Origin of the sequence: Streptomyces sp. NBC_00637 (assembly GCF_045161545.1) — a bacterium.
Classification (GTDB): Bacteria; Actinomycetota; Actinomycetes; order Streptomycetales; family Streptomycetaceae; genus Streptomyces.
The window spans coordinates 5675602-5731654 of sequence record NZ_CP109046.1 but is presented as its reverse complement, the minus strand read 5'-3'; the positions used below and the strand labels follow the sequence as shown (position 1 = coordinate 5731654).

55 protein-coding genes (2 of these 55 running past the window's edge) are annotated in these 56053 nt (G+C 71.8%); 17 read left to right on the top strand and 38 right to left on the bottom strand.

The genetic code is table 11. The annotated features are described in order from the left end of the window. On the bottom strand, positions 1–563 hold the 5' portion of the coding sequence (locus OG440_RS25170) for a glycine--tRNA ligase (protein ID WP_406009045.1). It extends 820 nt beyond the left edge of the window; the window shows 563 of its 1383 coding nt (coding positions 1–563); the start codon lies at positions 561–563; its stop codon lies off the left edge, out of view. Positions 564–736: 173 nt separating this feature from the next. On the opposite strand from OG440_RS25170, the gene OG440_RS25165 reads away from it, so the two are divergent. Genes OG440_RS25165 through OG440_RS25150 form a run of 4 tightly spaced genes read left to right on the top strand, consistent with a single transcriptional unit; the run spans position 737 to position 3903 of the window. Then, positions 737–1696, top strand: a complete 960-nt coding sequence (locus OG440_RS25165) for a metal ABC transporter substrate-binding protein (protein WP_406009044.1) — start codon at positions 737–739, stop codon at positions 1694–1696. 28 nt (positions 1697–1724) lie between these two features. Continuing rightward, a complete protein-coding gene (locus tag OG440_RS25160) occupies positions 1725–2531 on the top strand; it encodes a metal ABC transporter ATP-binding protein (protein ID WP_406009043.1) in 807 nt (268 codons plus the stop codon). After that, positions 2531–3433, top strand: a complete 903-nt coding sequence (locus tag OG440_RS25155; RefSeq protein ID WP_406009042.1) for a metal ABC transporter permease — start codon at positions 2531–2533, stop codon at positions 3431–3433. The genes OG440_RS25160 and OG440_RS25155 overlap by 1 nt, the downstream gene beginning before the upstream one ends. A 59-nt stretch (positions 3434–3492) precedes the next feature. After that, complete coding sequence (locus OG440_RS25150; RefSeq protein ID WP_327314940.1) at positions 3493–3903, top strand: transcriptional repressor; 411 nt, start codon at positions 3493–3495, stop codon at positions 3901–3903. Positions 3904–4101: 198 nt separating this feature from the next. Here OG440_RS25150 and OG440_RS25145 read toward each other — a convergent pair whose 3' ends face one another. Together OG440_RS25145 and recO are read right to left on the bottom strand one after the other, a co-directional pair. Next, positions 4102–4953 (bottom strand): isoprenyl transferase, encoded by an 852-nt coding sequence (locus OG440_RS25145; protein WP_406009041.1) that lies wholly within the window; start codon positions 4951–4953, stop codon positions 4102–4104. 47 nt (positions 4954–5000) lie between these two features. After that, on the bottom strand, positions 5001–5750 hold the full coding sequence (gene recO, locus OG440_RS25140; protein ID WP_406009040.1) for a DNA repair protein RecO: 750 nt from the start codon (positions 5748–5750) through the stop codon (positions 5001–5003). A gap of 255 nt (positions 5751–6005) precedes the next feature. Here recO and bla point away from each other — a divergent pair, with 255 nt between their 5' ends. Further along, positions 6006–6908, top strand: coding sequence for a class A beta-lactamase (bla, locus tag OG440_RS25135; RefSeq protein ID WP_406011451.1), 903 nt, complete (start codon positions 6006–6008; stop codon positions 6906–6908). Positions 6909–6935: 27 nt separating this feature from the next. On the opposite strand, the gene OG440_RS25130 is transcribed toward bla, so the two are convergent. Genes OG440_RS25130 through OG440_RS25105 form a run of 6 tightly spaced genes read right to left on the bottom strand, consistent with a single transcriptional unit; the run spans position 6936 to position 13530 of the window. After that, complete coding sequence (locus tag OG440_RS25130; protein ID WP_406009039.1) at positions 6936–7898, bottom strand: hypothetical protein; 963 nt, start codon at positions 7896–7898, stop codon at positions 6936–6938. Between the two features lie 51 nt (positions 7899–7949). Beyond that, positions 7950–8915: an SCO2521 family protein gene (locus OG440_RS25125; protein ID WP_406009038.1), complete on the bottom strand. Its 966-nt coding sequence runs from the start codon at positions 8913–8915 to the stop codon at positions 7950–7952. Between the two features lies 1 nt (position 8916). Then, a complete protein-coding gene (locus tag OG440_RS25120) occupies positions 8917–9915 on the bottom strand; it encodes an SCO2522 family protein (protein WP_406009037.1) in 999 nt (332 codons plus the stop codon). Next, positions 9912–10832 (bottom strand): SCO2523 family variant P-loop protein, encoded by a 921-nt coding sequence (locus OG440_RS25115; protein WP_406009036.1) that lies wholly within the window; start codon positions 10830–10832, stop codon positions 9912–9914. The genes OG440_RS25120 and OG440_RS25115 overlap by 4 nt, the downstream gene beginning before the upstream one ends. Before the next feature lie 2 nt (positions 10833–10834). Beyond that, the gene (locus tag OG440_RS25110; RefSeq protein ID WP_406009035.1) at positions 10835–12694 is read right to left on the bottom strand and encodes an SCO2524 family protein; all 1860 of its coding nucleotides are present in this window, start codon (positions 12692–12694) and stop codon (positions 10835–10837) included. A 50-nt stretch (positions 12695–12744) separates the two neighbouring features. Beyond that, complete coding sequence (locus OG440_RS25105; RefSeq protein WP_406009034.1) at positions 12745–13530, bottom strand: SCO2525 family SAM-dependent methyltransferase; 786 nt, start codon at positions 13528–13530, stop codon at positions 12745–12747. 177 nt (positions 13531–13707) lie between these two features. Between OG440_RS25105 and OG440_RS25100 the strand changes: the two genes are divergently transcribed. Further along, a complete protein-coding gene (locus OG440_RS25100; RefSeq protein WP_406009033.1) occupies positions 13708–14169 on the top strand; it encodes a GNAT family N-acetyltransferase in 462 nt (153 codons plus the stop codon). Here OG440_RS25100 and OG440_RS25095 read toward each other — a convergent pair. After that, the gene (locus OG440_RS25095; RefSeq protein ID WP_406009032.1) at positions 14159–14611 is read right to left on the bottom strand and encodes a protein phosphatase; all 453 of its coding nucleotides are present in this window, start codon (positions 14609–14611) and stop codon (positions 14159–14161) included. The two genes, OG440_RS25100 and OG440_RS25095, sit on opposite strands and share 11 nt — an antisense overlap. Before the next feature lie 80 nt (positions 14612–14691). On the opposite strand from OG440_RS25095, the gene OG440_RS25090 reads away from it, so the two are divergent. Further along, complete coding sequence (locus OG440_RS25090; RefSeq protein WP_406009031.1) at positions 14692–15300, top strand: SigE family RNA polymerase sigma factor; 609 nt, start codon at positions 14692–14694, stop codon at positions 15298–15300. Further along, complete coding sequence (locus OG440_RS25085; protein ID WP_406009030.1) at positions 15297–16289, top strand: hypothetical protein; 993 nt, start codon at positions 15297–15299, stop codon at positions 16287–16289. The genes OG440_RS25090 and OG440_RS25085 overlap by 4 nt, the downstream gene beginning before the upstream one ends. Here the strand turns inward: OG440_RS25085 and OG440_RS25080 are convergent. The 5 genes from OG440_RS25080 to leuA form a co-directional block, all read right to left on the bottom strand. Next, the gene (locus tag OG440_RS25080) at positions 16286–16963 is read right to left on the bottom strand and encodes a response regulator (RefSeq protein WP_406009029.1); all 678 of its coding nucleotides are present in this window, start codon (positions 16961–16963) and stop codon (positions 16286–16288) included. The two genes, OG440_RS25085 and OG440_RS25080, sit on opposite strands and share 4 nt — an antisense overlap. Next, positions 16960–18249: a sensor histidine kinase gene (locus tag OG440_RS25075; protein WP_406009028.1), complete on the bottom strand. Its 1290-nt coding sequence runs from the start codon at positions 18247–18249 to the stop codon at positions 16960–16962. Before OG440_RS25075 ends, OG440_RS25080 begins: the two co-directional genes overlap by 4 nt. A 92-nt stretch (positions 18250–18341) precedes the next feature. After that, positions 18342–20435 carry an MMPL family transporter gene (locus OG440_RS25070; RefSeq protein WP_406011450.1) on the bottom strand — a complete coding sequence of 698 codons (2094 nt, stop codon included), beginning with the start codon at positions 20433–20435 and terminating at the stop codon, positions 18342–18344. A gap of 160 nt (positions 20436–20595) precedes the next feature. Next, a complete protein-coding gene (locus tag OG440_RS25065) occupies positions 20596–21291 on the bottom strand; it encodes a TerB family tellurite resistance protein (protein ID WP_406009027.1) in 696 nt (231 codons plus the stop codon). A gap of 186 nt (positions 21292–21477) precedes the next feature. Beyond that, on the bottom strand, positions 21478–23199 hold the full coding sequence (leuA, locus tag OG440_RS25060; RefSeq protein WP_406009026.1) for a 2-isopropylmalate synthase: 1722 nt from the start codon (positions 23197–23199) through the stop codon (positions 21478–21480). A 365-nt stretch (positions 23200–23564) separates the two neighbouring features. On the opposite strand from leuA, the gene OG440_RS25055 reads away from it, so the two are divergent. The 4 genes from OG440_RS25055 (at position 23565) to OG440_RS25040 (ending at position 27609) form a co-directional block, all read left to right on the top strand. Further along, positions 23565–24635, top strand: coding sequence for a M4 family metallopeptidase (locus tag OG440_RS25055; protein WP_406009025.1), 1071 nt, complete (start codon positions 23565–23567; stop codon positions 24633–24635). A gap of 21 nt (positions 24636–24656) precedes the next feature. Continuing rightward, on the top strand, positions 24657–24923 hold the full coding sequence (locus tag OG440_RS25050) for a protealysin inhibitor emfourin (protein WP_406009024.1): 267 nt from the start codon (positions 24657–24659) through the stop codon (positions 24921–24923). A gap of 92 nt (positions 24924–25015) precedes the next feature. Next, positions 25016–26338 (top strand): GH1 family beta-glucosidase, encoded by a 1323-nt coding sequence (locus OG440_RS25045; RefSeq protein WP_406009023.1) that lies wholly within the window; start codon positions 25016–25018, stop codon positions 26336–26338. Continuing rightward, complete coding sequence (locus OG440_RS25040; RefSeq protein WP_406009022.1) at positions 26335–27609, top strand: MFS transporter; 1275 nt, start codon at positions 26335–26337, stop codon at positions 27607–27609. The genes OG440_RS25045 and OG440_RS25040 overlap by 4 nt, the downstream gene beginning before the upstream one ends. Before the next feature lie 12 nt (positions 27610–27621). On the opposite strand, the gene OG440_RS25035 is transcribed toward OG440_RS25040, so the two are convergent. Continuing rightward, a complete protein-coding gene (locus OG440_RS25035; protein ID WP_406009021.1) occupies positions 27622–28479 on the bottom strand; it encodes an NAD-dependent epimerase/dehydratase family protein in 858 nt (285 codons plus the stop codon). 122 nt (positions 28480–28601) lie between these two features. Between OG440_RS25035 and OG440_RS25030 the strand changes: the two genes are divergently transcribed. Continuing rightward, positions 28602–29468, top strand: coding sequence for a helix-turn-helix transcriptional regulator (locus tag OG440_RS25030; RefSeq protein WP_406009020.1), 867 nt, complete (start codon positions 28602–28604; stop codon positions 29466–29468). A gap of 72 nt (positions 29469–29540) precedes the next feature. On the opposite strand, the gene era is transcribed toward OG440_RS25030, so the two are convergent. Beyond that, positions 29541–30494 (bottom strand): GTPase Era, encoded by a 954-nt coding sequence (gene era / locus OG440_RS25025; protein WP_406009019.1) that lies wholly within the window; start codon positions 30492–30494, stop codon positions 29541–29543. A gap of 174 nt (positions 30495–30668) precedes the next feature. On the opposite strand from era, the gene OG440_RS25020 reads away from it, so the two are divergent. Next, complete coding sequence (locus OG440_RS25020) at positions 30669–31979, top strand: ammonium transporter (protein ID WP_406009018.1); 1311 nt, start codon at positions 30669–30671, stop codon at positions 31977–31979. After that, positions 31976–32314 (top strand): P-II family nitrogen regulator, encoded by a 339-nt coding sequence (locus OG440_RS25015; protein WP_385564613.1) that lies wholly within the window; start codon positions 31976–31978, stop codon positions 32312–32314. Before OG440_RS25020 ends, OG440_RS25015 begins: the two co-directional genes overlap by 4 nt. Here OG440_RS25015 and OG440_RS25010 read toward each other — a convergent pair. From OG440_RS25010 to OG440_RS24960, 11 genes are all read right to left on the bottom strand, one after another. Continuing rightward, entirely contained in the window at positions 32311–33333 is a 1023-nt protein-coding gene (locus OG440_RS25010) for a WxL protein peptidoglycan domain-containing protein (RefSeq protein WP_406009017.1), read from the bottom strand. The genes OG440_RS25015 and OG440_RS25010 overlap by 4 nt on opposite strands. Positions 33334–33508: 175 nt before the next feature. Continuing rightward, positions 33509–34849 carry a beta-xylosidase gene (locus OG440_RS25005; RefSeq protein WP_406009016.1) on the bottom strand — a complete coding sequence of 447 codons (1341 nt, stop codon included), beginning with the start codon at positions 34847–34849 and terminating at the stop codon, positions 33509–33511. A gap of 171 nt (positions 34850–35020) precedes the next feature. Continuing rightward, positions 35021–35497 (bottom strand): hypothetical protein, encoded by a 477-nt coding sequence (locus OG440_RS25000; protein WP_406009015.1) that lies wholly within the window; start codon positions 35495–35497, stop codon positions 35021–35023. A 274-nt stretch (positions 35498–35771) separates the two neighbouring features. Next, positions 35772–36125, bottom strand: a complete 354-nt coding sequence (locus OG440_RS24995) for a cytidine deaminase (RefSeq protein ID WP_406009014.1) — start codon at positions 36123–36125, stop codon at positions 35772–35774. A gap of 56 nt (positions 36126–36181) precedes the next feature. Continuing rightward, positions 36182–36541: an MmcQ/YjbR family DNA-binding protein gene (locus OG440_RS24990; protein WP_406009013.1), complete on the bottom strand. Its 360-nt coding sequence runs from the start codon at positions 36539–36541 to the stop codon at positions 36182–36184. A gap of 19 nt (positions 36542–36560) precedes the next feature. After that, positions 36561–37868, bottom strand: coding sequence for a hemolysin family protein (locus OG440_RS24985; protein ID WP_406009012.1), 1308 nt, complete (start codon positions 37866–37868; stop codon positions 36561–36563). After that, positions 37865–38362: an rRNA maturation RNase YbeY gene (ybeY, locus tag OG440_RS24980; RefSeq protein WP_406009011.1), complete on the bottom strand. Its 498-nt coding sequence runs from the start codon at positions 38360–38362 to the stop codon at positions 37865–37867. The genes OG440_RS24985 and ybeY overlap by 4 nt, the downstream gene beginning before the upstream one ends. Before the next feature lie 13 nt (positions 38363–38375). Beyond that, positions 38376–39434, bottom strand: a complete 1059-nt coding sequence (locus OG440_RS24975; RefSeq protein ID WP_406009010.1) for a PhoH family protein — start codon at positions 39432–39434, stop codon at positions 38376–38378. Between the two features lie 160 nt (positions 39435–39594). Continuing rightward, positions 39595–40737, bottom strand: coding sequence for a carbohydrate kinase family protein (locus OG440_RS24970; RefSeq protein ID WP_406011449.1), 1143 nt, complete (start codon positions 40735–40737; stop codon positions 39595–39597). A 233-nt stretch (positions 40738–40970) separates the two neighbouring features. After that, positions 40971–42260 carry a glucarate dehydratase family protein gene (locus tag OG440_RS24965; protein WP_406009009.1) on the bottom strand — a complete coding sequence of 430 codons (1290 nt, stop codon included), beginning with the start codon at positions 42258–42260 and terminating at the stop codon, positions 40971–40973. Beyond that, positions 42257–43153, bottom strand: coding sequence for a 5-dehydro-4-deoxyglucarate dehydratase (locus tag OG440_RS24960; RefSeq protein ID WP_406011448.1), 897 nt, complete (start codon positions 43151–43153; stop codon positions 42257–42259). Before OG440_RS24960 ends, OG440_RS24965 begins: the two co-directional genes overlap by 4 nt. 219 nt (positions 43154–43372) lie before the next feature. Between OG440_RS24960 and OG440_RS24955 the strand changes: the two genes are divergently transcribed. Continuing rightward, positions 43373–44155, top strand: a complete 783-nt coding sequence (locus OG440_RS24955) for an IclR family transcriptional regulator (protein WP_406009008.1) — start codon at positions 43373–43375, stop codon at positions 44153–44155. Positions 44156–44337: 182 nt separating this feature from the next. Here OG440_RS24955 and OG440_RS24950 read toward each other — a convergent pair whose 3' ends face one another. The 10 genes from OG440_RS24950 to hrcA all read right to left on the bottom strand — a co-directional run bounded on the left by OG440_RS24950 (position 44338) and on the right by hrcA (position 55303). Next, complete coding sequence (locus tag OG440_RS24950) at positions 44338–45327, bottom strand: adenosine deaminase (RefSeq protein WP_406009007.1); 990 nt, start codon at positions 45325–45327, stop codon at positions 44338–44340. Between the two features lie 20 nt (positions 45328–45347). Next, positions 45348–46253 (bottom strand): ribonuclease Z, encoded by a 906-nt coding sequence (locus OG440_RS24945; RefSeq protein WP_406009006.1) that lies wholly within the window; start codon positions 46251–46253, stop codon positions 45348–45350. Between the two features lie 7 nt (positions 46254–46260). Then, entirely contained in the window at positions 46261–46614 is a 354-nt protein-coding gene (locus OG440_RS24940; protein WP_406009005.1) for an HIT domain-containing protein, read from the bottom strand. Between the two features lie 176 nt (positions 46615–46790). Next, positions 46791–49997 carry a S41 family peptidase gene (locus OG440_RS24935; RefSeq protein ID WP_406009004.1) on the bottom strand — a complete coding sequence of 1069 codons (3207 nt, stop codon included), beginning with the start codon at positions 49995–49997 and terminating at the stop codon, positions 46791–46793. A 45-nt stretch (positions 49998–50042) separates the two neighbouring features. Then, the gene (locus OG440_RS24930; RefSeq protein ID WP_406009003.1) at positions 50043–50546 is read right to left on the bottom strand and encodes a hypothetical protein; all 504 of its coding nucleotides are present in this window, start codon (positions 50544–50546) and stop codon (positions 50043–50045) included. 106 nt (positions 50547–50652) lie between these two features. Beyond that, positions 50653–51045, bottom strand: a complete 393-nt coding sequence (locus OG440_RS24925) for a VOC family protein (RefSeq protein ID WP_406009002.1) — start codon at positions 51043–51045, stop codon at positions 50653–50655. 26 nt (positions 51046–51071) lie between these two features. Beyond that, positions 51072–51818, bottom strand: coding sequence for a 16S rRNA (uracil(1498)-N(3))-methyltransferase (locus OG440_RS24920; RefSeq protein WP_406009001.1), 747 nt, complete (start codon positions 51816–51818; stop codon positions 51072–51074). Then, entirely contained in the window at positions 51815–52948 is a 1134-nt protein-coding gene (locus tag OG440_RS24915; protein WP_406009000.1) for a nitronate monooxygenase, read from the bottom strand. The genes OG440_RS24920 and OG440_RS24915 overlap by 4 nt, the downstream gene beginning before the upstream one ends. 201 nt (positions 52949–53149) lie before the next feature. Then, positions 53150–54286 carry a molecular chaperone DnaJ gene (gene dnaJ / locus OG440_RS24910; RefSeq protein ID WP_406008999.1) on the bottom strand — a complete coding sequence of 379 codons (1137 nt, stop codon included), beginning with the start codon at positions 54284–54286 and terminating at the stop codon, positions 53150–53152. Continuing rightward, positions 54287–55303, bottom strand: a complete 1017-nt coding sequence (gene hrcA / locus OG440_RS24905; protein WP_406008998.1) for a heat-inducible transcriptional repressor HrcA — start codon at positions 55301–55303, stop codon at positions 54287–54289. A 158-nt stretch (positions 55304–55461) separates the two neighbouring features. On the opposite strand from hrcA, the gene OG440_RS24900 reads away from it, so the two are divergent. Next, positions 55462–56053 carry the 5' portion of an MBL fold metallo-hydrolase gene (locus tag OG440_RS24900; RefSeq protein ID WP_406008997.1) on the top strand. It continues 125 nt past the right edge of the window, so only the first 592 of its 717 coding nucleotides appear in the window; the start codon lies at positions 55462–55464; its stop codon lies off the right edge, out of view.

Sequence of the window (56053 nt, the reverse complement as noted above, 5' to 3'; positions counted from 1 at the left end):
TGCGCGATGCCGAACGGGGGCTTCTTGCGCGAAGTGGTCTGCACCTGGGCGAAGTTGGTGAAGATGCCCTGGGCGGTCTCGGGGCGCAGGTAGGCGATGGAGCCGGTGTCCTGCGTGGGGCCGAGGTGGGTGGAGAGGAGACCCGAGAACTGCTTGGGCTCGGTGAACTGGCCCTTGTTGCCACAGTTGGGGCAGTTCACGTCCGCCAGGCCGTTCTCCGGCAGGCGGTTGTGCTTGGCCTCGTACGCCTCTTCCAGGTGGTCCGCGCGGAACCGCTTGTGGCAGGAGGTGCACTCGGTCAGCGGGTCGGAGAAGGTGGCGACGTGGCCGGAGGCCACCCAGACCTCGGGGGCCAGGATGACGGACGAGTCGATGCCGACCACGTCCTCGCGCGACGTCACCATGTAGCGCCACCACTGGCGCTTCAGGTTCTCCTTGAGCTCGACACCCAGCGGTCCGTAGTCCCAGGCGGCCTTCTGGCCGCCGTAGATCTCACTGCACGGGAATACGAAGCCACGGCGCTTGCTCAGGCTGACGATGGTGTCGATCTTGTCGGCGGCCACGGTGCTCTCTTCATAACGACGACGGGCGACGAAGCGAGATGCGCTTCCAGAGAAGACTTCAGGGTACCGGCGGGGACTCCCCCTCGACCAAATCGGATCCCTACCCAGACCCTTACCCAGCCGTTACCAGGCCTTGTTGACAACGGTTTCCATATTTGTTGAAAATGACTGTCATGAACGTACGACGACGACTCATATCCGGCACCGCGGTCGCGGCGGCCACCGCCCTCGGCCTGGCCACCCTCTCCGCCTGCTCCTCCGACAGCGCGGCCGCGGCCAACACGGACAAGTTCGACGTCGTCGCGTCGTTCTACCCGATGGCCTTCCTCGCCGAGCAGATAGGTGGGGACCATGTGAACGTCACGAGTCTCACCGAGCCCGGCCAGGAGCCGCACGACCTGGAGATCAGCGCCCGGCAGACCGCCGCACTCCAGGAGTCCGACGCGGTGCTCTACCTCAAGGACCTCCAGCCCTCCGTCGACGACGCGGTGGCCCAGTCCGAGATCAAGACCAAGATCGACGCCGCCTCGCTCACCACGCTGGAGAAGCACGGCAACGAGGTCGGCGGGCACGCGGCCGAGCACGACGACCACGAGAACGAGGAGCTCTCCGGCCTCGACCCGCACGTCTGGCTCGACCCGGTGCGCTACGCCCAGGTCGCCGAGGGCGTCGGCAAGGCCTTCGAGAAGGCCGACCCGGACCACGCGGCCGACTACAAGACCAACACGGCCGCCCTCGTGAAGAAGCTCGACGCCCTGAACACATCGTTCGAGGACGGGCTGGCGAACACGAAGACCAAGGTCTTCGTCACCACCCACGCCGCCTTCGGCTACCTCGCCGAGCGCTACGGCCTGACCGAGGAGGCCATCAACGGCCTCGACCCCGAGTCGGAGCCCAGCGCCGCCCGCGTGAAGGAGCTTGAGAAGATGGCCAGGGCCGACGGCGTCACGACCGTGTTCTACGAGACGCTCGTCAGCGACAAGACCGCGAAGACCATCGCCTCCGACGCCAACCTCAGGACCGACGTCCTCGACCCGATCGAGGGCATCACGAAGAAGTCCCGCGGCACGGACTACTTCTCGGTCCAGGAGGCGAACCTCGAGGCGCTGAAGACAGCCCTGGGAACGAAGTGAATCTCCAGTGATCTCTACGGAGGGCGTCATGGACGCGAGCGTCACCGGCGCGAAGGCCGAGTCCGTCCCGTCGGAATCCGTCATCTCCCTGCGCGGGGTCCGCGCCGAGCTGGGCTCGCGCCCGGTGCTGCGGGGCGTCGACCTCACCGTGCGGCGCGGTGAGGTCGTCGCCCTGCTCGGCGCGAACGGCTCCGGCAAGTCCACCGCCGTACGCACCGTGATCGGTCAGGTCCCGGTGAGCGCGGGCGAGGTCGGGCTTTTCGGCACCCCCCAGCGCCGGTTCCGGGACTGGGCACGGATCGGATACGTGCCGCAGCGCACGACGGCCGCCGGCGGGGTCCCGGCCACGGTGACGGAGATCGTCTCCTCGGGCCGCCTGTCCCGCACCCGTTTCGGCGTCTTCCGCAAGGCCGACCGGGAAGCCGTACGGAACGCCCTGGACCTCGTGGGCATGGCCGACCGGGCCAGGGACAACGTCGACGCCCTCTCCGGCGGCCAGCACCAGCGCGTGCTCATCGCCCGCGCGCTGGCCGCCGAACCCGAACTGCTGATCATGGACGAGCCCATGGCGGGCGTCGACCTGGCCAGCCAGGAGGTCCTCGCGCACACCCTGAAGGACCAGGTCGCGGCCGGTACGACGGTCCTGCTCGTGCTGCACGAACTGGGCCCCCTGGAGCCCCTGATCGACCGGGCGGTCGTCCTGCGCGACGGCTGCGTCCTGCACGACGGCCCGCCCCCGCGCGCCGTCGGCCAGCACGCCCTGCCCGGCCACGACCACGTACACCCGCACGCACCCGCGGGCGCCGAACCGATCCGCACGGGACTGCTGAGCTGATGGACTTCCTGAACTACGCCTTCATGCAGCGGGCGCTGCTGGCCGCCGTCCTGGTCGGCATCACCGCTCCCGCCGTCGGCATCTACCTCGTCCAGCGCCGCCAGGCCCTCATGGGCGACGGCATCGGCCATGTCGCGATGACCGGTGTCGGGCTGGGCTTCCTGCTGTCCTGGTCCCCGGTGTGGATGGCCACCGCCGTCTCGGTCCTGGGCGCGGTGACCATGGAACTGATCCGCTGGTACGGCAAGACCCGCGGCGACATCGCCCTCGCCATGCTCTTCTACGGCGGCATGGCCGGCGGCGTGATGTTCATCAACCTCGCGCCCGGCGGCTCGAACGCCAACCTGACCTCGTACCTGTTCGGGTCGCTGTCGACCGTCTCCGAGTCGGACGTCACGGCGATCTGTCTGCTCGCGGCCTTCGTGGTCGTCGTCACCGTCGGCCTGCGCCGCCAGCTCTTCGCGGTCAGCCAGGACGAGGAGTTCGCCCGGGTGACGGGCCTGCCGGTCCGCGCGCTGAACCTGCTGACGGCGATCACGGCGGCGGTCACCGTGACGGTGGCGATGCGGGTGGTGGGCCTGCTGCTGGTGTCGGCCCTGATGGTGGTCCCGGTGGCGGCGGCCCAGCAGCTCAGCCGCAGCTTCGCCGCCACGTTCGCCATCGCGGTCGCGATCGGCGTGACGGTGACCATCGGCGGCACGGTCACCTCGTACTACCAGGATGTCCCGCCCGGGGCGACGATCGTCCTGCTGACCATCGCCGCGTTCATCGCGCTGAGCGTGCTGGCCGCTCCGCTGGCCCGCCGCCGCGCCCGCGCGCTGGCGGCGGCGCAGCCCGCCGGCGACCCCGCGGAGTGTGCCATTCCGGCCACCCGGGCGGCGGGGGACGAGGTCGGCGTCTGACCGCGCACAGCCGGGACTGGCACAATGGCCCGGCAAGCCGCAGACGTGAGGAGGCAACGGTGACAACCGCTGGACCGCCCGTGAAGGGCCGTTCCACCCGGCAGCGTGCCGCCGTCGCGGCGGCGCTCGACGAGGTCGACGAGTTCCGCAGCGCCCAGGATCTTCACGACATGCTGAAGCACAAGGGCGACTCGGTGGGCCTGACCACCGTCTACCGCACGCTCCAGTCCCTCGCCGACGCGGGCGAGGTCGACGTCCTGCGCACCTCGGACGGCGAGTCGGTGTACCGCCGGTGCTCCACCGGCGAGCACCACCACCACCTCGTCTGCCGCGTCTGCGGCAAGGCCGTGGAGGTGGAGGGTCCGGCGGTGGAGAAGTGGGCCGAGGCCATCGCCGCGGAACACGGCTACGTCAACGTGGCCCACACGGTCGAGATCTTCGGCACCTGCGCGGACTGCTCCGCGGGTTGACCGGTTGCACGGTACGGACCGGGTGGGGTGACCGGCCCTGGGGGCTACGCCCCCAGACCCCCGCTTCGGCCTGAACGGCCTCGTCCTCGATCGCCGGACGGGCCGGATTCACTCGGCCACGCCCGAAGCAGCTCTCCAGTTCGGTCCAGGACGGACCGGCCTCCGGCAGCGTCGACGGGCCGGGGGAACGCACCGAGGTTACGAGGTGACCTCCTGGTCCGGAGTCTTCCCCTCCATGGCCAGGAGTTCCTCGTTCGTGACCGCGCCGCCGAAACGGCGGTCCCTGGACGCGAACTCGACGCACGCCCGCCACAGGTCGCGGCGGTCGAAGTCGGGCCACAGGACGTCCTGGAAGACCAGCTCCGCGTACGCGCTCTGCCAGAGCAGGTAGTTGGAGGTGCGCTGCTCGCCGCTCGGCCGCAGGAACAGGTCGACGTCCGGCATGTCCGGGTAGTACAGGTACTTCGCGAGGGTCTTCTCGGTCACCTTCGACGGGTCGAGCCGGCCCGCCTTCACATCCTCGGCGAGCGCCTGCGCCGCGTCCGCGATCTCCGCCCGGCCGCCGTAGTTCATGCAGAAGTACAGGGTGAGACGGTCGTTGTCCTTGGTCTGCTCCTGGGCGACCTGGAGCTCCTTGGCGACCGACTTCCACAGCTTGGGCATCCGGCCCGCCCAGCGCACCCGGATGCCGAGCGCGTCGAGCTGGTCGCGGGACTTGCGGATGAAGTCGCGGTTGAAGTTCATCAGGAAGCGGACCTCGTCGGGCGAGCGCTTCCAGTTCTCGGTGGAGAAGGCGTAGAGCGAGATGTTGCGCACGCCCATCTCGACCGCGCCCTGGAGCACGTCGAGGACCTGCTCGGCGCCGACCTTGTGCCCCTCGGTGCGGGGCAGCCCGCGCTCCTTGGCCCAGCGGCCGTTGCCGTCCATGACGATCGCCACATGCTCGGGGACCAGCTCGCCCGGAAGCTTCGGCGGGCGCGCGCCGGACGGGTGCGGCTCCGGCGTCCTGTACTCGCGACGCTGCCGCCCCAGGAACCCGCGTACGACCATGTGCCTCTCGTCTCCTCTGACTTTCGCCTGCTTGTTTCTCGGCGTGCTTATTTCTCTACGTACCTGAGCGAGCGCAGCCCGCGCTCCAGGTGCCAGTGCAGGTAGGCGGACACCAGCCCGCTGCCCTCCCGGACGTACCGCGCCTCGCTCGCGTCCGCCGTCTCCCAGTCTCCCGTGAGCAGCGCGCCCAGCAGGACCAGGGTCTGCGGCGAGGGTACGACGCTGCCGGCCACCCGGCAGTCGACGCAGACGGAGCCGCCGGCCGCGACGGAGAAGAACCGGTTGGGTCCCGGCATGCCGCACTTGGCGCAGTCGCCGAAACTGGGCGCGTATCCGTTGACGGCCAGCGACCGCAGCAGGAACGCGTCGAGGACGAGGTGCGGGGCGTGCTCGCCGCGGGCCAGGGTGCGCAGCGCCCCGACGAGCAGCAGGTACTGCTGGACGGCCGGTTCGCCCTCGTGGTCGGTGAACCGCTCGGCGGTCTCCAGCATGGCCGTCCCGGCGGTGTAGCGGGCGTAGTCGGTCACGATGGCGCCGCCGTAGGGAGCGATGATCTCGCTCTGCGTGCACAGCGGCAGCCCGCGTCCGATCAGTTCGCTGCTGCCCCGCGCGAAGAACTGCACGTCGACGTGGGAGAAGGGTTCGAGGCGGGCGCCGAACTTGGACTTCGTCCGCCGTACCCCCCGGGCCACGGCCCGCACCCGGCCGTGCCCGCGCGTCAGCAGCGTGATGATGCGGTCGGCCTCGCCGAGTTTCTGGGTCCGCAGGACGATGCCGTCGTCCCGGAAGAGACTCATCGGGCACCGCCGGGGGCGGCCTGCCGGGGGTGCGGCAGACCGCGGTCCGCCGCACCCGGCTGCCGGGTGGGGGCCACGTCGCCGTCGTCGCGGAACAGGCTCATGCGCCCATTCTCGCCTACGCGGCGGGGGCGGTGTGCCCGCCCGCCGCGATCCCCCGGACCGGTGCCTCGCGACCAGGGGCGACGCAACCGACGAGGGCGTGGAGACGTCCGTCACGGAGGAGAACATGATCCTCGACGGACGGAGAGAACGATCTCAAGCTCGCACCTTTCCCCCAGTCCCTCCCGCCGCACCCTGCTGACGGCCGGCGCGGCCGGCGCCGCCGTCCTGCTCACCGCGGGCCCCGCCGGCGCGACCACCGGCCCCGCCGACGACCCCGTGACCGCCCGCCTGCGCGACCTGGAGGCGGGACACGGCGCCCGCCTCGGCGTGTTCGCGCACAACGTCCGCACCGGGCGGACCGTCCGCCACCGCGCCGACGAGCGCTTCCCGGTCTGCTCCCTGTTCAAGCCCCTGGCGGTGGCGGCCGTCCTGCGGGACCTGCCCGAGGCGACGCTGGAGCGCCGCGTGTACTGGACGGCGGCGGACGTGGTGGAGAACTCCCCCGTCACCCAGGAGCACGTGGCCGACGGCCTGACCATCGCCGAGTTGTCCGCCGCGGCCATCCAGCGCAGCGACAACACCGCCGGCAACCTGCTCCTGCGCGAGATCGGCGGCCCCGCCGCGCTCACCCGCTTCGCGCGCTCCGTCGGCGACCGCGTCACCCGCCTCGACCGCTGGGAGCCGGACCTCAACTCGGCGGAACCGGACCGGATCACCGACACCACCAGCCCGGCGGCGATCGGCCGCACCTACGCCCGCCTCGTCCTCGGCAAGGCGCTGGCCCCGGCCGACCGCCGGCGCCTGACCGACTGGATGCTCGGCACCGTCACCAGCGCCAACCGCTTCCGCGCCGGGCTCCCGCCGACCTGGACGGTCGCCGACAAGACCGGCGGCGGCTGGTACGGCGCGAACAACGACGCCGGAGTCGCCTGGACCCCGGACGGCGCCCCGGTCGTCCTGGTGGTCCAGCTCACCAAGCCGGCCCGGGACGCGGCCTACGACCACGAACTGATCGTGGACACGGCGAAGGTGCTGGCGGAGACGCTGGGCTAGCGCCCTCGGTCCTCCCCCGGTCCGCCCTCAGTCCGCCCTCAGCCGGACGCTGTCGGGGACGCCGTTCGGGGAGGTGCCCGGGGCGGCGGCCTCCCACAGCTGGTCGAACCGGCGGATCAGGGGCTGGACCTCGTCGGCCCGGGCGTTCACCGTCGTCGAGGTGTTCACGCTCAGCTGGTCCGCGTGGATCTCGTACGACAGCACCCCGTCGAAGACGATGCAGTCGATCATCTTGCCGCGGCGCAGATAGAGCGGGAGCTCCTCCAGCGCCACGACCCGGACCTGGATGCCCATCTCCCGCTGCTCCGCGCAGATGGGTTCCAGGGCGGCCAGTTCCTCGGGCCGCTTCACGATGAACAGGCGCCGGACCGAGATGTGCCGTTCGAGGATCGCCTCGCGCTGGGCGGTCAGATAGCGTCCCGCCGGCTCGGTGTTCCAGAACCCGTCGTCGACGACGGTGGTGCTGATGGCGTCGATGCTCGCCCTCGCGCACTTGGTGAGGGTCAGGAGCCAGTCGTGGTTCTCGCCCGCGCACTCGGCGGTGAGGTTGGTGAAGTCCTCCATCTGCGCGGCGAGCCGGTCGATCTCCGTATGCGCGAACTCGTGCAGGATGTCGGGCCCCATGGACACGACCTTGGTGGCGTGCTCGGCGAGCCTCGGCACCCCGTCGCCGCGCAGTTTCTCCACCTCGGTGAAGAGCTTCGTCGCCTCGCCTATGTCGGCGAACCGCTTGTCCACCGACTCCCTGAGATCGCCCAGCTGGCTCACGAAGGACGCCAGGAACTGCACGATCAGCACGATGCCGCCGCACAGCACGGACAGGACGAGCTGCCACGGGCCGTCCTCCTCGGACGGTCCGACGACGTTGGTGAGCAGGTAGACGCCGCCACCCGCCACCACGGTGATCAGGATCTTCTGCGTCACATGCCGGGCGCCGTCACCGTGTGGGACCCGGTCGCCCCGGAAGTTCGGATTCGTCGGTGCATGCATCTCTCTTTCTCCCCCCGTCGGGATGCTGCGCGAGCAGATGTCGTGTTGCTGTCAGGACAGGGCCGGCACCTCACCCCGGACGGGGTTCCGCAGTGCCAGCTGGTCCCGGATGCGCTGTGCCATGGTGTTCCACTGTCTGCTGAATCCAGGGTGGCGTTCCAGCTCCTCCCAGGGTGTGCTCAGGGCACGGTCCAGGCGTGCCTGCGGCATCCACAGGTGCAGCAGGTGCTCGACCAGCGGACGCAGGACCTTCATCGTGGCCGCCTGGTTCTCGGAGCCGGGCGGCAGGCCGTCGAGCTTGTCCCCGACGGTCGTCAGCAGCCAGTCGTGCAGTGCGAGGTCCTCGCACAGCGCGGCCGCCGCCACGGGTGTGGTCCCGCGCGGCAGCCGCAGCTCGACGATCCGCAGGCCCGCGCCGAGCTCGGTGAAGAGCGCCGAAGCCGGTTCGCCGTCGTCGGCCGGTGACGCCGTCCAGCGCAGGCTGGTGTCGGTCGTGGTGAGCGGGGCGTCGTGGTCCAGGAGGTCGTGCCGGCGGGAGATCCTCGCCAGCAGACTCTCGGCGATGGAGCCGACGTCCAGCTGGTCCTGCTGATGTCCGGTCAGGAAGCCCTCGGTGACGGACTTCACGGGCAGCCTGCCGACCGGGACCAGGTAACCGGGCCGGACCAGGTAGTACCCCCAGGGCCGGCGCCGGTCGGGGCCGCCGGCCGGGGCGGAGAAGTACGCCGTCGACTGCAGGACGCGGCCCTCGACGAGTCCCGCGTGCGCCGCGACGGTGCCGACCGCGCGGACCTTGGCGCCGGTGGCGGTGGGCAGCCGGCAGTCGACGCCGGTGAGGACGTCCGGGGAGAGGGCGTGCCGGTTGGGACGGCGGGAGGTCCGGACCGGTTCGTCGGCGCGCAGCCGCAGCAGCCGCACGGCGGTCCGCTCGTCCACCGCCCTGCGGGTGGGCAGCAGACAGGTCCGCACCTCACCGCAGGTGAGGACGGGACCGGAGGCCGTGCCCAGGCCGCTCATGTCACAGCCCCGGCGGGAACACGTAGGACGTGCGGTCCACGACGCCCGCGGGCACCGGGAAGCCCTCGCCCGCGGACCGCTCGGCGACCTGTGCGAGCGCCTCGGCCTCGACGTGGACCTGGTCGAGGATGACGCGTACGGCGTGCTCGACGGGCAGGAAGCGGCTCGGCAGGACGCTGCACGTGACGTAGGCGGCGAAGGGCGTCGCGGAGGGGTTGAGCTGGAGGACGGGCGGCAGCGCGTCCCACTCGGCCGGGAAGTCCTCGCCCTGCCACCGGGTGGGGGTCAGCACGGCCGCGCCGTTGTCCCGCAGCAGCCCGAGCCGGACCAGTTGCCAGACGGAGGCCAGGAAGGCGCAGGACCAGGTGCGCGCGTCCTCGGGCCCGTTCCACAGTTCGACGTCCAGGAACACGGAGTGGCCGCGCGCCTCGGTCTCGCTCGGCGGCTGCCAGACGCCGGTGGAGTCCAGGGCGGCCGAGGTCCGCTGGGAGGGGGCCCGGCGGCCGTTGGTGAGCCAGCCGGTCCGGCCGACGGGCGGACGGAAGCCGTTGCTGCCGGGCGGCGGTGACTCCACCAGCCGGTGCAGGACGGCCTCGGCGAGTTCGGCCCGGTCGCGGTGGCCGGAGCCGCCGGGGGCGAGGGCGTGGCCGGCGCAGCCCGACTCGCGGGCCAGGTAGTCGATGGTCAGCCCGGCCTCGGCCGCCGCCTCCAGCAGGGGCGGGATCAGCTCGGCGGGGGTGGACAGCCGGGAGAAGTAGTCGTCGATCAGGAAACAGGTGCTGATCCGGGGCCGGCGGCCCGGCGGCAGCGGGCCGAGACCGGCGCGCGCGGCATCCACCCAAGGCCGTACTCCGGCGAAGTGCCGACGCAGCCGGTCGGCCCCCTCGGAGAAGTCCTCCATGTACAAGTGGCCTAATTCCAGGGAGAGATGGGAGAAGGGCACGGATTCGGTGCGCGGGTCGGCGCTGCTCTCGCGGAAAACGGTGCCCGGCCCCGTCACAACTGCCCCCAGAACTTGTCGTCGGTCAGCCGCTGCGCGAGATCCCCGATGGCCTGCCAGGTCTCGTTGTTGGCGATCCTGCGGTCGTGCACGTCCTCGTCGGTGATGAGGCGTTCCTGCCACTGAAGGACGGGTTCCAGCGGAATGGACGCCAGCACCCTGGTTCTGCCGATGCCCCGGCCGGCCGCGAGTTCCTCGAGTTCCTTGTCGCACTGCCTCATCCACGCGTACTGCGCGGGCGAGACCTGGGACCACAACGGCGACTCCAGATCGGGTACGGCGGCGCGGACGAACCTGATGGCGCCGCCCAGCACCTCCGGGTCGTGACCGATGGCCGTACCGGCTTGCACAATGCCCTGTTTCCCGAATACGAGTTCGGCCGCCGCCATGACGTGCTGACGGGTCCACCGGTGATAGACGAGCCAGCGGTTCTTGAGCCGGCCGAGCCCGCCCCGGGGCGAGGTGGCGGCGAGGGCCAGATCCATCGCATAACTGCGTCCGGCGCTCAGGTCGATGATGATGACGTCGAATTCGCGTTTCAGCCGCAGGACGAGATCCACACAGCGGTGCAGGTTCTCCTCGTCGGTGACGAATTCACCGGCCGTGCGGTCGCCGGGCAGCAGCACCAGCCGCCCGGACCCGCCGGGCCTGCCGCGCAGGACGGGGTGTTCGGTGCGCGACCAGACGTCGACCCGCAGCGGTTCGCCCGTCTTGCCCTTCAGATAGGAGTGCAGGCCGCGCCCCTCGGCCTCGGAGAGGACGTCGGGCAGGTCGAACACGGCGGCGGCGGTGGGCGAGCCGAAGTCGAAGTCCAGGTAGCAGACGTCGTCCCCGTCCAGCGCGCGGTGGTACGCGAGGTTGGCGCTGGTCACGGAACGGCCGGTGCCTCCCTTGTCGGAGGCGGCGAAGACGAGCACCCTCACACCCCCCGGGCGTCGGCGCCCCGCGCGCGGGCCAGGGCGTAGAGCCGGGCCAGGACGCCGAGGGCGAGCGAGTGGGCGGTGCCGGGCTGTTTGTCGACGAGCTGACGGGCGCGGCGCAGGTCGGCCTCGATGCCCTTGATCTCTTCTCCCTGGGGGCTCTTGGGAGCGGGGGCGGGCTGCTCCAGCTGCTCCTTGCCGAACAGGTGGGCGGCCTCGCTGAGCGCCGCCTGGGCGAGGAGGGTCATCTCGGAGCTGCGGATCGGGTCCTGCGCGTAGAGGGCGTGCGCGGCGACCATGCACTCGGTGACGCGCTCGGTGATGCTCCACGACAACGGTCCCGTGCGCACCGGTGACTCGGGGTAGACGGCGTGCACGTTGTCCCACAGGCCGACCCCCTCGCCGTCGCTGATGCGACGTGCCCAGAGGTGGTCGAGGATGTTCTCGGCGAGGGTGAGCAAACGGTCCTGCGAGCTGATGTTGCGTGACAGCGAGCAGAGTTGGACGGTCCGCTTGAGCAGCTGCGCGGAGAAGTCGCCCATCGTCCACTTCATGGCCGGACCGATCTCCTCACTGCCCAGCAGCGGGAGGGTGACTCCGGGGTTGTGCAGACCGATCGCCGGGTCCTCCCGGGCCGTGCGGCTGGTGATGCGGCCGCGTTCGGCGAGGCGTTCCATGACGGCGACGGTCCGGGTGAGGTCGTCGTCGGTGGCACGGCGACGCACCAGGTCGTGGACGAGGATCGAGGCCACGGACAGGGAGAAGTACTCCGACTCCAGCTGCTGGAGCGTGGTGCGCCAGGGGATCTCCTCCAGCGGCCAGGTGGCGGCGTCGAAGCGGGCGATGCCCGACCAGTACTGCTGGGTGATCTCCCAGCGCAACCGCAGGGCGTCGGCCAGTTTCTGCTGCTCGGCGGTGAGCAGACCGAGGACGAGGGTGCGCTCGGAGGACAGGTCGGGGATGCCGTCGAGGGCGACGACGGTGAAGTACAGGTAGGGCACGGCGTGGGCGACGCCCTGGGGCTGCTTGCCGATGTCCTGGGCGGTCTGCGCCTCCACCTCGACCTCGGGGGCGCCCTTCACCAGGCTCCAGGCCCAGCCGCACTCGAAGAGCCGGTTCTCGTTGCGCAGTTGGTCGGCGACATCGGTGTCCAGGCCGAGGGTGACGCTCTCGCTGATGAGGGCGCGCAGCGACTTGAACCGGTCCTGGAAGCGTTGCAGGACCTGGCGGTCGGAGAGCCGGCCGCGGCCGAGCAGCCGGGCGAGCGCCTGCCCCTGCTCGGAGGCGATGTCGACGACGTTGACGGTGAAGGAGCGCAGCAGGCTGACCATGGCCGCGGTCAGGCGGGCGCTGGTGGCGTCTCTGAGCTTGTCGATGCGGGCCAGGGTGCTGGCCCGCTGGGTCTTGCCCCGGTACACCTTGAGGAAGCCGAGGGTGGCCAGGCAGAGGGTGATCGACATGGAGTAGGAGTCGACGACTCCCACTTCCGCCTGCTCCTTGGAGAGTTCCTGCTCGGGGTCCTCCGGGGCGAAGTAGTAACCGCCGGCGAAGGTGGGGCTCTCCTCGCCCCGGTGGTTCTCCATGAAGTCGCCGAGGATCTCCACCAGGTTCATGGGGATCTCGCTGGAGTCACCCGCGTTCCGAAGGGCCCTCTCCACGTCCAGTTGTGTGGTGTCGGGGTCGTCCAGGCGGAACGGCTCGATTTCGGTGGCGGGGTACAGAAGGCAGAGCAGACGCTCCGCGTCGGCGACGCTGCTGCGGCCGCCGTATTCGCCCCACTGCCATTCTCCGTTGTCGAAAGAATGGCGGGCGATGGCCTGCCACACCTCGAGCAGGTTCTGTCTCGGCTTGATCTGCATGCCCATTCCCCTCGCACAGGCCCGTCACCTTGTGAAAGAACTCCGACAGCTCATTCGTCGCGCCGCTCTTTCCGTTGCCCGCAGGCCAGGATCATACCGGTATAGCCGTCCCGTACAAGTTGCTTGGGATTGGCTGTTCGGTGAATCTCCACATGGTCCGCGTAACCACCGAGAACCGCCCGCACTTCCGCTTCGTCGATATCGCGTGCGGGGAATTCGTGGGCCCCGACACGGTATCCTTCGGAATGTTCCATGAAGGCGGCGGCGAACGGCGCACCGGAATTCAGAGAGTTCATGAAGCAGCCCACCCCCCGCCGGAATTCGGCGAGCGAGGTGGTGATGGATTCGGCGACGAAGAACATCGTCCCGAGGTCCCAGCGGCGCGTGTCGGCGCAGAGGTCGAAGAGACTGCCCGGCTCGGGCTGCTGGACGGCCTCCTTGAACCGGACCCGGGGCGTCATGTCGAGCGTGGCATATGCCTCGTCCTTGCACAGGACGTTCCAGAACTGATCCCAATGGGGGGCATAGTCGGGGCACTGCTTCCGGAGGTAGTCCAGATTCCGCGCGGACCGCTCGAGGAGCGTGATCCGGTCGCACCAGGGAAGCATGGCCAGGGCCGGATAGAGATTGGGACCCGCGCCGACGTCGATACCGGAAGCCACCCGCCCGCGACCTCGGAAGTGATCACTGAAGTGATCGCGCACATGGGAGAGGATCTCCTCGTCCACGGCCTGCATCTCGAGGTAATTGTGGCTGATGTACAGGCCGGGATCGAAGTCGTCCCAGAGCACATCGCCATTCAGTTTTTGCTCAGCGGCGGGCGGTACCGAGGTCATGATTCAGCGTAGCAGGACGCATGGGTCTTGAAGGAGTGGGTGCACGGAGCAATGATGGAGATCAGGTACGCAAATCGCACTGGCTGCAATTCGATTTGTCGACATTCACAAGGGGACTGCATGACTCCTCTTCCCGGAGATCGTTTTCCGTCGGGCACCGGTTCGATAATGAGCCAGATGTCCGGAGAAAGACCCTTACGGATCAGAGCGGTCACCGAGGCGGATCTACCCCATATCGTGCGCCTCGATGCCGACGCCTTCCCGCACGGCCCCTACCCCTACTTCGTGCTGCGCCAACTCCTCGCCGCCTGCACCGACCTCGTCTACGTCGTGGACGACGGCACGGACCTCTACGGATACGTGCTCGGCACCTCGCCGAACGAAGCGCAGAGCTGGGTTCTCAGCCTCGCCATCACCCCGGGACTGCGCGGAAAGGGACTGGGCCGGCAGCTGATGACGAAACTGCTCGGCCTGCTGCGGACGAAGGGCGCCCATTCCGTCCGGCTCTCCGTGGAGCCGCGCAACGACTCGGCCATCGCGCTGTACCGCTCCCTGGGCTTCGTCCCCGACCCCGGCGGCCCCCGCGTGGACTACTTCGGCCCCGGCGAGGACCGTCTCCTCATGACGCTCACCCTGTGAGTCCCCCGAACCCCCGCACATACCTGCGCTGCCAGGGCGTCTCCACCGCACGCCGGTCGTAGTGGCGGCGGACGTACTCCACCGCCGCGCCCGGCGGTACGCCGTCCAGGACCGCCAGGCACGCCAGGGCCGTGCCGGTGCGTCCCCGGCCGCCGGCGCAGGCGATCTCCACCCGGTGCTCGGCCGCGCGGCGCCACGCCTCGGTGAGCACCGCGTGGGCCTCCGCGCGGTCGCCGGGGAGGCGGAAGTCGGGCCAGCGGAGCCAGCGGGACTCCCAGGGCGGCCGTGGGGGCCGCCCGCCGAGGAGGTAGACGCCGTACGCGGGTGTGGGGGCCGTGGGGTCGAGGGGGCGGCGCAGGCCGCGGCCGCGGACCAGGCGGCCGGACGGCAGCAGGAGCACCCCGGGCTCACCCTCACGCCAGGCCCACGCGTCACTTCTCATCACCCCATTCGAACGCTGTCACGGGGGACGGGCAACCGATTCGGCGCAATCGGTGGTCTGGAGGGCGAGGAGGGTGCTTGATGCAGGCCGAACAAGAGGACCGGTTCCAGGAGTTCGTCAGAGCCCGGTGGTCCCGGCTCGTACGGACCGCCTATCTGCTCACGGGGGACGTCCACCACGCGGAGGACCTGACGCAGACCGCGCTGGCCAAGGCGTACCGGTCGTGGCGGCGGATCTCGCGCAGCGACAACCCGGAGGCGTATGTGCGGCGGATGCTGGTCACTTGCAACAGTGACCGGTTCCGCAAGCGGCGGGTCGCCGAGGCGCTGACCGCGGCGCCGCCCGAGCGGGCGGGGCGCGACGAGGGCGCGGGGCGGGTCGAGGAGCGTGGCTCTCTGCTCGCCGGGCTGGCTCAACTGCCGCCGAAACAAAGGGCGGTGGTGGTCCTGAGGTACTGGGAGGACCTGTCCGAGGCGGAGGTGGCCGACGTGCTCGGCTGCTCGCCCGGCACGGTCAAGAGCCAGGCGTCGAAGGGGCTCGCCAAGTTGCGTACGTATCCGGGGCTGGCCGCCGACCGCACGGTGTCCGGCGGCCGAGGTCAGGAGCAGGGGCATGGGCAGGGCCGAGAGCAGGGGCCGGCGCACGGCCGGATGCGGATCCAGGATCAGGTTCAGGGAGGCAGCAGGTGAACGGGGCGGGAAAGCAGGTGGACCAGGGGGACTTCGGGTTCGAGGAGCGGATGCGTGAACTGCTCGCGGAGGACGCGTACACCATCCACCCCTCGTCGGCGCCGTATCCGGCGATCCGGCGGCGTGGACTGGCCGAGCGGCGGCGGCGCGTCGCGCTGACCGGCGCCGCGCTGATCACGCTGGCCGCGGTGCCGGTGGGGGCGTATGCCGTGGCCGGGGGGAACGGGGGGCGGAGCGCCGACACGGCGGCACCGAAGCCGTCGGTCGGCGCCCCGCACAGCCCGGCCGGGAACACGGCCGGGAGCACCGGTGGAAGCACCGGCGAGAGCCCGGCCGGGACCTCGGCGGGCACGGGGGCCGGGACCTCCGGCGGACCCGCGCGGCCCGCCACGGACGGGCAACTGCTCGACGGGATCACCTTCGCGCAGGCGGCGGACGGGCTGGAGGAGTGTCTGACCGCCGAAGGCGGGGCGCCGGGTGGCGCCGGAGATCTCGGCAAGGCCGACGACTACCGGATCATCCTGGCGCTCAAGAGCACCGGTGACTCCAACGACCCCGGCGACGGCATCTACGTCGTCGCGGTCAAGGAGGGGCCGGCGGGCTTCCGGGTGGTCTGCTCCCTCAAGGACGGCGTGGCCTCGGGCATCAGCACCAGCTCGAGCGACGCCGACGCGCCGGGAGCGGGCCCGGTCGTGGCGGACATCAACGGCGGCAAGCTGTACCAGCAGTCGTTCGCCGACAAGGGCAAGTGGAAACTGCCGTTCCGGTGGGGGGTCATCGGCACCGTCGAGGCGCCGGTGGCCAAGGTGACCGTCTCCTACGGCGACGGCGGCCCGGTGGCCGCGACCCTGGACCACGGCTGGTTCGTCGCCGCCGGGATGCTGGACCAGCAGGTGACGCTGGCCCCGCACATCGAGGGCTACGACGGCTCCGGCAAGCTGGTCTACGACTCCGACGACGACACGACGTACGAGCGCACGCTGCCCTAGGAGGGCGCGCCCGGCCCCGGGGTCACCAGCCCCGACTCGTAGGCCACGATGACCAGTTGGGCACGGTCCCGTGCGCCCAGCTTGCCCATGATCCGGCTGACGTGGGTCTTCGCGGTGAGCGGGCTGAGGCCGAGCTCCTCGGCGATCCCGGTGTTGGTCAGGCCGCGGGCGACCAGGGCCAGTACCTCGCACTCCCGTTCCGAGAGGCACTCCGGGCCGCCCGCCGTGGGCGGCCCGGCGGGACCGCGCAGGAAGTGGGCGATCAGCCGGGCGGTGGGCCCCGGCGACAGCAGCGCCTCGCCCGCGGCGACCGTGCGGATGGCGTCGAGGAGGTCGGCGGGCCGGGTGTCCTTCACCAGGAAGCCGGCCGCTCCCGCGCGCAGCGCCTCGACGATGTTCTCGTCGGTGTCGTACGTGGTCAGGACGAGGACGTGCACCCCGGCCAGTTCGTCGTCGGCGGCGATCAGCCGGGTCGCCTCGATGCCGTCGAGGTCGGGCATGCGGATGTCCATCACCACGAGGTCGGGGCGTTCGCCGCGGGCCAGCGCCACCGCCTCCCGGCCGGTCGCGGCCTGTCCGACCACCCGCATGTCCGGCGCCGATCCGACGAGCATCGCGAACGCCTCCCGTACGAGGGTCTGGTCGTCGGCGAGCAGCACTCTGAGCGGCTTCATCGGTCCTTCCCGTGCGGCAGTACCGCGCTCACCTCGAAGCCCTTCCCGTCGTCACGCGGTCCGGCCTCCAGCGAGCCGCCGACGCTGCGCGCCCGTTCCCGCATCCCGACGATGCCGAAACCGGGCGCCCGGCCGCCTGCGCCCGCGCCGCCTTCGCGCCCCACACCGCCCTCTTTCCCCGTGTGCGTGCTCGCTCCGTCGTCGGTGACCCTGAGCCGCAGGGCGTCCTGCTCCTCGTACACCCGGACCCTGACGCCGACCACCGCCGCCGGGTCGTCGGGGCCGCCGTCCCGGCCGCCGTGCCGCACGGCGTTCGTCAGTGCCTCCTGGACGATCCGGTAGGCGGCCGCGCCGACCGCTGGCGGCACCTCCCCGGACCGTACCGTCAGTTCGACCCGCGCACCGGCGGCGCGGGCCGTCTCCGCGAGGTCGGGCAGTCCGTGCAGGCCGGGGAGCGAGCCCCGGGCGTCCGGGGTGGCGTCGTCCCGCAGCACCTCCAGCGTCGTACGGATCTCGCCGCGGGCGCTGCGGCAGGTCCCGGCGATGTCGTCGAGTGCCTTGGCGACGGCCGCGCGGTCGAGGCGGTCGGGGTCGGCGGCCAGGACGTGCGCGGCGACGGAGGTCTGCACGCCGATCAGGGTGATGGTGTGCGCGAGCAGGTCGTGCAGGTCGCGGGCGATGCGCAGGCGTTCCTCGGCGACGCGTCGGCGGGCCTCCTCCTCCCGGGTGCGTTCGGCGCGCTCGGCGCGCTCGACGATGGCGGCGACATAGCGGCGGTAGTAGCGGACGTCGATGCCGCAGAAGAGGATGGCGATGATCCAGCCGGAGATCCGCAGGAACTCCAGCGCCTTTTCCGGGTTGCTGAGGAAGTTGAGGATCAGTGTCGGGCCGAGGATGGCGCCCCCGGTGATCAGTGTCTGGCGTACCGTGCCGGTCGCCGCGACCGTGTAGAGCGCCACCATGGTCGCGGGGAGGGGCGCGACGTGCTGGTAGTCCAGTGCGTGGTACGGGGCGACGCAGAGCGCCACCGCGATCAGCACCAGCAGCGGACGGCGGCGGCGCCAGGCGAGGGGCACGTTCGCGGTGAGCAGCAGCGTCCAGCCGAGCGCGTCGGGCCGGGGCCCGTCGCCGCCGATCAGGGCGAGGGCCGTGGACAGGGCGGCCGTCGTCAAGGCCAGCAGTACGTCGTTGCGGGTGCCGTGCGGGGCGGTGCGGGGGTCGCGGTTGATCGCCGCCATGATCCGCTCGCCCAGGCCTGGCCGTACCGTGGTCGTGGTCTCCTGCACGGGTTCATCCTGGGGCACGGGGACGCCCCTACGGGAGAGCGCGGGAGCGCCCCTCCGGGAGAGGAGGGGCGCCCCGCCGGTCCGCGTGCGGTTCACACCGGCTCCGTCTGCCGCTCCGGCCGGCCCGGCCGCTCGGGCCGCGGTGGCTCGGCCTCCGGCGCCCGCGACAGCCGCCCCGGCCACCACACCCGGCGTCCCAGCGCCACGCTCGCGCTGGTCACCAGGTAGGTGCGGACGAGGAACGTGTCCAGCAGCACTCCGACCGCGATCACGAAGCCCAGCTCGACGAGTTGGACGAGCCCCATGTTCGTCAGCACGGCGAAGGTCGCGGCGAGGACGAGGCCGGCGGAGGCGATGACCCCGCCGGTCGTGCGCAGCGCGGTCAGCGCCGCGGCGACGGGATCGGCGCCGCTCATCGACTCCTCCCGCATCCGGTGCATGAGGAAGATGCCGTAGTCGACGCCGAGGGCGACCAGGAACACGAAGGACAGCAGCCCCAGCCCCGGATCCGTGCCCTCGAAGCCGAACACCGGCCCGAACACCAGCCCGCCCAGGCCGAGCGCCGCGCCCCACACCGCGACCACCGCGGCGACGAGCATCAGCGGCGCGACGAGCGACCGCAGCAGCGCCATCAGGATGAGCAGCACGGAGACGAGGACGATCGGCACGACGACGAGCCGGTCGCGGGCGTTGGTGTCCACCAGGTCGATCTGCTGGGCGCTCGGCCCGCCGACGTAGGAGCCGGTCAGCCGGTCCCGCAGGGTCTCGATGGTCGCCGTCTCGGCGGCGGACTGCGGTGGTGCGGCGGCGGTCACCGTGATCTCCGTCCAGCCGTCCCCGGTTCGGCCGGGGCGGGCGTCGGCGACGCCGTCCGTGTCCCGGATCGCGGCGAGGGTGGCGTCGGCCCGGCCGGCCGGGGTCATCACCTCGATGGGCTGGGCGGACTGTTCCGGGAAGGCGTCGGCCAGGGTCGTCATGGCGACGACCGACTCGGGCCGGTCGACGAAGGAGTCCTGCTGCTTGACCGCGCCGGGCAGGTTCAGCGCGCCCAGCGCGAGGGCGCCGAGCAGGACGGCGCCGGCCGCCAGGACGGTCCGCGGACGCCGCCCGGCCGAGGTGCCCATCGCGGCGAACAGCGACCGGCGGACCTTGGGCGTGCTGCCGTAGGCGGGCACCAGGGGCCAGAACACCCGGCGGCCCAGCAGCACGAGGAGCGCGGGCAGCAGCGTCAGCATCGTGACGAGCGCGCACAGCACGCCCACCGTGCCCAGCGGTCCCATGCCCCGGTTGGAGTTGAGGTCGGCGGCGAGCAGGCACAGCAGTCCGGCGGCGACGGTCCCGGAGGAGGCCAGCACGGCGGGACCGCAGCCGCGCAGCGCGGCCCGCATGGCGTCGTACGGCCGTTCCACGCGCCGCAGTTCCTCCCGGTAGCGGGAGACGAGCAGCAGGGCGTAGTCGGTGCCCGCGCCGAAGACGAGGATGGTCATGATGCCCGAGCCCTGCCCGGACACCGAGGTGCCGAAGCCCTGGTGGAGGCCGTAGGCGACGCCCATGGACAGGTAGTCGGCGATCCCGGCCACGGCGAGCGGCACCAGCCACAGCACCGGGCTGCGGTAGATGAGGATCAGCAGGACGGCGACGACGCCGACGGTGGTGTAGAGCAGCGGTCCGCCGAGCGACTCGTAGACCTTGGCGGCGTCGGTGGCCAGCGCGCCCGTCCCGCCCACCTCGACGGTCAACCCGTCCTCGCTGTGGACGACTTCACGGACGTCCTCGACGAACGCGTCCCGCTTCTTCTCGTCGGTGCCGGGCTCGTTGGTGGCGACCGGGTACATGAGCGTGGCGCCGTCGGCGGACGGGACGCCCCGCGGGGCCCCGGTCAGCGCGTGGTCCCCGGCGACCCGGGCGACCTGCTCCCGCGCTGTCGTCCGGTCGGCGGCGGTCAGGCCGCCGTCGCGGTGGTAGACCAGCACCAGCTCGGTGCTCTCACCGCCGGGCAGCTGCTCCTGGAGCTTCGCGACCCTGGTCGAGTCGGCGCTCGCCGGCAGGTAGTCGGTGACCCGGTCGTGCTGTACGTCGGCGAGCTTGGCGGCGAACGGCGAGGCGAGGGCGAGTACGCCCACCCACAGCGCGAGCACCACCCAGGGGATGGCACCGCGCCGGCCCTTCGCCTTCCCGGCCCCCATGAAATCTCCGGCCCCCATGAAACGGGCCCTCCCTTCGGCACGGCTGTCTGGTTGCGCTCTCCAGACTTCCGGTCCGCAGGGGGCGGATCGTCGCGCGCGAGGGCGAGTTCGGGCGTACTGCCGGGGGTGACCGGGCGGGGGGACTACTCCCCGGGGAGTATCAGGACGGCGTCCGGGCCGCCACCAGCAGACGGGTCACGTCGTCCGCGCAGATCGTCAGGGCCGCGCCCACCGTCGTGAGGACCTCTCGTTCGGCCGGGGTGTACGGGCCGTCGGCGAGGGCGATGCGGGCGCCCTGGAGCAGGATCGATTCGCGGCCGATCGAGGCGAGGTGCGGGGCGAGCGGGTCGAGGGCCTCGTGGAGCTCTATGGCGAGCCCCGGACCGTACGACTCGCCGTAGTGGCGGCCGGTGTCGGAGGCGAGGGCGGCGACGAGCGCGGCGAGCTGCTCCTCCGTGCAGTCGGCGAAGCCGGCCGCGCGCACCGCGCCCGCCGCCGTCTCCAGGGACGTACGGGCGCAGGTACCGCCCGCGGACAGGACGGCGAGGGCGACGGTGTGGACGGCGTCGCGGAGCATCGCCGAGAAGCGGATGGTGGTGGGGTGGTCGAGGACGTCGGTGCCGAAGTGGCGGCGGCAGGCCGCGCACTCGACGACCGGGCCGGTCTCGCCGCGTGGCACGACCGGCAGGCCGAGGAGGGTGAAGCGGCGCTGGCCGGTCAGCCGCTGGTAGTTGCGGTCGCCTCCGCAGCCGGGGCAGAAGAACTCGCCGTCACCCGCGGGTGTCCACGCGGTGCGGGTGCCCAGGATGCGGGCAAGCCCGGTGACACGGCCGTCTCGTCCCCGTTCTGGCAGCACGTCGCACCTCCGTAACCCCGCGGCAACATCGCCGCACGCCTCCGTGATGTTAGCCACATCCATGAGGTGTAGTCAGCACCCAGGACGAGACCTTCCCGTGACCTCCACGGCGCGATGGCCGATAAGCGACGGGGCCCCGACCGCCGTATACAGCGGTCGGGGCCCCGAAAGTGCCGGTCAGGCCGGTCAGCGGGCCGCGCGGTTGACGGCGGAGACGACCGCCTTCAGCGACGCACGCGTCGTGTTCGCGTCGATGCCGATCCCCCACAGGACCTTGTCGTCGATCGCGCATTCGATGTAGGAGGCGGCCTGCGCGGAGGCTCCCTCGCTCATCGTGTGCTCCTGGTAGTCGAGCAGGCGCACGTCGATGCCGACGGACTGCAGGGCGTCGAAGAAGGCCGAGATCGGACCGTTGCCGGAGCCGGTCAGGACGGTGTCCTCGCCGTCGACGGTGGCCTCGACGGTCAGGGTGTCGACGCCGTCGGTGTCGGTCGTGGACTGGCCGTTGCGGACCTGGATGCGGCCCCAGGGGTTCTCCGGGTTCGGCAGGTACTCGTCCTGGAAGACCGACCAGATGGCACCGCCGGTGACCTCGCCGCCCTCGGCGTCCGTCTTCGCCTGGATGAGCTTGGAGAACTCGATCTGCATCCGGCGGGGCAGGTCCAGCTTGTGGTCGTTCTTCAGGACGTAGGCGATACCGCCCTTGCCGGACTGGGAGTTGACGCGGATGACGGCCTCGTAGGAGCGGCCGACGTCCTTCGGGTCGATCGGCAGGTACGGGACCGCCCACTCGATGTCGTCGACGGTGACGCCCTTGGCGGCCGCGTCGGCCTCCATCGCGTCGAAGCCCTTCTTGATGGCGTCCTGGTGGGAGCCGGAGAAGGACGTGTAGACCAGGTCGCCCACGTACGGGTGGCGCGGGTGGACCTCCATCTGGTTGCAGTACTCCCACGTACGACGGATCTCGTCGATGTCGGAGAAGTCGATCTGCGGGTCGACGCCCTGGGAGAACAGGTTCATGCCCAGGGTGACCAGGTCGACGTTGCCGGTGCGCTCGCCCTGCCCGAACAGACAGCCCTCGACGCGGTCGGCGCCGGCCATCAGCGCCAGCTCGGCCGCGGCGACGGCGGTGCCGCGGTCGTTGTGGGGGTGGACGGAGACGCAGACGTGCTCGCGGCGGGAGAGGTTGCGGCTCATCCACTCGAAGCGGTCGGCGTGCGTGGAGGGCGTGGAGCGCTCGACGGTGGCCGGCAGGTTCAGGATGATCTCGCGGCCCGGGCCGGGCTGCCAGACGTCCATGACCGCCTCGCAGACCTCCAGGGCGAAGTCCAGCTCGGTGTCGGTGAAGATCTCGGGGCTGTACTGGTAGCCGAACTCCGTCTCGGGGCCCAGCAGCTTCTCCGCGTACTCCACGACAAGGCGGGTGCCGTCGACGGCGATCTGCTTGATGTCGTCCTTGGAGCCGCGGAAGACGACCCGGCGGAAGACGGGGGCCGTGGCGTTGTACAGGTGGACGTTCGCCCGCTTGGCGCCCTTCAGGGACTCCACGGTCCGCTCGATCAGGTCCTCGCGGGCCTGGGTCAGTACGGAGATCGTCACGTCGTCCGGGATCGCGCCCTCTTCCTCGATGATCGAGCGCACGAAGTCGAAGTCGGTCTGACCGGAGGCCGGGAAGCCGACCTCGATCTCCTTGTAGCCCATCTTGACCAGCTGGTCGAACATCCGGCGCTTGCGCTCGGGCGACATGGGGTCGATCAGGGCCTGGTTGCCGTCACGCAGGTCGGTGGAGAGCCAGCGGGGGGCGACGGTGATCCGGTTGTCGGGCCAGGTGCGGTCGGGGATGTCGACCTGGTCGTACCGGCCGTACTTGTGGATCGGCATGTGGCTGGGCTGCTGGCGGTTCGCCATGATGCGGTGGCTCCTCAGGAGGACCGGAGAGTGTCCGGACGGAAGGACGGCCGACGCGCAACACCAAGCACCGCGGGGAGGGGGTCGGCCTCGACTACAGGCCCTCGCCGCGGCAGCTAAGGAGAAGCAGCCCGAAACGCATAGTGCTCCGCAGCCTAGCGGAGCCGCTTCCGTCGCGCGGGTTCGTCCAGTATGCGGGACCGGCGGGAGGAACCATAGGAAAAGGGGCAGAACGTGCGCCACGCCACTCGCGGCCCCTCCGCCATACCACCGGCCACCGCAGATCAGGCCCCTTTGTCACCGTATTTCACCAATCATGGTTGCCGGTGGTGACAGCCACGTGACGCAGTGCAAAGGTGCCGGGCATGACGACTCACGGGGGCTTCGAGCCCGTCTTCTGCACCGTCGTACCGCCCCACGTCCTCGACCGGCTGGCGCGCAACGACGACCCCGCTCTCTCCGGTCCCGCCCGGCGCACCATCCTGCGCGACAGCGAGCTGCGCGCCCTGCGCCAGGTGAACACCGAGTACGGCCTGCTGGCCGCCCCGTCCGTGAAGGCGCCGTCGGAGCAGCCGCTGCGCACGCTCTACGACGCCGAGCACGGCACCTCCCTGCCCGGCACCAAGGTCCGCGCCGAGGGTCAGGACCCCGGGCAGGACGCCACCGTCAACCGCGCCTACTCCGGGCTCGGCGCCACCTTCGACCTCTACCTGAAGGCCTACCGGCGCCACTCGATGGACGGCGACGGCCTGCCCCTCGACGCCACCGTGCACTACGGCGAGGACTACAACAACGCCTTCTGGAACGGCGAGCAGATGGTGTTCGGCGACGGCGACGGCGAGATCTTCGTCGACTTCACCAACTCCATCGACGTCATCGGGCACGAGCTCACCCACGGCGTCACGCAGTACACGGCGAACCTGACCTACAACGGCCAGCCGGGCGCCCTGAACGAGTCGATGTCCGACGTCTTCGGCTCGCTCATCAAGCAGTACTCGCTCGGCCAGACCGCCGCCGAGGCCGACTGGCTGATCGGCGCGGGCCTGCTCGCCCCGAACGTCACCGGCACCGCCCTGCGCTCCATGAAGGCGCCCGGCACCGCGTACGACGACGACGTCCTCGGCAAGGACCCGCAGCCCGCGACGATGGACGAGTACGTCCGCACCGGCCGCGACAACGGCGGCGTCCACATCAACTCCGGCATTCCCAACCACGCGTTCTACCTGGCCGCCACCGCCCTCGGCGGCTACGCCTGGGAGAAGGCCGGCCAGATCTGGTACGACGTGCTGACCGGCGGGGAGCTCGGCGAGCGGGCCCTCTTCCCCGACTTCGCCAAGCTGACGGTGAAGGCCGCGCGCGAGCGCTTCGGCAGCGGCGGGGAGGAGCTCCAGGCCGTGGAGAAGGCGTGGGAACAGGTGGGGGTGCGGATTCTCTGAGTCCGTAATAGACAGGGACCCATGCGTATTCAGGTGAGTCGCACGGGCGGGTTCGCGGGCATCGAGCGCCGTGCCGAGGTGGACACCTCGGGACGGCCCGACGCCCACGAATGGCACGCCCTGGCCGAGCGGGCGGTCGCCGCCGGCCGGGGCGGGCCTTCGGCCGGCGTGCCGGACGGCTTCAGCTACGAGATCACCGTGGACGGCCGGACGGTGCACGCGGCCGATCCCCGGCTCACCCAGGACCAGCGCGAGCTGATCTCGCGGGTGCTGAAGGAGGGCGCCTGAGGGGCTCGCCCGGGGGCTGGCGGGAGGCGCGCAACCGGCAGTTCACGCCGGGACGTTGACTTCCTTACCCGGCGGTAAGGATGATCCCGCCCATGGCGAACGATCCGCGCGACGCGGCCAACCCGATGCCCCGGTTCCCGGCAGACTTCCTGTGGGGCGTGTCCACCTCCGCGCATCAGATCGAGGGCGCGGCGGAGCTGCGCGAACCCTCCGTCTGGGACGCCTTCACCGCCGAGCCGGGACGGGTGAAGGACGGCTCCACGGCCGAGGTGGCCTGTGACCACTACCACCGCTACCCCGAGGACGTGGCACTCCTGTCGGGCCTGGGCGTGGACGCCTACCGCTTCTCCCTCTCGTGGCCGAGGGTGAACTCGCCCGGTGGCCTCGACTTCTACGACCGGCTCGTCGACGAGCTGTGCGCGGCCGGTGTCCGCCCGGTCCCCACCCTCTTCCACTGGGACCTGCCGGCCCGGCTCGACTGGCTGGAGCGGGACACGGCGGCCCGCTTCGCCGAGTACGTGGCCGTGGTGGCCGGGCGCCTCGGTGACCGCGTGAAGAAGTGGATCACCATCAACGAGCCCGCCGAGCACACCCTGCTGGGGCACGCCCTCGGCACCCACGCCCCGGGCAGGCAGCTGCTGTTCGACGCGCTCCCCGCCGCCCACCACCAGCTGCTGGGACACGGCCTCGCCGTCCAGGCGCTGCGCGCGGCCGGGGCCACGGACATCGGCATCGCCAACTCGCACGGCCCGACCTGGCCCGCCTCCCCCGACCCGGCCGACGTGGAGGCCGCCGCCTTCTACGACCTCCTGCTGAACCGGCTGTTCGCCGAGCCGGTCCTGCTGGGCGAATACCCGGAAGGCATCGGCGACTTGATGCCGGGCGACGTCCAGGCCGACCTCAAGGTGATCGCGGAACCGCTCGACTGGTACGGGATCAACTACTACGCCCCCACGAGGGTCGGCGCCCCGCAGGGCACCGAGATCAAGTTCGGCGGGATCACCATGCCGGCCGAACTGCCCTTCTCGGTCCGGCAGATAGAGGGCGTGCCGGTCACGGACTTCGGCTGGCCGGTCGTCCCGGAGGGCCTGACGGAACTCCTCACCACCTTCCGCGAGCGTTACGGCGACCGGCTTCCGCCGGTCGTCATCACGGAGAACGGATGCAGTTACCCGGGCGTGGACGACCAGGAGCGCGTCGCCTACCTGGACGGTCACCTCCGGGCCCTGCACCGGGCGGTGGAGGCGGGCGTCGACGTGCGCGGCTACTTCGTGTGGTCGCTGCTGGACAACTTCGAGTGGGCGGAGGGGTACGAGCGCCGCTTCGGCCTGGTCCACGTCGACTTCGACACCCAGGCCCGGACCCCGAAGGCGTCGTACGCCTGGCTGCGGGACGTCCTGCGGGCGCAGAGATGACGACGGCGGACCGGGCCCCGGCGGACAGGGCGGCGTCGGCCGCCCTGTCCGAGCCCGTCGAGCGCGTCGGCCGGGGCTGGACGTCCGCCCTGTCCCTCGCCAACGGCGCGATCTGGGTGGGCTGGTACGGCCCGCTCCAGATCCTGCTGGCCTCGCAGGCCGAGGACTTCGCACCCGGCTCGGGCATGTCGAAGGAGACCATGCTGGCCTGGGTGACGGGCGTGGGCGCCGTGGCGTCCCTGGCCGCGAACCCCCTCTTCGGCGCGCTGTCGGACCGTACGACATCCCGCCGGGGCCGCCGGACGCCGTGGATCGTGGCGGGAACGGCCGGTGGCGCCCTCTCGCTCCTGCTCCTCGCGGGAGCGGACGGCGTCTGGACCATGGCGGCGGGCTGGTGCCTGGTCCAGCTGACGCTGAACGCCGCCTTCGCCGCCGTGACGGCCGCCGTCCCCGACCGGGTCCCCCGGCTCCAACGGGGCTCGGTGGGCGGCTGGCTGGGCGCGGCGCAGATCCTGGGCGTGGTCGGCGGCACCGGGCTCGCGACGGCCGCCGGGGGCGTCGGAGCGGGATACGTGGCATGCGCGGTGTTCACCACGCTGGGCGTGCTGCCGTACGTGCTCCGGTACGAGGATCTGGTGCTCGCCGCGCAGGACAGGCCGGCGTGGTCCTGGCGGGGCTTCGCGGCCGGGTTCTGGCTCAGCCCGCGGAAGTACCCCGACCTGGGCTGGGCGTGGCTGACCCGCTTCCTGATGAACCTCAGCAACGCGCTGGTGCTGCTGTACCTCCTGTACTACCTGCGCGACCGCCTGCACCACTCCGACCCCGAGCAGGGCGTGCTGATCCTGACGGCGGTGAACGGACTGACGCTGCTCGCCACGGTGGTCGTCGGGGGCGCGTGGTCGGACCGGGTCGGCCGGCGCAAGCCGTTCGTGATCTGGTCGGGCGTCCTGATGGCGGTGGCGACGGCGGGACTGGCGGTCTGGCAGACCTGGCCGGGGGCGATCGTCGCGGCGGCGGTGCTGGGCATCGGCTTCGGCGTGTTCACGTCGGTCGACTTCGCGCTGATGACCGACGTGCTGCCGAAGGCCGGGGACCGGGGCAAGGACCTGGGCGTCATCAACGTCGCCAACGCCCTGCCCCAGGTCGCGGCCCCCGCCCTCGCCGCGCCGATCGTCACCCACCTGGGGGGCTACCGGATGCTGTACCTGGTCGCGGCGGTGGTCGGACTGGCGGGGGCGGTCCTGGTGGGGCGGATCCGGGGCGTGGACTGACCTCGCCGAGGTCTACAGCGCGCCGGCGTCCCGGGCCGCGTAGACGCTGGGGTACAGCGGGCGGTAGCCGAGCTCGCGGCGGATGCGTTCGGTGGAGGTCAGCTGGAAGAACGGGTCGGGGTCGGTGCGCTCGTAGAGCTCGGCGGGCACGTCGACCCCGTTGAGCTGGTGCAGTTCGACCGCCGTGACGGGGGCGTCGTCGGCGATGTTGTAGGCCCGGCCGCCGGCTCCCGGCGCGTGAAGGAGGCGCAGCAGCCCCTGGGCGACATCCACGTGGTGGACCATCTGCAGCCGCTGGGCCGCCGCCCAGTTCCCGGCCCACATCAGCGACTGGGCGAGGTGCGGATCGCCCTCCCCGTAGACGAAGGCTAGGCGGCCGACGCGCACGTCCAGGCCGTCCAGCGCGAACAGCTCCCGCTCGGCCACCCCCTTCGCCTCGGGATAGGCGCCCCACATCGCGCCGCCGCCGGGCCGGACCTCGTCGTCCTCGGTCAGCGGCCGGCCCCGCCCCAGGCCGTACACCAGCCCCGTGCTGACCTGCACGAAGCGCCGTACACCGGAGGCCAGCGCGGCGCGGCCCAGTTCCACGGCCGCGTCCCGGTTGACGGCCCACGCCTCCTCGTCCGGCACGCCGCGGAAGGACGCGGCGACGTTCACGACCGCGTCCACCCCGGCCACCGCCTTGCCGAGCGCCTCCGTGTCCCGCAGATCCCCGAGCACGACCTCGGCGCCCAGCTCGGCGAACCGCTCCCCCCGGGCCGCGTCGCGGACCAGGACCCGCACCTTCTCCCCCGCCCCGGCCTGCGCCAGCAGCCTCGGCACGAAGCGCCGGCCGACCTGTCCCGTCGTACCCGTCACCAATGTCAACATCGTCTGCTCCCTCGGTCTGGTGCCACCAGCCTCGGACGCAGCCGGGACGACCGGGAGAGACCTGTCGATCAGGGGATCGGCAGTCCCTGGATAAGCCGGGCGGCTTGGCGCAGCCTGGAGGGGTGAACCGAACCGAACTCGCCGACTTCCTGCGCCGCGGCCGGGACCGCCTGACCCCGTCGGACGTGGGTCTGACGACCGGGGCCCGCCGCCGTACGCCCGGACTGCGCCGCGAGGAGGTGGCGCAGCTCGCGGGCATGTCGGTCGACTACTACACGCGCCTGGAACAGTGCCGCGGCCCGCACCCGTCCCGCCAGATGCTGACGGCGCTGGCCCGCGCCCTGCGCCTCACCGACGACGAGCGCGACCACCTGTTCCACCTGGCCGGCGAGGAGCCGCCACGCCGTGAGACCGCGTCCGCGCACGTCCCGCCCGGTCTGATGCTGATCCTGGACCGCCTGCACGACACCCCGGCGCAGGTCGTGACCGACTGCGGCGAGGTCCTGGCCCAGAACGCGATGGGCAGGGCGCTGACCCGCGACGTCATGTCGCGCCCCCGGCGGGAGCGCAACCTGCTGCGCCGCTACTTCCTGGACCCGGAGGCCCGCACCCTGTTCCCGGAGGAGGACCGGCCCGACCACGCCCGCGCCCAGGTGGCCAACCTGCGCGCGGTCGCCGCCGCCCGCCCGGACGACCCCGAACCCGCCGCCCTGGTCGCCGAACTCCGCGCGGCGAGCGAGGAGTTCGCCCGCCTGTGGGACGAGCACGAGGTGTCCCTGCGGCACAAGGCGACGAAACGCTTCCTGCACCCGCTGGTCGGCCTGCTGGAGCTGGACTGCGAGGTCCTGCTCAGCCACCAGCACCACCAGCTCCTGGTCGTCCACACGGCCCGCCCGGGCACGGAGGCCTACGAACGACTGCGTCTGCTGCGGGTGGTGGGGTTGCAGGACATGTCCCCGCAGGGAACGCCCTCTCGCCGGACCGGCTGAAACCCGAGCACGGACCGGAATCCCAGCACGGCGGCCGGGAACCCCGGCGGACGGCTGGAACCCCAGGACGGGCTAGAACCCCAGCTTGCGGAGCTGCTTGGGGTCGCGCTGCCAGTCCTTCGCGACCTTCACGTGCAGGTCGAGGAAGACGGGCGTGCCCAGCAGTGCCTCGATCTGCTTGCGGGACTTGATGCCCACGTCCTTCAGGCGCTTGCCCTTGGGGCCGATGATGATGCCCTTCTGGCTGGTGCGCTCGATGTAGATGTTGGCGTGGATGTCGAGCAGCGGCTTGTCCGCCGGACGGTCCTCGCGCGGGAGCATCTCCTCGACGACCACCGCGATGGAGTGCGGGAGCTCGTCCCGGACACCCTCCAGCGCCGCCTCGCGGATCAGCTCGGCGACCATCACCTGCTCGGGCTCGTCCGTCAGGTCGCCCTCGGGGTAGAGCGGCGGGCTCTCCGGGAGCATCGGCGCGAGCAGGTCCGCGAGCAGCCCGACCTGCTGGTCGCCGACCGCCGAGACCGGCACGATCTCCGCCCACTCGAACCCCAGCTCCTTGCCGAGCTGGTCGATCGCGATGAGCTGCTCGGCGAGCGCCTTGGAGTCCACGAGGTCGGTCTTCGTGACGACCGCGACCTTCGGGGTCCGCTTGATCCCCGCCAGCTCCTTGGCGATGAACCGGTCGCCGGGGCCCAGCTTCTCGTTGGCCGGCAGGCAGAAGCCGATGACGTCGACCTCGGCCCAGGTGGCGCGCACGACGTCGTTCAGCCGCTCGCCGAGCAGGGTGCGCGGCTTGTGCAGGCCAGGCGTGTCGACCAGGATCAACTGGGCGTCCGGGCGGTGCACGATGCCCCGTACCGTGTGCCGGGTCGTCTGCGGACGGTTCGAGGTGATCGCCACCTTCTTCCCGACCAGAGCGTTCGTGAGGGTGGACTTGCCCGCGTTGGGACGGCCCACGAAGCAGGCGAAGCCGGCGCGGTGGAGGGCCTCGGCCGACTGCTCGGATGACTGGTTACGAACGCTCATGGCCCCCATTCTCCCTGATCCACGAAGCCCCGCCGTACACACGAGCGGCAGTGCCCTCCAGCGTGAGCTCCCGGAAACCTCCACGCAACGAAACGTCGCGGAAACACACCCGTACGCGACCGGAAACCGAAAGCGGTGAACCTCTGACGAGCCCCCGCATCGTTGGAGACCCCCGTGACTCTGGCCGCCGCCCATGCGAACACCGGCGACACCGCCTGGCTGCTCGCCGCCACCGCCCTCGTTCTGCTGATGACCCCGGGTCTGGCCCTCTTCTACGGCGGCATGGTCCGCACGAAGAGCGTGCTCAACATGCTCATGATGAGCTTCGTGTCGATCGCGCTGGTCACGGTGGTGTGGCTGACGGCCGGCTACTCGCTCGCGTTCGGCGACGACATCGGGGGCGGGCTGATCGGCGGGCTGGAGCACGCCGGGATGGCGGGCCTCGGCCCGGACAGCGTGCAGGGCACGGTCCCCACCCTCCTGTTCGCCACCTTCCAGCTGACCTTCGCGATCATCACGGCCGCCCTGATCAGCGGCGCGATCGCGGACCGGGCGAAGTTCGGCGCGTGGCTGGTCTTCGTACCGGTCTGGGCACTCCTCGTATACGTTCCCGTCGCGCACTGGGTGTGGGGCCCCGGTGGCTGGATCCTCGACCGGCTCGGCGCCCTCGACTTCGCCGGCGGTCTCCCCGTCGAAATCACCTCCGGCGCCTCGGGTCTGGCGTTGTGCCTGGTCCTGGGCCCGCGCCTGGGCTTCAAGAAGGACGCGATGCGTCCCCACAACCTCCCCATGGTGATGCTGGGCGCGGGGCTCCTCTGGTTCGGCTGGTTCGGCTTCAACGCGGGCTCGGCCCTGGGCGCGAACGGTCTGGCGGCCGCCGCCTTCCTCAACACCCTGGCCGCCGGCTGCACCGGTCTGCTCGGCTGGCTCTTCGTCGAGCAGCGGCGCGACGGCCACCCGACGACGCTGGGCGCGGCGTCCGGCGCGGTCGCGGGCCTGGTGGCCATCACGCCCTCCTGCGGCTCGGTCTCCCTGCTCGGCGCCCTGGTCGTCGGCCTCGCGGCCGGTGTCGTCTGCTCCTACGCGGTGGGCTGGAAGTTCAAGCTGAACTACGACGACTCCCTCGACGTGGTCGGGGTCCACCTGGTCGGCGGGGTCATCGGCACGCTCCTCATCGGCGTCTTCGCGGTGGACACCATGACCGGCGGGGCGGAGGGCCTCCTCTACGGCGGCGGGCTCGCCCAGCTCGGTAGGCAGCTGGTCGCCGTGGTCGTCGTGGGGGCGTACGCCTTCACCGTCACGTACGGCATCGGCAAGGTGCTCGACAAGACGATCGGCCTGCGCGCCGACGAGGACCACGAGCACACCGGCCTGGACCTTACGGTGCACGCCGAGACGGCATACGATCACGGCGTCCTGGGCCACGGCGCCCCGGTCGGCTCGCACCCCGTCCTCTCCGCCCAGAAGGTCAAACCACAGGAATGAAGCTCATCACCGCGATCGTCAAGCCCTACCGCCTCGACGAGGTCAAGACGGCCCTCCAGGAGCTCGGCGTGCACGGCCTGACCGTGACCGAGGCCAGCGGCTACGGCCGGCAGCGGGGCCACACCGAGGTGTACCGGGGCGCCGAGTACCAGGTCGACCTCGTGCCCAAGGTGCGCATCGAGGTCGTCGTCGAGGACGCGGTGTCCGATGCCGTGATCGACGCGGTGGTGCTGGCCGCACGGACCGGGAAGATCGGGGACGGGAAGGTGTGGGCGCTGCCGGTCGAGACGGTCGTGCGGGTGCGGACGGGTGAGCGGGGACCCGACGCGCTCTAGCGTCGGCCTCCGACGGGCCGGCCGACTTTCGACTGCGGCTGCGCGGGGGCCGGTCGTGCCGTTCCCCGTGCCCCTCGGCGGCTCTGCCCCTCGGGCCCTCGCCGCCGTCTGATCAGGAACCCCGCCCCAGCCGCGATCGCCGCCGCCACGACTCCCACCACGAGCCATGGCACCGCCACGAAGGACGCCGTCGCCGACTCGTTCGTGTTCTTGGCGGTCGCCGTCAGTCTGACGTCCGTCCAGTCGAGTTGCGGGGCGCCCGCCCAGCGTTCGGTGAGGCGGACGCGTTGGCCCGGGAGGAGCTGGGAGGGGAGCTTCGTCAGGTCCCGGGTCAGGAGCGTACGGCCGAAGAGGCCGCTCGCCTTCAGCTCCACCTTCGGTACGAGGGTGACGTTGCCGGTGTTGTGCAGGGTGTAGGAGATCGTCGCCGTGCTGTCGCCGAGGCCGGGAACCAGCGGCTGGTCGTGGCTGATCCTCACGTTTTCGACGGCGAGCGCGGGCAGCGTGGGCCCGCCGACCTGGAGGTAGACGCGGGCACCGACGGCCCGCTGGACGCCGAGGGCGACCCCGCCGTCGCCCTGCGCGACCCGTTCGTCGAGGGCGACGATCGCCCCCGGATGGTCGCCGGGCTCGGCGCCCTCGGGCACCCGGACGGTGAACGGCACGGTGACCGTGGCACGGCCCGGCACGGTGACCCGGTCCTTCGGCAGCTCGGCCCAGGCGCCCACGCCGCGCATCTTCTCGCCGAGCGACTTCACGGCGAACCCGCCGTCGCGGGCGGTGTTGTAGGCGTCGGCCGCGTACAGCCGGAAGGTGAGGGGCTCGTCCGTCTTGTTGGCGACGACGACCTTGTCCTCGATCGACTGGCCGGGATCGGCGGAGACGTAGAAGTAGGGCCGCGCGGCGACGGCCGAGGAGACGGGGTAGACCGACCAGCTGCCGTTGTCGGCGGCGCGGGCGGGGGTCGCGAGCGTCAGGAGGAACAGCAGCGGCAGGAGGAGGACGTACGGCTTGCGCATGGGTGCGGACCCCCCGGCGAACGGGTCCCGGCCGGCGGGCCCCGATGGACGGACTTCGGCGAACGGACTGCGAAGAACGGACGTGGACGGCGAACGGCCGTCGACGGCCGGCTGGACGGGCGGGTGCGGACCTGTGGGGCGGGCGCCCGGCCACCGGTGGACGTGGTGCGTACGCTCAGGTGAGCGTGAGGGTCAGGACGCCGGCGTAGCTGCCCGGAGGCGTGAACGACGGTACGTCGAGGGAGAGTCGGGCGTCGGCGGTGAACTCGCCGCCGGTGGCCGTGCCGTCGGGCGTGGACGCCAGGGTCGCCCCCGAGGCGCCGATGGAGCCCGTCGAACCGGCCTGACAGGTACTCGGACTGCCCGCCTTGGTGGCGCACACGGGCGTCCAGCTCAGCTTGCCGGCGTCGATCTTGGCGCCGGGGCCGCTGAAGTCGGTGACCTTGCCGGTCAGGGACCAGCCCGCGGGTCCGCCGCGGAAGTCCTTGACCGTCACCGTCTGGAGCGCGCCGGTCGAGGCCCCGCCCTGGCCGAACTCGACCGCGGACAGCTGGACGGCGTCCCCGGCCTGGGACATCGACAGCGTGCCCGCCCGGACCGTGGCGGTCACCTTCTGGCTGCCCTCCGGTACGGGCTGGTCGTCGATGACGACGTACGCGACCGGTCCGGCCCCGAGGTCCGAGCTCCACGCGCCGCCCTCGTACGCCACGACACCGGTCGTGGTGAGGTCGCTGACGACGAGCGAGCCCGAGATGCCACCCTGCGCGTTCGCGGTCACGGTCGCCGTGTCCGCGGTCTGGGCGGACGCGGAACGCCCGGCCAGGGTGACGGCCGCGCCCGGGGTGAAGCCGCTGCCGGTGACGGCGACTGCCGCGCCGGGACTCCCGGAGGCCGAACCGAGCGAGATCGCACGGGTGTTGGCCGGCGGGTTGTCGGCGGCGGTGACGGTCTCCGACACCGGGGCGGGCGGGTTGGTCACCGTGCAGGGGGTGTCCAGCTCCAGGATGTAGCTGGTGTGGATGTTGTAGTCACCGGGCGAGAGGGTGATCGCGCCGGGGGTGGTGACCGTGAAGGTGCCGGTCATGGAGAACGACGGGAAGGCCCCCTTGCCGGGCACCGGGTCGTTCTTCTTCGGGCCCGTGACCGTGACGCTGCCGGACTGCGCGCCACCGAGCGTGACCTTGCCCGTCGGCGTCATGATGTCGGCCGGCAGGGCCAGGTCGGTGGGGTTGCTCGCGGCGGGAGTGACCACCGTGTACGTGACGGTGACGGTGTCGCCGACGTCGGGACTGGTGTCGTCCGCCGTGATCTTCGCGGTGGTGGTGCCGTCGATGGGCGGGAGGCCCGCGATCGCCGGCGGGATGCAGTGCGTGTCGAAGTCGACGTTGGACGCGGCGCCGGCCGGGGCCGCCAGCGCCCCGCCGGCGGTGACCGCGAGCGCGGTCACGCCGAGCAGCGACGCCCAGCGGCGTCTTCGGGAACCTCGGGTGCTTCCGGAACTTCGGGGTGAACCCATGTTGCCCCCTCCTCCAGGGTGCGGGCGCAGCGGCTCTTCTGCGCCGACAGGGGGCATTGAGGTGCGGATCGCGTGAGAAGTCAATGGACATCACGCGGTGAACTGATGGGCCGTCAGCTTCCTGGCGGGGCCGGGAAGCCGACGGCCTGTCGGCTCGGTTTCCGACCGCTATCAGCTGAACACGAACGGACCCGGCGCCTGCGCCCCGCTCGCCGTACAGGTGACGGTGATCCCGAAGACGACCATCTTCAGGGATCCGCCGTAGAAGTCCAGGCTGTCACCGGAGGCCACGGTCCCGTTGAGCGGACCGACCGTGATCGAGGAGCCGGCCGGCATGGCGGGGTTCACCGTGCCGGAGAAGACCCTCGCCGCGCCGGTCGAGTTCGCCATCGTGAGCGTGGAATTGATGCTGTTCGCGCCGATCGTGATGGGCGTGCTGATCGCGGTGGACGTCAGCTTGAGGGTGGCGGCCGTGCCCGTCTGGGTGGCCGTGAGGGTGGCTGCGCCGCCTCCGAAGAGACCGCAGTTGGCGGTGACGGTCGCCGTCAGCGGGGTGACGGCGACAGCCGAGGGCGCGAGGGCCAGTCCGGTGACCGCGAGGGCCCCGACCAGCATGGCCGCACCTGATCCGATTCGCTTGCCTCTCATGGGATCCGCTCCCTTCCCGAATACGGGAATCCATGTGGGGGGTGGATGGACGGGAGATGCCGGCGGACCACCGCCCGGGAGGGATGGGTGCGGACACCCTGCCCGAAGCTGAAATCTGACGGTCCGTCGGAACTTGCGTTCCATTGATGCGTGAGCGATCCGAGAACGGCAAGAGGGAAAACCGGCCTACCTCGGACCGGCCTGCGGCCCCGCGCGCGCGACCGGCCGTCAGCCCGCGCAGACCATCAGCCGACGGTCATCCGGCGGTCATCCGTCAGCCCGCGGAGACGGTCAGCCGGACGGTGCCGTCCGGCCCGGCCACCAGCACCGGGGTCTGCGGCCCACCGAGATCGCGTACCGCGGCGAGATCGGCCTCGGCGGCCGCCTCCGAGGCGGTCACCACCGCCGCCGCCTCCAGCGACTCCGCCCCCGAAGCCACCGCCATCGCCACCGCCGTCTGCAGCGCGCTCAACCGCAGCGACGGCAGCTCCACCGTCCCCGCGACATACGTACGTCCCGTCTCGTCCCGTACGGCGGCCCCCTCGGGCACACCGTTGCGGGCCCGCGCGGAACGGGCCAGGGTGACGATCTTGCGGTCCTCGGGGTCGAGCGCGTTGCTGTCGGTCATGCCCCGAGCATACGAAGAACCGGCCAGGACCCGGACCGCGCGTCCGCCGGACGGGCTCAGGGCCGGTCGAGCCGCAGCCGCTCGGCCCGCGGCAGACCGGCGACCACCAGGTCGTAGGAGTCCTCGACGAGCTCCCGGACCAGCCGGTCCGGGAGCTCCCCGTCGACCGTCACCGTGTTCCAGTGCCGCTTGTTCATGTGCCACCCGGGGACGATCAGCCCCTCGTACTCCCCGCGCAGGCGCACCGCGTCGTCCGGGTCACACTTGAGGTTCACCGTCAGGGGCCGCGCTTCCAGGGTCGTCAGCGCGAACAGCTTGCCGCCGACCTTGAAGACCGAGATCTCGGGCCGGAAGGGGAAGTCCTCCACCGCCGCGTTGAAGGACAGACACAGGGCGCGCAGTTCCCGAGGCTTCACTCCGCTCCTCCAGACCTCGTCATGCCGGTTTCGTCTCCTCGTCCGACCGGTCCGCCGCTTCCACCGGCTCCACCAGCACCGTGACGATCTTGTTCCGGCGGCCGGCCGCGGCCTCCGCCGTCAGCCGCAGCGCGCGCCCGTCCGGCAGGTCGACCACACTCGACGCGCCGGCGATGGGCACCCGGCCCAGCGCCTTGGCGAGCAGCCCGCCGACGGTCTCCACGTCCTCGTCGTCGTACTCCTCCAGGCCGTACAGCTCGCCCAGGTCGGTGATGTCGAGGCGGGCGGTGACCCGGTGACGGTCGTCGCCGAGTTCCTCCACCGGCGGGAGCTCGCGGTCGTACTCGTCGGTGATCTCGCCGACGATCTCCTCCAGGATGTCCTCGATCGTGACGATGCCGGCCGTGCCGCCGTACTCGTCGATGACGACGGCGACGTGGTTGCGGTCCTGCTGCATCTCCCGCAGCAGGTCACCGGCGTTCTTGGTGTCGGGCACGAAGGCGGCGGGCCGCATCGCCGTCGACACCAGCTCGCCCTCGGCGTCCCGGTTGATGTGCGTCTTGCGGACCAGGTCCTTCAGATACACGATGCCGACGATGTCGTCCTCGTTCTCCCCGGTCACCGGTATGCGGGAGAAACCGGAGCGCAGCGCGAGGGTCAGCGCCTGGCGGATGGTCTTGTACCGCTCGATGACGACGAGGTCGGTCCTCGGGACCATCACCTCGCGGACGAGGGTGTCGCCGAGCTCGAAGACGGAGTGCACCATACGGCGCTCGTCGTCCTCGATCAGGGATTCCTTCTCGGCGAGGTCGACCAGCGCGCGCAGCTCCGCCTCGGAGGCGAAGGGGCCCCGGCGGAAGCCCTTGCCGGGGGTCAGCGCGTTGCCGATGAGGATCAGGAGCGACGGGATCGGGCCCATGATCCGCGCCAGCGGGAGCAGCACGTACGCGGCCGCCGTCGCCGTGTTCAGCGGGTGCTGGCGGCCGATGGTGCGCGGGGACACGCCGACGGCGACGTACGACACGAGGACCATCACGCCGATCGCCGCGAACAGGGCCGCCGTCGTGCCGTCGATCTGCTGGAGGCACGCGTAGGTGACCAGCGCGGCCGCCGCCATCTCGCAGGCGACGCGGACCAGCAGCGCCACGTTCAGATAGCGGGTCGGGTCGGCGGCGATCTGCGCGAGCTTGGCGCTGCCCCGACGGCCGGAACGTACGGCCTCCTCGGCGCGGAAGCTGGAGACGCGCGCGAGGCCCGCCTCCGCGCAGGCGGCGAGCCAGGCGACGACGACCAGGGCGATCGCGCCGGCGACGAGGGTGGGACTCATGAGACGGTCGGAGCCGGGGACGGGCCGGTCAGGCCCTTCTCCTCACGCCAGCCGTCGACGATGGCGGCCTGCAGACCGAACATCTCGGCCTTCTCGTCGGGCTCCTCGTGGTCGTAGCCCAGCAGGTGCAGCACCCCGTGGACGGTGAGCAGTTGGAGCTCCTCGTCCATGGAGTGCCGCGTCTCCGCGTCCTTGCCCTGCTGCTCGGCGACCTCGGGGCACAGCACGATGTCGCCCAGGAGGCCCTGCGGCGGCTCGTCGTCGTCCTTCGACGGCGGACGCAGCTCGTCCATCGGGAAGGACATGACGTCCGTCGGCCCCGGCAGGTCCATCCACTGGATGTGCAGCTGCTCCATGGCGGCGGCGTCCACCACGATCACCGAGAGCTCGGAGAGCGGGTGGATGCGCATCCGGGCGAGCGCGTAGCGGGCGATGTCGAGGATCGCCTGCTCGTCGACCTCGGTTCCGGACTCGTTGTTGACGTCGATCGACATGGTGCTGGCTTGTCTACTTCCGCTTGTTACGGCCGCCCTTGTGGGTGCCGTTCTCCGTACCGTTCTCACTGTCGTACTGCTCGTACGCGTCGACGATACGGCCGACGAGCTTGTGCCGGACGACGTCCTGGGACGACAGGCGGGAGAAGTGGACGTCGTCGAGCCCCTCCAGGATGTCCTGGACCTGACGCAGACCCGACTTCGTGCCGTTCGGCAGGTCGACCTGGGTCACGTCACCCGTGATCACGATCTTCGAGTCGAAGCCGAGCCGGGTGAGGAACATCTTCATCTGCTCGGGGCTCGTGTTCTGGGCCTCGTCCAGGATGATGAAAGCGTCATTGAGGGTCCGGCCCCGCATGTACGCCAGCGGCGCCACCTCGATCGTGCCCGCCGCCATCAGCTTCGGGATCGAGTCCGGGTCCAGCATGTCGTGCAGGGCGTCGTACAGCGGGCGCAGGTAGGGGTCGATCTTCTCGTAGAGCGTGCCCGGGAGGAAGCCGAGCCGCTCCCCCGCCTCGACCGCCGGGCGGGTCAGGATGATGCGGTTGACCTGCTTGGACTGCAGGGCCTGGACCGCCTTGGCCATGGCCAGGTAGGTCTTGCCGGTACCGGCCGGGCCGATGCCGAAGACGATCGTGTGCTTGTCGATCGCGTCGACGTACCGCTTCTGGTTGAGGGTCTTGGGTCTGATGGTGCGACCGCGCGAGGACAGGATGTTCTGTGTCAGAACCTCGGCCGGGGTCTCCTGGCCGTCACTCGTCCCGTTCTCACTCGCCCGCAGCATGGCGATCGAGCGTTCCACTGCGTCCTCCGTCATCGGCTGCCCGGTGCGGAGCACCAGCATCATCTCGTCGAACAGGCGCTGGACGAGGGCGACTTCCCGTGGGTCGCCGACCGCGCTGATCTCATTGCCCCGGACGTGGATGTCAGCCGCCGGGAAGGCCGTCTCTATCACGCGCAGAAGGGAGTCTCCGGATCCCAGCACGGCCACCATGGGGTGCTGGGCGGGAACCGTGAACTGTGCTCTCGCCTTGCCCTGCGCGGGCGTGTGAGCTGTGGGTGTCTGAGTCATAGGCGGGCCCGAAGGCCTCTACGTCCTCCCGGATACGACTCGCCTGCCACAAGGGCGGCCTGGCGATTTCAAGGGTACGCCAGGGGACTGACAACGCCGTAGGGCTTTTAGGGGTCCGACGGCGGGGCCCGGAGCGGGGTCCGGGGCCGGGATCCGGCGACTATGCCGAACGGCCGAAACCGATCGTCGGCACCGCTCGGCGCAGCGGCCACGGGGTGGCCTCCTCCGCCGCCGGGAGCAGCGTCGGGAGCAGGCTGTCCAGGAACGCGTAGCGCCGCAGCGCCTCGGGGTCCTGGCCCTCGACCGACTGGACCCTGCGCCACCAGGCCGCGATCTCGGACCAGCCGGGGGCGGAGAGCGAGCCGCCGAACTCCTGCACGGAGAGGGCCGCCGTGAGGCCGGCGAAGGCGAGGCGGTCGGCGAGCGGCCAGTCGGCGAGGGTGCCGGCCACGAAGCCGGCCACGAAGACGTCCCCGGCGCCGGTGGGGTCGAGGGCCTCGACGGCGATGGCCGGGACCTCGGCGGACTCGCCGGAACGCCGGTCCACGGCATAGGCCCCCTCGGCGCCGAGCGTCACGACCGCGAGCGGTACGTGCTCGGTGAGGGCGTGGGCGGCGGCGCGGGGGCAGCCGGCGCCGGTGTAGCGCATGGCCTCCTGCGCGTTCGGCAGGAAGGCCTCGCAGTGCGCCAGGTCGGTGAGGCCGGCCAGGTCCCAGGCACCGGTGTCGTCCCAGCCGACGTCGGCGAAGATGCGGGTGCCGCGGGCGGCGGCCTGGGCGATCCAGGGGGCGCTCGTGCCGGGGGTGAGGGAGGCGACGGCGGCGCGGGCGTACGGCGGGCAGGCGGGCGCGGGCTCCTGCGGGGGCGGCTCGTGGCCGTGCGAGACCATCGTTCGCTCCCCCTCGTACGCCATGGAGACGGTGACGGAGGAGTGCCAGCCGGGGACCGCGCGTGAGGCGCTGAGGTCGATGCCCTCGCCCCGTTCGAGGGCGTCCCAGCAGTACTCGCCGTAGTGGTCGTCGCCGAAGGCCGCCGCGAGGGAGGTGCGCAGACCGAGCCGGGCGAGGGCGGTGGCCATGTTGGCGACGCCGCCGGGGCTCGATCCCATCCCGCGCGCCCAGGACTCGGTCCCGCGTACCGGGGCGGAGTCGAGGCCGGTGAAGATGATGTCGAGGAAGACGGGTCCGGTGAGGTAGACGTCCCACGGCGGGTCGTCGGGGGTGCGCCGGGCGGCCAGCGGATCGACCCGGGCGGCCTGGCCGGTCCCGGCGCCGGCCTCGCCGGTGTCGCCGCCGGCCCTGATGCCGGTGTTGCCGGTCTGGTGGTGTCCCTCTCCGGTGGACGCGTTGGACGCGGTCACGGTGCGCTCCCTGACGTGGTGCCGATCTGGCCAGTGTGCACCACGCCACCGACAACCCGCCGGTCGTCACGCCGGGCGCGCCACGCCCCGCAGGCCCCGCGTGCGTCGTCCGCCCGGCGCGGCCGGGTCGGCCGGGTGCGCCGGGTCAGGCGTCCCGCCAGGAGGCCGGGCTCCCGTCACCAGCGGGGCACGGACGGGGTGACCCAGTCGGGGTCGGCGACGCGCATCGCGGCCGCGTCGTCGCGTTCGCGCAGGGCGCCGTCGTCCTCGAGCCAGCGCCGGTGCAGGAACCGGAGCCTGTCCCGGTCGAGTTCGACGCCGAGGCCGGGCGCGTCCGACACGGTGACCTTGCCGCCGTCGAAGGTGAGGCGTTCGGTGAGGACGTCCTCCGACTGCCAGGGGTAGTGCGAGTCGCAGGCATGGTGGAGGTTCGGGACGGTGGACGCCACGTGGGTCATGGCGGCCAGCGAGATGCCGAGGTGGGTGTTGGAGTGCATGGAGATGCCGACGCCGAACGTCCGGCAGATCTCGGCGAGTTGCCGGGTGTTGCGCAGTCCGCCCCAGTAGTGGTGGTCGGAGAGGACGACCTGGACGGCGTCGCGGGTGAACGCCTCCTTGATCTCGGCGAACGTCGTCACGCACATGTTGGTGGCGAGCGGCACGTCGGTCCGCGCGGACACCTCGGCCATGGCCGGGGTGCCGAGGGCGGGGTCCTCCAGGTATTCGAGGATGCCGCCGATCTCGTCGGCCACCTTCAGCGAGGTCTCCACCGACCAGGCGCCGTTGGGGTCGAGCCGCAGCGGGTGGCCGGGGAACGCCTCGGCCAGTGCCCGTACGGCGGCGATCTCCTCGTCCGGTGCGAAGACCCCGCCCTTGAGCTTGAAGGAGGTGAAGCCGTGGCGCTCCTTGAAGCGCCGGGCCTGCTCGACGACCCCGGCCGGGTCGAGGGCCGCGCCCCAGTCGTCCTTCTCGGCGGGGACGCCCCCGGGATGGCCGGCCCACTTGTAGAAGAGGTAGGCGCTGTACTCGACCGCGTCGCGCACCTTGCCGCCGAGCAGCGTGTGCACGGGCAGGCCGAGCGCCTTGCCGAGGGCGTCGAGGCAGGCGACCTCGAAGGCGGAGACGACGGACAGTCGCAGTTTGTCGGCGGTCTGGACGCCGCGCAGCCCGCCGACGTCCACCTGCCCGGAGGTCCGGGAGCTGTCGACGGCCAGTTCGTCGGCGAGGGTGAACAGGCCGTTCAGGTCGCTCACGGAACGGCCGCCGAGCCGTTCGGCGAACGGGCGGGCCAGTTCCAGGTACTTGGTGTCGCCGTACGTCTCGCCGACGCCGGTGACCCCGTCCGCCGTCTCGACCTCGACGATCAGCCGGGGCGTGTACGGCTGGTGCACGCCCTGGGTGTTGAGCAGCGGCGGGTCCGCGACCAGGATCGGGGTCAGGCGGACGTCGGTGATCGTGAGGTTCACAGCGCGGCTCCTACGAGGTCGAGGCCGGTGGCCAACAGGGCCCGCAGCTCGGCGAGGTCGGCGGGCGAGGGGTCGGTGAGCGGTGCGCGGACCGGTCCCACGCGGTGGCCGCGCAGCCAGGCCGCCGCCTTCACCAGGGAGACGGCGTAGCCCGGTACCCGGTCGCGGAGTTCGACGAGCGGGACGTAGAAGTCGCGCAGCAGCCGGTGGAGCGTCTTGTCGTCGCCGTCGCGCAGCGCGGTGAAGCAGGCGTTCGCGATCTCCGGGGCGAAGGCGTGGACGGCGGAGGAGTATGCGGGGACGCCCACCGTGGCGTAGGCGCGGGCCTGGATCTCGGCGGTGGCGGCGCCGTTGAAGAAGAGGAAGCCGTCGGGGGCGGCGAGGGTCAGCCGCTGGAGGCGGTCGAGGTCGCTGTGCCCGTCCTTGAGGCCGATGACGCCCGGGACGGCGGCGACCCGCCGCAGCGAGGCGGCGGTGAAGGCGACCTGGCCGCGCTGGTAGGCGATGAGGGGCAGCCGGGTGCGGGCGGCGAGGTGCTCCAGCTGGGCGACGAGGCCGTCCTGCGGGGCGGCGACGAGGTAGTGCGGCAGGACGAGGAGGGCGTCGGCGCCGGCCTCCTCCGCGATGCGCGCGAACCGGGCGGCCTGGGCCCAGCCGTAGCCGGCTCCGGCGACGACGGGGAGCCGGCCGGCCGCCTCCTCGACGGCGATCGTGACCACCTGCCGGTACTCGTCCTCGTCGAGGGAGAAGAACTCGCCGGTGCCGCAGGCGGGAAAGACGGCGCCCGGTGCGGTCGCGATGCGGGCCGCGACGTGCGCGCGGAAGCCGTCGGGGTCGAGCGAGCCGTCGTCGTGGAAGCTGGTGAGCGGGAACGAGAGCACCCCCTGGGCCATGCCGTCCCGCAGGCGGCGGACCGTCTCCCGTTCGCGGTTCCTGTCGCGTTCCGTGGCGCGGTCCGTGGCGCCTTCTCTGTCGCTTTCCCTGTCGAGGCTCACCCTCGGCCATCTCCCTATGTAAACGTCATCTACGTATGAAGATGGAGGTTATATACGCGAACAGCGACCGTCAATGGGCGTGCGCCCCCTCGACCCGCACACCCTTACGATCGGCACATGTCGGAGACAGGCGGAGTCCGCGAGGTGAAGTCCGCGGCACGCACGGTCGAGCTGCTGGAACTGCTCGCGGCGCGCGGCGACCGGCCGGCGCGGCTCCAGGAACTGGCGGACGAGCTGGGCGTGCCGCGCAGCTCCATGTACGCGCTGCTCCAGACCCTGGTCAGCCGGGGCTGGGTGCGCACCGACGTGACCGGCTCCCTGTACGGCATCGGCATCCACGCGCTGCTGACCGGCACGAGCTATCTCGACTCCGACCCGCGCGTGCGGCTGGTGCGGCCCTACCTCGACGAGGCGTCCGAGGCGCTGGGCGAGACGATCCACCTGGGGCGGCTGGACGGCCGCGGTGTGGCGTATCTGGCGACGCGCGAGTCGCACGAGTACCTGCGCACGATCAGCCGGGTCGGGCGGCGGCTTCCGGCGCACGTCGGCGCGCTCGGCAAGGCGCTGCTGGCGGAGCGGCCGGACAGTGAACTGCCCGAGGGGCCGTACGAGGCGTTCACCCCGCACTCCCGTACGAGCCGTCGGGCGCTGCTGGCCGACCTCGCCGAGGTGCGGGCGCGCGGGTACTCCGTGGACCGCCAGGAAGGCGTCCTCGGCCTCGTCGGGTTCGGGTTCGCGCTGCGCTACGACACCCCCGCGCAGGACGCGGTCAGCTGCTCGGTGCCGGTGGCGCGGCTGACGCCGGAGCACGAGGAGCGGATCGTCGCGGTCATGCGGGAGATCAGGGCGAAGATCGAGGCGACGGCGCCGGGTGCGGGCGGCGCAGCCGACTGGCGGTAGCGCCGGCCCGGTGGCGGCCCGGCGGACCCGTCCGGGACGCGTACGGCACGGCCGGACCCCGGCGGGCATGAGCCGCAGGGTCGTCGACATGGAGGACGGCGTGCTGCTGAGTTTCGGGCCCCGCACGCCCCTCGTCATCGACATCCCGGTGGACCGCGTCGACCGGGCCTGACCGGGACGGATCAGAACGTGTAGGCGTCGACCTCCGCGAGATACCGCGCCCGCCGCTCCTCGTCGTCCTCCAGGAAGGAGGCGACGAAGGAGTTGCGGGCCAGCTCCCGCAGCCGCTCCTCACCCAGGCCCAGGGCGGCGCCCACGGCGTCGAAGTTGTCGCCGGCGTACCCGCCGAAGTAGGCCGGGTCGTCGGAGTTGACCGTGCACAGCAGCCCGGCGTCGAGCATGGCGGGCAGCGGGTGGTCGGCGAGGACGTCGACGGTCCGCAGCCGCACGTTGGACAGCGGGCACAGCGTGAGCGGGATCCGGTCGCGCACCAGCCGCTCGACGAGGGCCGGGTCCTCCATGCACCGCAGCCCGTGGTCGACGCGCTCCACACCGAGCACGTCCAGGGCCTCCGTGATGTACTCCGGCGGCCCCTCCTCACCGGCGTGCGCGACGCGCCGCAGGCCCAGCGCGGCCGCCGCCTCGTACACCTCGCGGAACTTCGCCGGCGGATGCCCGACCTCGGCGGAGTCCAGGCCGACACCGGTGATCCGGTCGAGGTGGGGCCGGGCCGCCTCCAGCGTCTCCAGCGCCGACTCGGCGGACTCGTCGCGCAGGAAGCACAGAATCAGCCGGGTCGAGATGCCGTGCCGGGCCTCGCTGCCGCCCAGCGCACGCCACAGCCCGTCCACCACCGTGCCCATGCCGATCCCGCGGGCGAGGTGGGCCTGCGGGTCGAAGAAGATCTCCGCGTGCCGCACGCCCTGCGCGGCGGCCCGCGCGAGGTAGGCGTTCGCGAGGTCCTCGAAGTCGCGCTCGGTGCGCAGGACCGCCATGAGCTCGTAGTACAGGTTCAGGAAGGACTGGAGATCCTCGAACTCGTACGCCTTGCGGAGCTCGTCCGTGTCGGCGTACGGCAGCGCGATCCCGTTGCGCGCGGCCAGCTCGAAAGCCAGCTCGGGCTCCAGGGTGCCTTCGATGTGCAGGTGCAGTTCGGCTTTGGGGAGGGGCATCAAAGCATCGTACGGCCGCTTTATCGCCGTTTCGGAACCGGTACGCGCAGCAGGTCGTAGGCCACGGTCAGCTCGCCCTCGAACCCCGCCGCCCGCGCCTGCCGCTCGAACTCCTCCGGCTCGGAGTAGCGCTGACTGAAGTGGGTGAGGACCAGATGCCGCACCCCGGCGTCACGCGCCACCCGGGCCGCCTGACCGGCGGTCAGATGACCGTGGTCGACGGCGAGTTGCTCGTCCTCGTCCAGGAAGGTCGACTCGATGACGAGCAGATCGGCGCCGTCGGCGAGCGCGTGCACCCCGTCGCACAGCCGGGTGTCCATCACGAACGCGAACCGCTGCCCGGGCCGCACCTCGCTCACCGCGTCCAGCGACACGCCGTCGATCGAGCCCTCCCGCTGGATCCGGCCGACGTCCGGCCCCTTGATGCCGTGCGCGGCCAGCCGCTCGGGCAGCATGCGGCGGCCGTCGGGCTCGACGATCCGGTAGCCGTAGGACTCGACGGGGTGGGAGAGCCTGGCGGCTTCGAGACGGTAGGACGCGGCGGTGGCGAGGACGCCGTCCGCGTCGACCGGGGCCTCGGTGATGCCGACGGTCTCGCGGTAGGCGGTGGAGTAGCGCAACCGGTCGAAGAAGCGCTGCCCGGAGCGCGGATAGTGCGCGGTGACCGGGTGCGGGACCTTGTCCAGGTTGATGCGCTGGATCACACCGGCGAGGCCGAGGGAGTGGTCGCCGTGGAAGTGCGTGACGCAGATCCGGTCGAGGTCGTGCGCGGCGACCCCGGCCCGCAGCATCTGCCGCTGGGTGCCCTCGCCCGGGTCGAAGAGGATGCCCTCGCCGTCCCAGCGCAGCAGGTAGCCGTTGTGGTTGCGGTGCCGGGTCGGGACCTGGCTGGCGGTGCCGAGGACCACCAGTTCGCGTACGGACACGGCCGGTCTATCCGGGAGGCCAGTGCAGGCCGCGGCCGCCGACCACATGCGCGTGGGCGTGCCAGACGGTCTGGCCGGCGCCGGCGCCGGTGTTGAACACGATGCGGTAGCTCTCCAGCTTGTCCCCGTCCGCGACCGCCTGCGTCTCGCGCAGCACGTCGGCGGCGAGCTCCGGCGCGCCGGCGGCCAGGGCGGCGGCGTCCCGGTAGTGCGCCTTCGGGATCACCAGGACGTGGGTGGGCGCCTGCGGGTTGATGTCCCGGAAGGCGATCGTCGTCTCGGTCTCCCGCACGATCGTCGCCGGGATGTTCCCCGCGACGATCTTGCAGAACAGACAGTCGTCCTGCGGTTCCCCTGCCATGCGGGCTCCTCCTCAGACGGTTGATCGGTACGGGACGCATGGTAGCGGGGGGTTTCGTCACTCCAGCCCGTCTGGGGGTCCCCCCTCCGGGGGAGCTTGAGGAGGAGGCTGTGCAGGCCGAAGCGGGGGTCCGGGGGCGGCAGCCCCCGGAGGCGGCCACACCGACGCCGGGTGAGCTATGACCCGGGCAGCAGCGGAGGCACCTTCGCCGGGGTCTCCTCCAGGGCGGCCAGCGCCAGCGACACCGCTTCGTCCAGCTGGACGTCCCGCCCCGCGGCGTAGTCCTGAGGAGCGCAGATCACCTCGACGTCGGGATCGACACCGTGGTTCTCCACACCCCACTCGTACCCCTCGAGCCAGAACGCGTACTTGGGCTGCGTGACGAGCGTCCCGTCCACCAGCCGGTACCGGCTGTCGATCCCGATCGTCCCGCCCCACGTGCGCGTGCCGACCACCGGCCCGATCCCCAGCGCCTTGATCGCCGCGTTGACGATGTCCCCGTCGGACCCGGAGAACTCGTTGGCGACGGCGACGACGGGCCCCCGGGGCGCGTCCTCGGGGTAGCTGGACGCCCGCATGCCGCGCGGCAGGTCCCATCCGACGATGCGCCGGGCGAGCTTCTCGACCACGAGCTGTGAGGTGTGGCCGCCCCGGTTCTCCCGGACGTCGACGATCAGTCCCTCGCGCGCGACCTCGACCCGCAGGTCACGGTGGATCTGGGCCCAGCCGGGCGCCTGCATGTCGGGGACGTGCAGATACCCGAGCCGTCCCCCGGAGGCCTCGTGCACGTACGCCCGCCGGTCCGTGACCCACGCGTGGTAGCGCAGCGCCTCCTCGTCCGCGACGGGGACGACGACGGCGTGCCTCGGCTCGCCCCCGCCGGACGGCGAGATCGTCAGCTCGACGACCTTGTTCGCGGTGCCCACCAGCAGCGGCCCGGGGCCGGCGACCGGGTCGACCGGCTGCCCGCCGACGGCGAGGATCGCGTCACCGGCCCGCACCGCGACGCCGGGTGCGGCCAGCGGGGAGCGCGCGTCGGGGTCGGAGGTCTCCGAGGGCAGGACCCGGTCGATGCGCCAACCGCCGTCCGCGTGACGGGAGATGTCGGCGCCCAGCAGTCCCTGCCGGGCGCCGCCGCCGTGGCCGCCGCGCGGCATGACGTAGGCGTGCGAGGTGCCGAGTTCGCCGTGCACCTCCCACAGCAGGTCGACGAGGTCGTCGTGGGTGGCGACCCGTTCCAGCACGGGCCGGTAGCGGTCGAGGACGCCGTCCCAGTCGACGCCGCCCAGGTCCGGCCGCCAGAAGTTGTCCCGCATGATCCGGCCGGTCTCGTCGTACATCTGCCGCCACTCGGCGGCCGGGTCGACGGTGCGGCGGACCCGGCCGAGGTCGACGGTGATGTTGCTGTCGCCGTCCTCGTCGCCGGAGGCGCGCCGGTCGCTGGGCACGACCTTGAGCTTGCCGTCGGTCCACAGCAGCAGCCGCTTGCCGTCGCCGCTGACCTCGAAACCGTCGGCGTCGGCCGCGAGGTGCTCGATGCGCTGCTGGGCGAGGTCGTAGCGCTCCAGTTCGGTGTGCGGGTCGGGGTCGTCCGGGGTGGCGCGGGAGGCACCGAGGACACCGCGCACGGGGTGCCGCAGCCACAGCACGCCGTCCTTCGCCGCGGCGAGGCCGGAGTACCGGCCGGCCTCCACCGGGAAGGGGACTATCCGGTCGGCGAGGCCCTCGAGGTCGATGCGGGTGGACGGGGTGCCCTCGCTGTCGGGTGTCTCGTCCTTGTCGGGGGCCTCGAAGGGCCTGCCGTGCCGCTGCGGGCCGAAGGGGGACGGGGTCGTCGCCGCGAGGGTGATGAGGTGCGGGCGGGCGCCGGCCACGAAGGACAGGTCGAAGACGTGCTCGTCGTAGACCGGGTCGAAGGCGCGCGTGGAAAGGAACGCGAGGTGCTTGCCGTCGAGGGTGAAGGCGGGCGCGTAGTCCCGGAAGCGCAGCGGGGTCGCCTCGGTGACCGACAGGTCGGTGACGTTGGCGAGCTTGAGCTGGCTGAGCGGGCGCGGCCCGGGGTGCGACCAGGCCAGCCAGGCCGAGTCGGGTGAGAAGACCAGGTCGGACACCTCGCCGTCGGGGCTGCTGTCGACCTCGCGGACCTCACCGGTCTCCCGCTCGACGAGCAGCAGCCGCCCGTCGTGCGCGGCGACGGCCGCCCGGCTGCCGTCGGGTGCCATGGCGAGCTCCAGGACCCGTCCGAGCCGGCCGGCGGCGAGCCGGCGCGGGGTGGCGCCGGGGGCCGTCCCGGTGGCGGGGGCGAACTCCAGCGCGTCCTCGCCCTCGGCGTCGGTCACCCACACGACCCACTCCTCGCCCTCCGTGCGGAAGGTGCGCGGCAGCCGGGCCCGGACGCCGGGCTCGGCGGCGAGTGCGCGGGCGGGCCCGGAACGGTGGGTCACCCAGTGGACGGCGCCGCGTACCTCCACGGCGCTGCCCCGCGCGGTGTGGTCGGGCGCGGCCCCGCCCAGCCAGCGGGAGGCGGCCACGGGGTAGGGGCGCCGGTCGGTGCGCTGTCCGCCGAGACGGACGTCGAGCCGGCGCGGTTCGGCGCCGTCGAGGTCGTCCAGCAGCCACAGCTCGCCCGCGGACATGTACACGATCCGGGTGCCGTCACCGGCGGCGTGCCGGGCGTAGAAGCCTTCGAGCGGGGTGTGCCGCCTCAGGTCGGATCCGTCGGCGAGGGAGGAGTACAGGGCTCCCGTGCCCTCGTGGTCCGACAGGAAGGCGATGCGCTCCCCCGCCCACACCGGGTGCTCGATGTTCCCGTCGAGCTCCTCGTGCAGCCGGACGAACTCCCCGTCGCCGTCCCGGTCGATCCACAACTTGCCCGCGGTGCCGCCGCGGTAGCGCTTCCAGTGGGCGGCCTCGCGCCCCATCGGCGCGGACAGCACCACGGTGTGCGGCCCGTACGCGACCGTGCCGACCGGCCCGTACGGCAGGGTCGTCGCCGGTCCGCCGTCGACGGGGACGGCGCGGGCCCAACTGCGGCGCAGGGTCGCCTGGTCGTAGGTGCTCACGGCGAGCACCTGTCCGTCCGGGGTCCAGCCCCGCACCCGGGTCTGCCAGCTCCCCCAGTACGTCAGCCGGGTCGACGGGCCGCCGTCGACGGGGGCGATGTGCACCTCGGGGGCGCCGTCGCGGGTGGAGGTCCAGGCCACGGTGGTGCCGTCGGGCGAGATGCGCGGCAGGGTGACCGGCACGTTGTCGGCGCTGACCCGCCAGGCGCGGCCGCCGTCCAGGGGGGCCAGCCACACGTCGTCCTCGGCGGTGAAGGCCACCGACTCGCCGTGCAGATGGGGGTATCGGAGGTATGCGGCAGGCGTCGCGGGCTGTGTCACCGCATCACTGTATGCACCGGCGGGACCGCAGGTCAGGGGTTTCGATCACTTCATTCCACCGCCCCCGGCGCCGTTCCCGTCCCTGCCGACGGTCTCGGTGACGGTGACGGTCACCGTGACCGTCGGCCGTCCGCCGGGCCGGTCGGAACCGGACGGCTGGACGGGTGACGGCGTCGCGGACTTGCAGTCACCGAGCCCGCTCACCCGGAACAACTGCTTCTTGCCGACGACGGCGGTGAGGTCCCCGCGCACACAGGCCCCGTCGACCGCCCGCGTGACCTGCCCCTCGACCGTGATGTCCCGCCCGTCGGCGGTCTCGCCCCGGCAGTCCACGGCGGCGACGGTCCCCGCCTTCTCCTGGTCCTTGTACCGAGCGGTGCAGGTCAGCCAGCGCACGTCCACGTCCCGCCGCTGGATCTCGGCCGTCGCGGCCTCGTCGGTGGTGTACGCCACGGACATGCTGCTCAGTCCGCCCGGCTCGCACGCCGCGGTGCCGACCGCCGCCACGGCGGCCAACGGGAGAAGCCAAATCCGCCTCGATGCCCCCATGGACGGCAGCGTGCCACTCGGGCAGACGGTGCGGTAGCCCGTATGCGGTCACGTTCGGCGCGGGTCCCGCCGTGACGCGTGAACGCCGTTCGCCGCCGGCGCGTGCTCAGCCGCGCAGCAGCAGCCACTCCTGAAGTTCCACCAGATTGCCCTCCGGGTCCTTGAGATGGGCCACGCGCATCCGGTCGGTCATCGGGGCGGGGCCGTGGATCAGGGTGGCGCCTCGGGCGGTGATCCGCGCGCACAGGGCGTCCAGGTCGTCGACGCGCAGGGCCACCAGGGAGCGGTGCCCGTTCGCCGTGTCGCCCAGTTCGCCGAGCACCTGCGCCATCATCGCCCGGTCCTGGATGGCTATCCCCGTCGATCCGGTCGCGGGCGAGAACTTCTCGTAGGGTCCCCGCTCCGCCCCCGACTGCGGTTTCAGGCCGAGGACGTCGGCGTAGAAGCGGTAGCAGGCGGCGAAGTCGGTGACCAGCAGCCTTACCTGGACGAATTCCACGATGTCCTCCCGGAGGGCGGGCGGGGTCAGGACCAGCGACCGGTCCTGCCCAGGATCAGGGACGCGGCCGCCGTGCCGGCGGTCGAGGTGCGCAGGACGCTCTGTCCGAGCCGGTACGCCTTCGCTCCGGCCTCCGCGAAAAGCGCCAACTCGTCCGGCGAGACGCCCCCTTCGGGGCCCACGACGAGCACGATCTCGCCCGTGCCGGGCAGTGCGGCGGTGGCCAGGGGTTCGCTGCCGTAGTCACGGTCCTCGTGCAGGACGGCGGCGAAGTCGGCGCCGGCGAGCAGCTGCGCCACCTGCCGGGACGTCGACGGCTCGGCGATCTCGGGGAAGCGGACCCGGCGGGACTGCTTGCCGGCCTCGCGGGCGGTGGCCCGCCACTTGGCGAGGGCCTTCGCGCCGCGCTCGCCCTTCCACTGGGTGATGCAGCGCGCGGCGGCCCACGGCACGATCGCGTCGACGCCGGTCTCGGTCATCGTCTCGACCGCCAGCTCGCCCCGGTCGCCCTTCGGCAGCGCCTGGACGACGGTGATCCGGGGTGCCTCGGCGGGCTCCTCGATCACCTCTCCGAGGCTCACCACCAGCCGGTCCTTGCCCTCGGCGGCGACGACCTCGCCGTGCGCCCAGCGTCCGGCGCCGTCGGTGAGGACGACCTCCTCACCGGTCCGCAGCCGCTTCACCGAGACGGCGTGCCGGCCCTCGGGGCCGTCCAGCACGAACTCGGAGCGGGAGGCCAGGAGTTCGTCGACGACGAACACGGGCGCCGTCACGCGGCACCGCCCTCACCGGCCGCGAACCCCGACAACGCTGTCCGCGCGTCGGCGAGTTCGGACACCAGGACGTCCACCAGCCGCCCGGCGGGCAGCTCGCGGGCCAGCCGGTGCCCCTGTCCCGCCCACAGCGCCATGCCCTGGGCGTCGCCCGCCCGGGCCGCCGCCTTGCGCAGCGGCGAGGTGAGGTGGTGGACCTCCGGGTAGGCGGCGGGCGCGTACGGGCCGTGCTCGCGCAGGAAGCGGTTGACCAGGCCGCGGGCCGGACGGCCGGAGAAGGCCCGGGTGAGCTCGGTGCGCACGAAGAGGGGGTTGGTCAGCGCCTGCTTGTGCACGGCGTGCGCCCCGGACTCGGGGGTGACGAGGAAAGCGGTGCCCAGCTGGGCCGCGTCCGCGCCGGCCGCGAGGACCGCGGCGATCTGGCCGCCGCGCATGAGCCCGCCGGCGGCGACGACTGGCAGGTTCACCGATTCGCGGACCTGTGCGATCAGCGCGAGCAGTCCGATGCCGGAGCGGTCGTTCTCCGGGTTGTCCCGGTGGGTGCCCTGGTGGCCGCCGGCCTCCACACCCTGCACGATCACGGCGTCCGCGCCGGCCCGCTCCACCGCGCGGGCCTCCTCGGCGGTGGTCGCCGTGACCAGGGTGAACGTTCCCGCGCGCCGCAGGGACTCCAGCGCCTCGCCGCTCGGGACGCCGAAGTGGAACGACACCACCGGCACCGGGTTGTCCAGCAGCACCGCGAGCTTGGCGTCGTAACCGTCGTCGCGGCCGCTCTCCGGGTCGCCCAGCTCGGTCTCGTACCAGGCGGCCTCACCGGCGAGCTGGTGGGCGTAGACCTCGACGGCGCCCGCGGCAGGGAGCGCGGCGACAGCCGCTCCGGTGGATCCGGTGCCCACACCGGGGTACTCCGGCTGCGGCATGAAGAGGTTCACGCCGAAAGGACGGGCGGTGAGGCTCCGCAGCTGCTTGATCTCCTGGTACATGCCGTCGGGCGTCTTGTACCCGGCGGCGAGGAACCCGAGCCCCCCGGCCTCGCACACGGCGGCCGCCAGCCGCGGGACGGAGACACCGCCCGCCATGGGGGCCTGCACGATCGGATACGGGAAGAGATCGGTCAGTGCGGAGGACATGACGGCATGTTGTCACGTCCTCCGAACAAGTCCGAATCGACCCTTCCCGCCGGCACAAGGTGTCACGTGCCCGTACTTTCGGCCCGTCCGGTGTTCCGAGGCGATGCCCGTTCGGGCCGGAAGCGGGGAGTCCGGGGGCACGGCCCCGTGGGCGGGAGGGGAAGGGCCGGCGAGGGCGGAAACCCACCCCGGCCCCCGCCGTCACCGTCCGTTGAACGCGTCCTTCAGCCGGGAGAACAGTCCCTGCTGCCCGGGCTGGAACTGCCCCGTGGGCCGCTCCTCGCCCCGCAGCTTCGCCAGCTCCCGCAACACCCGCTCCTGCTCGGGATCGAGCTTGCTGGGCGTCTGGACCTCGACATGCACGATGAGGTCCCCACGCCCGCCGCCCCGCAGATGCGTGACGCCCCGGCCGTGCAACGGGATCGACTGCCCGGACTGGGTGCCGGGCCGGATGTCGACCTCCTCCAGCCCGTCCAGGGTCTCCAGCGGCACCTTGGTGCCGAGCGCCGCCGCCGTCATCGGCAGGGTCACCGTGCAGTGCAGGTCGTCCCCGCGCCGCTGGAACATGTTGTGCGGCAGCTCGTGGATCTCGACGTACAGGTCACCGGCGGGGCCGCCGCCGGGGCCGACCTCGCCCTCGCCCGCGAGCTGGATGCGGGTGCCGTTGTCGACACCGGCCGGGATCTTCACGGTCAGCGTGCGGCGCGAGCGCACGCGGCCGTCGCCCGCGCACTCCGGGCACGGGGTCGGCACGACGGTGCCGAAGCCCTGGCACTGCGGGCACGGCCGCGAGGTCATGACCTGCCCGAGGAAGGACCGGGTCACCTGCGACACCTCGCCGCGACCGCGGCACATGTCGCACGTCTGGGCCGTGGTGCCGGGGGCCGCGCCCTCGCCACTGCACGTCGTACAGACGATCGCCGTGTCGACCTGGAGGTCCTTGGTCGTGCCGAAGGCCGCCTCTTCGAGGTCGATCTCCAGCCGGATCATCGCGTCCTGGCCGCGCCGGGTCCGCGAGCGCGGCCCGCGCTGCGACGCCGTACCGAAGAACGCGTCCATGATGTCGGAGAAGTTCCCGAAGCCACCGGCGCCGAAGCCGCCCGCGCCCCCGCCGCCCGACTGCGACAGCGGGTCGCCCCCGAGGTCGTAGACCTGCTTCTTCTGCGGGTCCGACAACACCTCGTAGGCGGCGTTGATCTCCTTGAACCGCTCCTGGGTCTTCGGGTCCGGGTTGACGTCCGGGTGCAGCTCGCGCGCGAGCCGCCGGAAGGCCTTCTTGATCTCTTCCTGCGACGCATCACGGCGCACGCCGAGAACGGCGTAGTAGTCCGTGGCCACTTACGACTCCGCCAGGATCTGTCCGACGTACCGTGCCACCGCTCGTACCGCTCCCATCGTTCCCGGGTAATCCATGCGGGTCGGTCCGACCACGCCCAGCTTGGCGACTGCTTCGCCGCCCGAACCGTAGCCGACCGACACCACCGAAGTGGAGTTGAGTCCCTCATAGGCATTCTCGTGACCGATGCGTACGGTCATGCCCGAATCCCCCGCCTCGCCAAGGAGCTTGAGAAGCACGACCTGCTCCTCCAGTGCCTCCAGGACGGGCCGGATGGTGAGGGGAAAGTCATGTCCGAAGCGGGTGAGATTGGCGGTACCGCCGATCATCAGCCGCTCCTCGTTCTCCTCGACGAGTGTCTCCAGCAGGGTGGAGAGCACCGTCGTGACCGTGCCGCGGTCCTCGGCCTCGAAGGCCTCCGGCAGATCCTCCACCAGACGCGGCACGTCCGCGAAGCGGCGCCCCGCGACCCGGCTGTTGAGCCGCGCGCGCAGATCCGCCACCGAGACCTCCCCGAAGGGCGCCGGGCAGTCCACCATCCGCTGCTCGACCCGCCCGGTGTCCGTGATCAGCACGAGCATCAGGCGTGCGGGCGCGAGCGAGAGAAGCTCCACGTGCCGCACGGTCGAGCGGGTCAGCGACGGATACTGCACGACGGCGACCTGCCGGGTGAGCTGCGCGAGCAGCCGTACCGTCCGGGCCACGACGTCGTCGAGGTCGACGGCGCCGTCGAGGAAGTTCTGGATGGCCCGCCGCTCGGGACCGGTCATCGGCTTGACGCCGGCCAGCTTGTCGACGAACAGCCGGTAGCCCTTGTCCGTGGGGATCCGCCCGGCGCTGGTGTGCGGCTGGGCGATGTACCCCTCGTCCTCCAGGGCGGCCATGTCGTTGCGGACCGTCGCCGGGGACACGCCGAGGCTGTGCCGCTCGGTGAGCGCCTTCGACCCCACGGGTTCCTCGGTGCCGACGTAGTCCTGGACGATGGCGCGCAGCACCTGGAGCCTGCGTTCACTCAGCATCGCGCGCACACCTCCAGCAGTAGTCCCCAGTCCCCCGGGGCGCCTGTCTGGCACTCTTCACATCCGAGTGCCAGCGTTCCCCGGCCCAGTGTACGGCTGTGGGGTACACCCGGGGCAAGGTCGGCCCTTGCCCGGCGTCGTAGGGCTAGCGTCGCGGTATGACGGTGACTTGGGAAGAGCTCGGGTGGGAGCGGGTCGCGGCGGGGGTGGGCCGGGTGCGGCTGCCGGGCTGGGACTGCACGGCGGGACTGGTCGTCGGGACGGGCGCGGTGCTGATGATCGACGCGGGTTCGAGCCTGGCCGAGGGGGCGCGGCTGCGGGCCTGGGCCGAGGAACTCACCGGCTCCCGTGTGACCCATCTCGCGCTCACGCACCCCCACTTCGACCATGTGTTCGGGGCGGCGGCCTTCGCCGGGGCGGAGGTCTTCGGGGCGGTGGGGGTGGACACCGTGCCGGCCGAGGAGCTGCGGTCGGACGCGATGCGCCACGGACTCGACGAGACGGCGGCGACGGAGGCCGCGGACACCCTCGTCCGGCCCCGGCACCTCGTCTCCGGGGAGTGGACCCTCGATCTGGGCGGCGGCCGGCAGGTCCTGCTGGCGAACGTCGGTCCCGGTCACACCGCCCACGACCTGGCCGTGCTGGTGCCCGGCAACCCCGAGACGGTGTTCTGCGGCGACCTCGTCGAGGAGTCCGGCGAGCCCGAGGCCGGCCCCGACGCCGTGCCGTCCCACTGGCCCGCCGCCCTCG

Excerpts from the sequence above, each read along its gene's own strand:
- OG440_RS25145 (WP_406009041.1), bottom strand. The coding sequence starts at position 4,953 with ATGGTCGTACGCGGGTTCCTGGGGCGGCAGCGTCGCGAGTACAGGACG.
- OG440_RS25005 (WP_406009016.1), bottom strand. The coding sequence starts at position 34,849 with ATGGGTTCACCCCGAAGTTCCGGAAGCACCCGAGGTTCCCGAAGACGC.
- OG440_RS24995 (WP_406009014.1), bottom strand. The coding sequence starts at position 36,125 with ATGACCGACAGCAACGCGCTCGACCCCGAGGACCGCAAGATCGTCACC.
- OG440_RS25090 (WP_406009031.1), top strand. The coding sequence starts at position 14,692 with ATGCAGGCCGAACAAGAGGACCGGTTCCAGGAGTTCGTCAGAGCCCGG.
- recO (WP_406009040.1), bottom strand. The coding sequence starts at position 5,750 with ATGAGTCTCTTCCGGGACGACGGCATCGTCCTGCGGACCCAGAAACTC.
- OG440_RS25055 (WP_406009025.1), top strand. The coding sequence starts at position 23,565 with ATGACGACTCACGGGGGCTTCGAGCCCGTCTTCTGCACCGTCGTACCG.
- OG440_RS25125 (WP_406009038.1), bottom strand. The coding sequence starts at position 8,915 with ATGAGCGGCCTGGGCACGGCCTCCGGTCCCGTCCTCACCTGCGGTGAG.
- OG440_RS25110 (WP_406009035.1), bottom strand. The coding sequence starts at position 12,694 with ATGCAGATCAAGCCGAGACAGAACCTGCTCGAGGTGTGGCAGGCCATC.
- OG440_RS25040 (WP_406009022.1), top strand. The coding sequence starts at position 26,335 with ATGACGACGGCGGACCGGGCCCCGGCGGACAGGGCGGCGTCGGCCGCC.
- hrcA (WP_406008998.1), bottom strand. The coding sequence starts at position 55,303 with ATGCTGAGTGAACGCAGGCTCCAGGTGCTGCGCGCCATCGTCCAGGAC.
- OG440_RS25165 (WP_406009044.1), top strand. The coding sequence starts at position 737 with ATGAACGTACGACGACGACTCATATCCGGCACCGCGGTCGCGGCGGCC.
- OG440_RS25105 (WP_406009034.1), bottom strand. The coding sequence starts at position 13,530 with ATGACCTCGGTACCGCCCGCCGCTGAGCAAAAACTGAATGGCGATGTG.
- era (WP_406009019.1), bottom strand. The coding sequence starts at position 30,494 with ATGAGCGTTCGTAACCAGTCATCCGAGCAGTCGGCCGAGGCCCTCCAC.
- OG440_RS24955 (WP_406009008.1), top strand. The coding sequence starts at position 43,373 with ATGTCGGAGACAGGCGGAGTCCGCGAGGTGAAGTCCGCGGCACGCACG.
- OG440_RS25100 (WP_406009033.1), top strand. The coding sequence starts at position 13,708 with ATGTCCGGAGAAAGACCCTTACGGATCAGAGCGGTCACCGAGGCGGAT.
- OG440_RS25160 (WP_406009043.1), top strand. The coding sequence starts at position 1,725 with ATGGACGCGAGCGTCACCGGCGCGAAGGCCGAGTCCGTCCCGTCGGAA.
- OG440_RS24930 (WP_406009003.1), bottom strand. The coding sequence starts at position 50,546 with ATGGGGGCATCGAGGCGGATTTGGCTTCTCCCGTTGGCCGCCGTGGCG.
- OG440_RS24940 (WP_406009005.1), bottom strand. The coding sequence starts at position 46,614 with ATGGCAGGGGAACCGCAGGACGACTGTCTGTTCTGCAAGATCGTCGCG.
- OG440_RS25080 (WP_406009029.1), bottom strand. The coding sequence starts at position 16,963 with ATGAAGCCGCTCAGAGTGCTGCTCGCCGACGACCAGACCCTCGTACGG.
- OG440_RS24975 (WP_406009010.1), bottom strand. The coding sequence starts at position 39,434 with ATGACTCAGACACCCACAGCTCACACGCCCGCGCAGGGCAAGGCGAGA.
- OG440_RS25130 (WP_406009039.1), bottom strand. The coding sequence starts at position 7,898 with ATGCATGCACCGACGAATCCGAACTTCCGGGGCGACCGGGTCCCACAC.
- OG440_RS25000 (WP_406009015.1), bottom strand. The coding sequence starts at position 35,497 with ATGAGAGGCAAGCGAATCGGATCAGGTGCGGCCATGCTGGTCGGGGCC.
- OG440_RS25070 (WP_406011450.1), bottom strand. The coding sequence starts at position 20,435 with ATGGGGGCCGGGAAGGCGAAGGGCCGGCGCGGTGCCATCCCCTGGGTG.
- OG440_RS25015 (WP_385564613.1), top strand. The coding sequence starts at position 31,976 with ATGAAGCTCATCACCGCGATCGTCAAGCCCTACCGCCTCGACGAGGTC.
- OG440_RS25095 (WP_406009032.1), bottom strand. The coding sequence starts at position 14,611 with ATGAGAAGTGACGCGTGGGCCTGGCGTGAGGGTGAGCCCGGGGTGCTC.
- OG440_RS25155 (WP_406009042.1), top strand. The coding sequence starts at position 2,531 with ATGGACTTCCTGAACTACGCCTTCATGCAGCGGGCGCTGCTGGCCGCC.
- OG440_RS24960 (WP_406011448.1), bottom strand. The coding sequence starts at position 43,153 with ATGGCCCAGGGGGTGCTCTCGTTCCCGCTCACCAGCTTCCACGACGAC.
- OG440_RS24985 (WP_406009012.1), bottom strand. The coding sequence starts at position 37,868 with ATGAGTCCCACCCTCGTCGCCGGCGCGATCGCCCTGGTCGTCGTCGCC.
- OG440_RS25045 (WP_406009023.1), top strand. The coding sequence starts at position 25,016 with ATGGCGAACGATCCGCGCGACGCGGCCAACCCGATGCCCCGGTTCCCG.
- leuA (WP_406009026.1), bottom strand. The coding sequence starts at position 23,199 with ATGGCGAACCGCCAGCAGCCCAGCCACATGCCGATCCACAAGTACGGC.
- ybeY (WP_406009011.1), bottom strand. The coding sequence starts at position 38,362 with ATGTCGATCGACGTCAACAACGAGTCCGGAACCGAGGTCGACGAGCAG.
- OG440_RS24915 (WP_406009000.1), bottom strand. The coding sequence starts at position 52,948 with ATGTCCTCCGCACTGACCGATCTCTTCCCGTATCCGATCGTGCAGGCC.
- OG440_RS25010 (WP_406009017.1), bottom strand. The coding sequence starts at position 33,333 with ATGCGCAAGCCGTACGTCCTCCTCCTGCCGCTGCTGTTCCTCCTGACG.
- OG440_RS24950 (WP_406009007.1), bottom strand. The coding sequence starts at position 45,327 with ATGCCCCTCCCCAAAGCCGAACTGCACCTGCACATCGAAGGCACCCTG.
- OG440_RS25050 (WP_406009024.1), top strand. The coding sequence starts at position 24,657 with ATGCGTATTCAGGTGAGTCGCACGGGCGGGTTCGCGGGCATCGAGCGC.
- OG440_RS25035 (WP_406009021.1), bottom strand. The coding sequence starts at position 28,479 with ATGTTGACATTGGTGACGGGTACGACGGGACAGGTCGGCCGGCGCTTC.